This window comes from Chryseobacterium sp. NG-CE01 (genome assembly GCF_055695505.1).
In genome coordinates, this window is the sequence record NZ_CM146369.1 from 2876514 (window position 1) to 2934184 (window position 57671).

Annotated in this window: 46 protein-coding genes (1 of these 46 only partly in view); 23 read left to right on the forward strand and 23 right to left on the reverse strand. The window is 38.0% G+C overall.

What is annotated here, in order from left to right; translation table 11 throughout:
* Window positions 1-36 precede the first annotated feature (36 nt).
* The 4 genes from ACYT6F_RS13375 to ACYT6F_RS13390 all read right to left on the reverse strand — a co-directional run bounded on the left by ACYT6F_RS13375 (window position 37) and on the right by ACYT6F_RS13390 (window position 5889).
* Window positions 37-1893, reverse strand: coding sequence for a M61 family metallopeptidase (locus ACYT6F_RS13375; RefSeq protein ID WP_472598161.1), 1857 nt, complete (start codon window positions 1891-1893; stop codon window positions 37-39).
* A 118-nt stretch (window positions 1894-2011) separates the two neighbouring features.
* Window positions 2012-3643, reverse strand: a complete 1632-nt coding sequence (locus ACYT6F_RS13380; protein WP_472598162.1) for a M1 family metallopeptidase — start codon at window positions 3641-3643, stop codon at window positions 2012-2014.
* Between the two features lie 391 nt (window positions 3644-4034).
* Window positions 4035-4859, reverse strand: a complete 825-nt coding sequence (tatC, locus tag ACYT6F_RS13385; protein ID WP_472598163.1) for a twin-arginine translocase subunit TatC — start codon at window positions 4857-4859, stop codon at window positions 4035-4037.
* 70 nt (window positions 4860-4929) lie between these two features.
* Complete coding sequence (locus tag ACYT6F_RS13390; RefSeq protein WP_472601122.1) at window positions 4930-5889, reverse strand: KpsF/GutQ family sugar-phosphate isomerase; 960 nt, start codon at window positions 5887-5889, stop codon at window positions 4930-4932.
* A gap of 154 nt (window positions 5890-6043) precedes the next feature.
* Between ACYT6F_RS13390 and recQ the strand changes: the two genes are divergently transcribed.
* The 7 genes from recQ (at window position 6044) to ACYT6F_RS13425 (ending at window position 13690) form a co-directional block, all read left to right on the forward strand.
* The gene (gene recQ / locus ACYT6F_RS13395) at window positions 6044-8248 is read left to right on the forward strand and encodes a DNA helicase RecQ (RefSeq protein ID WP_472598164.1); all 2205 of its coding nucleotides are present in this window, start codon (window positions 6044-6046) and stop codon (window positions 8246-8248) included.
* 150 nt (window positions 8249-8398) lie between these two features.
* Window positions 8399-9478 carry a glycosyltransferase gene (locus ACYT6F_RS13400; RefSeq protein WP_472598165.1) on the forward strand — a complete coding sequence of 360 codons (1080 nt, stop codon included), beginning with the start codon at window positions 8399-8401 and terminating at the stop codon, window positions 9476-9478.
* A gap of 72 nt (window positions 9479-9550) precedes the next feature.
* Entirely contained in the window at window positions 9551-9901 is a 351-nt protein-coding gene (locus ACYT6F_RS13405; protein ID WP_472598166.1) for a hypothetical protein, read from the forward strand.
* A 256-nt stretch (window positions 9902-10157) separates the two neighbouring features.
* Window positions 10158-10280 carry a hypothetical protein gene (locus ACYT6F_RS13410; protein ID WP_472598167.1) on the forward strand — a complete coding sequence of 41 codons (123 nt, stop codon included), beginning with the start codon at window positions 10158-10160 and terminating at the stop codon, window positions 10278-10280.
* Window positions 10281-10400: 120 nt separating this feature from the next.
* A complete protein-coding gene (gene lpdA, locus ACYT6F_RS13415; protein ID WP_472598168.1) occupies window positions 10401-11804 on the forward strand; it encodes a dihydrolipoyl dehydrogenase in 1404 nt (467 codons plus the stop codon).
* A gap of 97 nt (window positions 11805-11901) precedes the next feature.
* Entirely contained in the window at window positions 11902-12744 is an 843-nt protein-coding gene (locus ACYT6F_RS13420; RefSeq protein WP_472598169.1) for a DUF4476 domain-containing protein, read from the forward strand.
* A gap of 121 nt (window positions 12745-12865) precedes the next feature.
* The gene (locus ACYT6F_RS13425; protein ID WP_472598170.1) at window positions 12866-13690 is read left to right on the forward strand and encodes a CvfB family protein; all 825 of its coding nucleotides are present in this window, start codon (window positions 12866-12868) and stop codon (window positions 13688-13690) included.
* Between the two features lie 32 nt (window positions 13691-13722).
* Here ACYT6F_RS13425 and ACYT6F_RS13430 read toward each other — a convergent pair whose 3' ends face one another.
* Window positions 13723-17634 carry a DUF7948 domain-containing protein gene (locus ACYT6F_RS13430; RefSeq protein WP_472598171.1) on the reverse strand — a complete coding sequence of 1304 codons (3912 nt, stop codon included), beginning with the start codon at window positions 17632-17634 and terminating at the stop codon, window positions 13723-13725.
* Between the two features lie 182 nt (window positions 17635-17816).
* Between ACYT6F_RS13430 and ACYT6F_RS13435 the strand changes: the two genes are divergently transcribed.
* The 4 genes from ACYT6F_RS13435 (at window position 17817) to ACYT6F_RS13450 (ending at window position 24136) form a co-directional block, all read left to right on the forward strand.
* Window positions 17817-18410, forward strand: a complete 594-nt coding sequence (locus ACYT6F_RS13435; protein WP_169230773.1) for a TetR/AcrR family transcriptional regulator — start codon at window positions 17817-17819, stop codon at window positions 18408-18410.
* Window positions 18411-18504: 94 nt separating this feature from the next.
* Entirely contained in the window at window positions 18505-19872 is a 1368-nt protein-coding gene (locus tag ACYT6F_RS13440) for a TolC family protein (protein ID WP_472598172.1), read from the forward strand.
* Between the two features lie 9 nt (window positions 19873-19881).
* The gene (locus tag ACYT6F_RS13445; protein WP_472598173.1) at window positions 19882-20943 is read left to right on the forward strand and encodes an efflux RND transporter periplasmic adaptor subunit; all 1062 of its coding nucleotides are present in this window, start codon (window positions 19882-19884) and stop codon (window positions 20941-20943) included.
* Between the two features lie 7 nt (window positions 20944-20950).
* Window positions 20951-24136: an efflux RND transporter permease subunit gene (locus ACYT6F_RS13450; protein WP_472598174.1), complete on the forward strand. Its 3186-nt coding sequence runs from the start codon at window positions 20951-20953 to the stop codon at window positions 24134-24136.
* Window positions 24137-24439: 303 nt separating this feature from the next.
* Here ACYT6F_RS13450 and ACYT6F_RS13455 read toward each other — a convergent pair whose 3' ends face one another.
* The 7 genes from ACYT6F_RS13455 to ACYT6F_RS13485 all read right to left on the reverse strand — a co-directional run bounded on the left by ACYT6F_RS13455 (window position 24440) and on the right by ACYT6F_RS13485 (window position 28702).
* Entirely contained in the window at window positions 24440-24886 is a 447-nt protein-coding gene (locus ACYT6F_RS13455) for a KTSC domain-containing protein (protein WP_169230769.1), read from the reverse strand.
* Between the two features lie 179 nt (window positions 24887-25065).
* Window positions 25066-25632: a hypothetical protein gene (locus ACYT6F_RS13460; RefSeq protein WP_472598175.1), complete on the reverse strand. Its 567-nt coding sequence runs from the start codon at window positions 25630-25632 to the stop codon at window positions 25066-25068.
* On the reverse strand, window positions 25629-26207 hold the full coding sequence (locus tag ACYT6F_RS13465) for a hypothetical protein (RefSeq protein WP_472598176.1): 579 nt from the start codon (window positions 26205-26207) through the stop codon (window positions 25629-25631). The genes ACYT6F_RS13460 and ACYT6F_RS13465 overlap by 4 nt, the downstream gene beginning before the upstream one ends.
* A gap of 26 nt (window positions 26208-26233) precedes the next feature.
* Window positions 26234-26815, reverse strand: coding sequence for a GDP-mannose pyrophosphatase NudK (gene nudK / locus ACYT6F_RS13470; RefSeq protein WP_472598177.1), 582 nt, complete (start codon window positions 26813-26815; stop codon window positions 26234-26236).
* A gap of 20 nt (window positions 26816-26835) precedes the next feature.
* Window positions 26836-27738, reverse strand: coding sequence for a TIGR01777 family oxidoreductase (locus ACYT6F_RS13475; RefSeq protein ID WP_472598178.1), 903 nt, complete (start codon window positions 27736-27738; stop codon window positions 26836-26838).
* Window positions 27739-27750: 12 nt separating this feature from the next.
* Complete coding sequence (locus ACYT6F_RS13480; RefSeq protein WP_185194804.1) at window positions 27751-28095, reverse strand: hypothetical protein; 345 nt, start codon at window positions 28093-28095, stop codon at window positions 27751-27753.
* 4 nt (window positions 28096-28099) lie between these two features.
* Complete coding sequence (locus ACYT6F_RS13485) at window positions 28100-28702, reverse strand: HPP family protein (RefSeq protein WP_472598179.1); 603 nt, start codon at window positions 28700-28702, stop codon at window positions 28100-28102.
* Window positions 28703-28905: 203 nt separating this feature from the next.
* On the opposite strand from ACYT6F_RS13485, the gene ACYT6F_RS13490 reads away from it, so the two are divergent.
* The 6 genes from ACYT6F_RS13490 (at window position 28906) to ACYT6F_RS13515 (ending at window position 34544) form a co-directional block, all read left to right on the forward strand.
* A complete protein-coding gene (locus ACYT6F_RS13490) occupies window positions 28906-29238 on the forward strand; it encodes a single-stranded DNA-binding protein (protein ID WP_169230764.1) in 333 nt (110 codons plus the stop codon).
* Window positions 29239-29253: 15 nt separating this feature from the next.
* The gene (locus ACYT6F_RS13495; RefSeq protein ID WP_472598180.1) at window positions 29254-29706 is read left to right on the forward strand and encodes an HRDC domain-containing protein; all 453 of its coding nucleotides are present in this window, start codon (window positions 29254-29256) and stop codon (window positions 29704-29706) included.
* A 140-nt stretch (window positions 29707-29846) separates the two neighbouring features.
* Entirely contained in the window at window positions 29847-31199 is a 1353-nt protein-coding gene (gene hisS / locus ACYT6F_RS13500; protein WP_472598181.1) for a histidine--tRNA ligase, read from the forward strand.
* 4 nt (window positions 31200-31203) lie between these two features.
* Window positions 31204-32271, forward strand: coding sequence for a leucine-rich repeat domain-containing protein (locus ACYT6F_RS13505; protein WP_472598182.1), 1068 nt, complete (start codon window positions 31204-31206; stop codon window positions 32269-32271).
* Complete coding sequence (gene chrA, locus ACYT6F_RS13510; protein WP_472598183.1) at window positions 32268-33398, forward strand: chromate efflux transporter; 1131 nt, start codon at window positions 32268-32270, stop codon at window positions 33396-33398. The genes ACYT6F_RS13505 and chrA overlap by 4 nt, the downstream gene beginning before the upstream one ends.
* Window positions 33399-33746: 348 nt before the next feature.
* Window positions 33747-34544, forward strand: a complete 798-nt coding sequence (locus ACYT6F_RS13515) for a class I SAM-dependent methyltransferase (protein WP_472598184.1) — start codon at window positions 33747-33749, stop codon at window positions 34542-34544.
* Window positions 34545-34598: 54 nt separating this feature from the next.
* On the opposite strand, the gene ACYT6F_RS13520 is transcribed toward ACYT6F_RS13515, so the two are convergent.
* The 3 genes from ACYT6F_RS13520 to ACYT6F_RS13530 all read right to left on the reverse strand — a co-directional run bounded on the left by ACYT6F_RS13520 (window position 34599) and on the right by ACYT6F_RS13530 (window position 36809).
* Window positions 34599-34856, reverse strand: a complete 258-nt coding sequence (locus ACYT6F_RS13520; RefSeq protein WP_472598185.1) for a YtxH domain-containing protein — start codon at window positions 34854-34856, stop codon at window positions 34599-34601.
* 98 nt (window positions 34857-34954) lie between these two features.
* Window positions 34955-35797 (reverse strand): isoaspartyl peptidase/L-asparaginase, encoded by an 843-nt coding sequence (locus ACYT6F_RS13525; protein ID WP_472598186.1) that lies wholly within the window; start codon window positions 35795-35797, stop codon window positions 34955-34957.
* A gap of 121 nt (window positions 35798-35918) precedes the next feature.
* Window positions 35919-36809, reverse strand: coding sequence for a cyanophycinase (locus tag ACYT6F_RS13530; RefSeq protein ID WP_072885670.1), 891 nt, complete (start codon window positions 36807-36809; stop codon window positions 35919-35921).
* A gap of 198 nt (window positions 36810-37007) precedes the next feature.
* Between ACYT6F_RS13530 and cphA the strand changes: the two genes are divergently transcribed.
* Window positions 37008-39638, forward strand: coding sequence for a cyanophycin synthetase (gene cphA / locus ACYT6F_RS13535; RefSeq protein ID WP_472598187.1), 2631 nt, complete (start codon window positions 37008-37010; stop codon window positions 39636-39638).
* Between the two features lie 104 nt (window positions 39639-39742).
* Here the strand turns inward: cphA and ACYT6F_RS13540 are convergent, their stop codons facing one another.
* From ACYT6F_RS13540 to ACYT6F_RS13575, 8 genes are all read right to left on the reverse strand, one after another.
* Entirely contained in the window at window positions 39743-40927 is a 1185-nt protein-coding gene (locus ACYT6F_RS13540) for a hypothetical protein (protein ID WP_472598188.1), read from the reverse strand.
* A gap of 75 nt (window positions 40928-41002) precedes the next feature.
* A complete protein-coding gene (locus ACYT6F_RS13545; protein WP_472598189.1) occupies window positions 41003-41839 on the reverse strand; it encodes a type 1 glutamine amidotransferase in 837 nt (278 codons plus the stop codon).
* Window positions 41840-41871: 32 nt separating this feature from the next.
* Complete coding sequence (locus ACYT6F_RS13550) at window positions 41872-42993, reverse strand: carboxylate-amine ligase (protein WP_169230751.1); 1122 nt, start codon at window positions 42991-42993, stop codon at window positions 41872-41874.
* A 26-nt stretch (window positions 42994-43019) separates the two neighbouring features.
* Entirely contained in the window at window positions 43020-43973 is a 954-nt protein-coding gene (locus ACYT6F_RS13555; protein WP_472598190.1) for an ATP-grasp domain-containing protein, read from the reverse strand.
* Window positions 43974-44016: 43 nt separating this feature from the next.
* Window positions 44017-44730 carry an alpha/beta hydrolase-fold protein gene (locus tag ACYT6F_RS13560; protein ID WP_472598191.1) on the reverse strand — a complete coding sequence of 238 codons (714 nt, stop codon included), beginning with the start codon at window positions 44728-44730 and terminating at the stop codon, window positions 44017-44019.
* A 148-nt stretch (window positions 44731-44878) separates the two neighbouring features.
* Window positions 44879-46090, reverse strand: a complete 1212-nt coding sequence (locus tag ACYT6F_RS13565) for an ATP-grasp domain-containing protein (RefSeq protein ID WP_472598192.1) — start codon at window positions 46088-46090, stop codon at window positions 44879-44881.
* Window positions 46091-46230: 140 nt separating this feature from the next.
* The gene (locus ACYT6F_RS13570; RefSeq protein WP_472598193.1) at window positions 46231-47646 is read right to left on the reverse strand and encodes a leucyl aminopeptidase family protein; all 1416 of its coding nucleotides are present in this window, start codon (window positions 47644-47646) and stop codon (window positions 46231-46233) included.
* A 3-nt stretch (window positions 47647-47649) separates the two neighbouring features.
* On the reverse strand, window positions 47650-48771 hold the full coding sequence (locus ACYT6F_RS13575; RefSeq protein ID WP_472598194.1) for an alpha/beta hydrolase: 1122 nt from the start codon (window positions 48769-48771) through the stop codon (window positions 47650-47652).
* 218 nt (window positions 48772-48989) lie between these two features.
* Between ACYT6F_RS13575 and glgB the strand changes: the two genes are divergently transcribed.
* The 5 genes from glgB to ACYT6F_RS13600 all read left to right on the forward strand — a co-directional run.
* Entirely contained in the window at window positions 48990-50933 is a 1944-nt protein-coding gene (gene glgB / locus ACYT6F_RS13580; protein WP_472598195.1) for a 1,4-alpha-glucan branching protein GlgB, read from the forward strand.
* Between the two features lie 7 nt (window positions 50934-50940).
* Window positions 50941-52347, forward strand: a complete 1407-nt coding sequence (locus ACYT6F_RS13585; RefSeq protein ID WP_472598196.1) for a glycogen synthase — start codon at window positions 50941-50943, stop codon at window positions 52345-52347.
* A 144-nt stretch (window positions 52348-52491) separates the two neighbouring features.
* Window positions 52492-53760 (forward strand): glucose-1-phosphate adenylyltransferase, encoded by a 1269-nt coding sequence (locus ACYT6F_RS13590; RefSeq protein ID WP_472598197.1) that lies wholly within the window; start codon window positions 52492-52494, stop codon window positions 53758-53760.
* 141 nt (window positions 53761-53901) lie between these two features.
* The gene (locus tag ACYT6F_RS13595) at window positions 53902-54942 is read left to right on the forward strand and encodes an SRPBCC domain-containing protein (RefSeq protein ID WP_472598198.1); all 1041 of its coding nucleotides are present in this window, start codon (window positions 53902-53904) and stop codon (window positions 54940-54942) included.
* A 123-nt stretch (window positions 54943-55065) separates the two neighbouring features.
* Window positions 55066-57671, forward strand: partial view of a 2-oxoglutarate dehydrogenase E1 component gene (locus ACYT6F_RS13600; RefSeq protein WP_472598199.1) — the 5' portion only. Its footprint extends 211 nt past the window's final position; the window shows 2606 of its 2817 coding nt (coding positions 1-2606); it begins with the start codon at window positions 55066-55068; its stop codon lies beyond the right edge, outside the window.

A 57671-nucleotide genomic window follows, 5' to 3' on the forward strand; every position in this document is an offset into this window, starting at 1 on the left:
AATTCCCCGCTTTGTTGATCATTAATGTCATTATAATTATTTCTTTCCGGTAAGCCACTGATCCTGAAGTTTCTTTTCTTCGGGTGTCGGGTTTGTCTTAAACTGAAGCGTTTCCATCGTCATCTTATCAAGAACCGCTTTTCCTTTAAGATCGATTTTTTCAGATTTTCCGCCATTGTCCCTAAGAACTGTTACCGTTACATTCTGGCCTTCCTTAATCGTTTTGGAATAATTGATGAAATCCTGAACATTCTGGATATTGATGGTTTTTCCATCCAACGCCACGATTTTATCTGTAATTTTAAATCCTATGCTTTTTGCAAAAGGTGAAAGTGCAGAGCTTTCATCAAACACGAACGTATTTGTTTTTTCGTCATATCCTGTCTGGTTAGGATCTTTGATAAACCAGAAAATCGGCGGTGTTTCCTGCTTCTTAAGCTCTACGCCAACCATATTAAGGTATTGTGCGTAAGGAGTCGGCTGGCTGCCTGCAATATATTTACTATAAAAATCCCGTACCTGCGGATAACCGGTAACAGTTACCAGCTCATCAATCAGCTTGTCATCTTTGAAAGGTTTGTTTTCGCCGAATCGCTGAGACAGCTTTCTGATCATATCGCGATATCCAATTTCACCATTAGAAAGTTTTCTAAGCTCGATATCCAGGCACATTGCCAGAAGCGCACCTTTTTCATATACATTTCTGTACTGGTCTTTATATTCATCCAGAAGAACGTTTTTGCTCATCACCGTAAACGGCATCGTATCATTATAGTTCTTCGAGTTGGTGATTTTTTCATTCATTCTCTGAAGGAATTCATCTCTTGTAATCAGACCTTCCTGAATCTGGAAAAGATTGGCAAAATATTCCGTTCCTCCTTCATACATCCAAAGGTGCTGAGACATTTTCGGATCTGCATAATCGAAATAATGGATTTCTTCTGAATGCGTTTTCAGCGGATTCACGGTATGGAAAAACTCATGCGAAACTACGTCGGTAATGGTTTTGTCGATCGCTTCTTTTGGCATCATTTCAGGAAGCACAACACTGGTAGACTCGTGGTGTTCCAATGCTCCAAATCCTTTGATCTGAGGGCCGTCTCCACCCGAAAGATACAACATGATCGCGTATTTTTTATTGGTATTCATGTCACCCAGGAATTTCTTTTGGGCAACCACCATTTTTTCAAGATTATCTTTAAAATCGGCCGCTTTATATTTTCCGGTAGGCGAGTAAACGCCTAATACAAGGTCCATACCTCCTGCATTAAAGGTGATATAATCCGGCTTGGTGTACATTAACGGAGAGTCGGTAACTTTTGCATAATTGGCCAGCGTAAAAGTATCTGTGGCATCCGATTTATCCTGATCTACCAAAGCGGTTGTTCCGTAGAAATCTGCAGGTTTCTGAATTACCAGCTGATAAGGTACATCCTGCATATTATCAATATAACCTATGAATCCGTGAGTATTGATCAGGTATACTTTTCCCGCTTCAATATCCGTTCCGGATGGCGAGAAAACAGCTTTATGCTTGGACGTATCCATTTCATCATCAAAACTGTCGTTTACCAGATAAGTAACTTTGGAAAGATTCTGAGCATTTTTCAGGGCATAAGTATTGTCATTCACTTTAGAAAATGCAATTTCTTTTCCTTTGTTATCTAAGAATTTAATGCCTTCCACAAATCTTCCGTAATCATCTACGGAATAAGTTCCGGGAACCGTTTTCGGGAAATGAAATTTTACATCTCCTGATTTCATTTTTGGGAACTCCATTGTCACGGCCACTTTATCATCTTTTACATTGACAAGATCAATCGTGGTTTTAATTGACTGGGCATTCACCAGAAACGCAGTTAAAACGCCTAAGCTAAGTGCTATTTTTTTCATTGAGTTTAAAAATTATAGTTAAATAGTTGCTGAAAAATCGATTTTGTTACAAAGGTTCTGTTAAATTTTATATAAAAAAAAGACAAATTCTTTACAGATTTGTCTTTTAGCAGTATTGTTATTGTACCTTTTTATAGTTGATGTAATAATTTTTATCGAATTGTACAGGGCTTCCCTTTTTTAGTTTTACCGTCTGCCACTGTTCGGTAGGGTTTATTATCTGCTCACTATCGATTCTTATAGGCAATGTAAAGTTTTTAACGACATTGGTATATCTGAACTTCAGTTCTTCTCCTTTTTGCTCATATTCAAGAACAGGAACTTTTACAGACCTCAGGTATTGGTTGAAAACACTCGAAAAGTCAATTCCCGATTTTTGTGAAATATAATTTTCAATCTGTTGGGTCGTCACCGTCTGATGGTAAAAATCTTTGTTGATCCCTCTTAAGATCTGCCTGAATTTTTCATCATTGTTGATTACCTGGCGGATGGTATGAAGCATACTTGCTCCTTTAGGATACATATCGCCGCTTCCTTCATTTCTCACCCCGTATTTTCCGATGATCGGGATATCGTTGCTCACTGTATTGTGGATTCCCTGCATGTAAATGTCCGCTGATTTTTTGTCCATGAATTTTTCTGTGAACAGCACTTCGGAATACATGGTAAATCCTTCATGAACCCACATGTCTGCCTGGTCTTTTGCTGTAATATTGTTGGCAAACCACTCATGGCCGCTTTCGTGGATAATAATATAATCCCAGTTCAAGCCAACGCCTGTCCCTGAAAGATCTCTTCCCAGATATCCGTTTGCATATTGGTTTCCGTACGCAACATTACTCTGATGCTCCATACCCAAATACGGTGATTCTACAAGCTTGTAAGAGTCTTCATAAAAAGGATAGGGACCAAACCAGTATTCAAAAGCTGAAAGCATCGGTTTTACCTGCTGAAACTGTTTTTTTGCTTTATCAAGATTGTAGTCGATTACCCAGTAATCAAGATCCAGCTTGCCTTTTTCTCCATTAAAAGTATCTTTAAAATTGACATATTTTCCGATATTGGGAATGATAGAGTAGGCATTGATAGGATTTTTAACTTCCCATGTATAAGCGGTTTTATCACCTTCCGGTTTTTTACTGATGAGCCTTCCGTTTCCGACACCAACCAAATCTTTTGGTGTAATGATTTTCATAATAATCCCGTTTTCGGGTTCATCACTCCAGATATCTTTGGTAGGAAGCCATATTGAAGCTCCGATGCCTTCGTCGGCAACACTCATCCACGGATTTCCGTTTTCGTCTTTGGTAAATACCCATCCACCGTCCCACGGCGCATTTCTCGCAATTCTCGGATTTCCGGAATACGAAACAGTAATGGTGTATTTTTCCCCTTTTTCAAATGTTTTATCAGATTTAATCCAAATAAAATCGCCATCCTGCTTATATTCTGCGACTGGAAAGCTTGCTTCCACTTTATCAGCTCTCATCGGTTGCTGGAGGTCAATCTGAAAAGTAGGGTTCGTAGCATCTTTGATGATCTCAAAGCTGATCGTATTATTTCCTCTGATGCTTTTTGCTGCAAAATCCGGTTCCACGGAAAGGTCGTACTTCTTTACATCCCAGAAATTTCTGAATGCTGTATCTGAACCTTTCAAAGTGTCCTGTTTCGTGAAAGTTTTATCTTTTTCGAAAAACTGGCCGAAAACCAATCCTGATGCAAACAAAAGTGTATATGAAAGTTTTTTCATCTGAATTTAAATTACGAGACTAAAATAAAGAATTAATCAATGCTGACACTCATTACCATGGTAAATCTGTCTAATGAGACGAAAAAAAATAAAGTTTTGTTACATTCTTTGTGGATGCTATTTGGTAATCAATTATTCTGTCTTGAGATTCCCCTCCTTTGGAGGGGTGGCAAAATTCAAGAATTTTTGACGGGGTGGTAAAAAAACATTAATCTAAAAAAGGCTTGTTATCAATATTTTTTAAAGTAATTCTATTCCCGACAAAAACCCTAGCCGTGATTGCAGCGGAAATCCTTTTTGAAAAAAAAAGATTGCAGCGGAAAGCGCAAATAAGCTCCTAAAAAAATCCCGCAGAAAGTATCCGCGGGAATATGTTTTAATGTTCTTGAAATTAATTCTTAACAGACGGCAAATTACCTGCCGCTTTCTGTACCTTTTTGTACGTATAGGCACACATCACAATGCTGAATTCATAGAGCAATAACAATGGCAATGCTGCCATCATCATACTTAAAACATCTGCCGGAGTTATGATCGCTGCCACCACCATAATAAGAACGATCGCGTGGCGACGGTAGGTTTTCATAAAAACCGGCGTTAATATTCCTATTGTTGTAAGGAAATAAATAAGAATCGGAAAAAGGAAAATAACGCCCATTCCGAGAACAACCTGTAAAAATAAAGTTGTATAATCACTTAAATCATACAGCGGAATAATAATGTCTGAAATTTTAAAGATTACTCCGAAATTAACGGCAAAGGGGAGAATAAGGTAATAACCGCATAATACTCCTGTCATAAATAAAATCCATACCGAATTAATAATGAAAATAGAGTTTTTCCTTTCATTGGGATGAAGGGCCGGACTGATAAACCGCCAAAGTTCCCAAACAATGTAAGGAAAAGCCAGAACAACACCGCCAAATATAGATACCGCCATCATGACATTGAACTGCTGGTACAATTTGCTGGCACGAACCGGAAAATCTTTAGGAAGGTGAATGCTGTCTTCACCCAAAATCATTCTTGAAAAGTGATTGACCATTTCAAAGGTGGCAAAATCGTTTCTGGTGGGACCGAAAAAAATATGATCCATGATCCAGTTGATGTTAAATCCGATAATGACTGCCGCAATGATGATGGCAAGAATCGAACGGATGAGGTGACCTCTTAATTCTCCAATATGTCCAAGGAAAGACATGTCTTTTTCACTCACAGGATGCTATTTTTAAGGTTTCAAATGTATGAAAAAAGTTTCGGTATTATATAACGTTAAATCTTTCAACTTAATTAATTCCTTCGTCCAGCAGCTTGTGAAGATCGATGATTCCGAAATACTTTCCGTTTTCCGTCACCACAAGCTGTCCGATATTGTTTTCTTTTAAAATTTTCATGGCTTCTTTGGCCAAAGCTGTTCTTTCAATGGTTTTCGGCTTGGCAGACATGATGTCCTTTGCCAGCACTTGTGAGATATCGTCGCCTTTCAACAGCATTCGTCTTAAATCTCCGTCGGTAATTACTCCGATAATCTCATCGCTATTGGTAACAACAGTAATTCCGTGACGGGAACCGCTGATGGAGATAATAACGTCTTTCACCGTATCCTGTTCCGTAACCTGCGGTTTTTGTGAAGATAGAAAATCGTCCACTTTCGAGATGAGGTTTTTCCCAAGGCTTCCGCCGGGATGAAATTTAGCAAAATCATTGGCTTTAAAATCATTCATCTCCATTAAAGCGATAGCCAGCGCATCTCCCAAAGCCATCTGCAAAGTGGTGGAGCTCGTTGGCGCAAGCTTATTGGGGCAGGCTTCCATATCAACATGGGTATCAAGGATGATTTCGGAAAACTCGGCAAGTTTGCTTGTTTTGTTACCTGTCATCCCGATCAGGGCTGAAGAATAATCTTTAAGATAAGGAACAAGGTTAACAATTTCCGGTGAGTTCCCGGAGTTGGAGATGCATAAGACAACATCCTGTTTCTGGATCACGCCCAAATCTCCGTGTATTGCTTCAGAAGCATGCAGAAACTGGGAAGGTGTTCCTGTTGAATTCAAAGTTGCTACGATTTTATTCCCCACGTGTGCCGATTTTCCGATTCCCACGACAATCAGTTTTCCTTTTGCCGAGTGAATAATTTCTACTGCCCTGGCAAAATCATCATTTAATCGGTCTCGGAGTTTTTCAAGTTCTGAAATTTCTATTTCTAAGGTGCTTTTCGCTATTGAGATAATATCGGCTCTTTCCATTTTACTTACGTGAGGCATATAAAAATCATTTAAAAAAACGTTATCTTTTAAAAGAATTTTATTATAGATATAATTTTTTATAAATTCGTTCGCTTTTATTTTAAGCGAAAAATTCATAACTTTGGATTAGATGCAAATTTAGCAATAAAATTAGATGAGCGCAAAAAAAGCCAATTTATCGGGCGAATTGAAAAAATATTTCGGATTTTCTACTTTTAAAGGGCAGCAGGAGCAGATTATTGACAACCTTCTGAACGGAAAAGATATATTTGTTTTAATGCCTACTGGAGGCGGTAAATCCCTATGTTACCAGCTTCCGGCACTTATTTCCGAAGGTACTGCCATTGTAGTTTCACCTTTGATCGCGTTAATGAAAAATCAGGTGGATGCCGTGAACGGACTTTCATCTGATAACGGAATTGCCCATGTTTTAAATTCATCATTAAACAAAACACAGACCAAGCAGGTTTTTGACGATATAAAAAGCGGAAAAACAAAGCTTCTCTATGTTGCTCCCGAATCTCTTATCAAAGAAGAATATGTGGATTTTCTGAAAGAAGTAAAAATATCATTTTTCGCTATAGACGAGGCCCACTGTATTTCAGAATGGGGACACGATTTCAGACCCGAATACAGGAACCTGAAATTTATTATCGATAAAATTGCCGATGTTCCGGTAATTGCTCTTACTGCAACTGCCACGCCAAAAGTTCAGGATGACATCCAGAAAACACTGGGCATGACAGATGCTTTGGTTTTCAAAGAAAGCTTTAACAGGCCTAATCTTTATTACGAAGTACGTCCGAAAGTAAATGTCGATAAGGAAATCGTAAAATTTATCAATCAGAATAAAGGAAAATCGGGAATAGTTTACTGTCTCAGCAGACGTAAAGTGGAGGAGTTTGCCCAGCTTCTTCAGGTTAACGGAATCAACGCTTTACCTTATCATGCAGGTCTTGATCAGAAAGTGAGGGTGGCCAATCAGGATAAATTTCTGATGGAAGAAGTGGATGTAATCGTCGCGACTATAGCATTCGGGATGGGAATCGATAAGCCGGATGTACGTTTCGTAATTCACTATGATTTCCCTAAATCGCTGGAAAGCTACTATCAGGAAACGGGAAGGGCAGGCCGTGACGGTGGTGAGGGCTATTGTCTGGCATTTTATGATCCTAAAGACATTGAGAAATTAGAAAAATTTCTGGCTCAGAAGCCTGTCTCCGAAAGAGAAATCGGGTTGCAGCTTCTTAATGAAGTGGTAGGCTACGCCGAAACTTCCATGAGCAGAAGACAATATATTTTATACTATTTCGGGGAAAATTTTGATCCTGTAAACGGAGACGGCGCTCAGATGTGTGATAACTCATCGAATCCTCCTAAGCTGAAAGATGCTACGGAAGACCTCAGAAAAGTCCTGCAGCTGATCAAAGATACCGGTGAAAAATTTAAAGCGAAAGATTTAATTTCTATTATTGCCGGGAAAGAAACGGCCGTTACAAAATCGTATAAGCTGGAGCAAAGTTCTTATTTCGGTTTTGGAAAAGAAGAAAAAGACAACCACTGGAAGACAATTTTGCGGCAGGCAACAGTTCAGAATTTTCTGCAGAAAGATATCGAAACCTATGGTGTTTTAAAAATTGCTGAAAAAGGAAAGCTGGTTTTAAGCGGAGCACTGGAGCATTCATTCATTATTGCTGAAGACCGTGAGTTTGACCTTACACAGACTAAAGCCGAGAGCGATCAGGTTCAGATGCAGTCTGCGGGGGGATTAGACCAGAATTTATTCACTCAGCTGAAAGAATTAAGAAAAAAGGTTGCCAAAAAACATGGTATTCCGCCTTACACGGTTTTCATGGATCCGAGTCTGGAAGATATGACGGTGCAGTATCCTATAACGGTTGAAGAAATTACCAAAATATACGGCGTCGGTGAAGGAAAAGCCAAGAAATACGGAAAGGAGTTTGCAGATTTTATCAGCAAATATGTGGAAGATAACAACATCGAACGTACTCAGGATATGGTACTGAAACAGGTGGCTAATAAATCCAGCCATAAAGTTTTTATCATTCAGAGTACCGATAAAAAGATTGATCTTGAAGATATTGCCAGAGCCAAAAACCTTTCGATGGACGAATTGCTGAAAGAAATGGAACGCATCGTCTATCAGGGAACCAAATTGAACATCGATTATTATATTGAAGATAATTTTGATGAAGATATTGTCGATGGTTTTATGGAGTTTATGAACGAGTCTGAAAGTGACAGCATGAAAGTGCTGCTGGATGAATTCGGGGATGAGCTTTCTGATGAGGAAGTAAGAATGTTGAGAATAAAATTCATCAGCGATGTCGCCAACTAAATTGACTTTAAACAATAACGAGATAATAATGAAAGAAATTCTTCCACGGAAGAGTTTCTTTTTTTTAAGTAAATTCTTCAGGAGTGACAAACTTAGAGAAATAGAAAATGGAATTTAAAGGTTAATAAAACTTTTAGTAATTTTACATTGATGAAAAAGATTTCTGTCATATTTATTCTGCCGGATTTGGAAACCGGGGGTGCAGAAAGAATTGTTACCACCATTGCGAATCATCTTTCCAGAGATCGTTTCGAGCCAAAGATTTTGCTTTTACGCAAGCAAGGAGGATACCTTAAGTTTCTACGTAAAGATGTGGAAATTATTGACATTAATACCGAAAGGATCAGGCATTCCCTCAAACCCATTCTCAGGGAAATTTACCGCAGAAAGCCGGATATTGTATTTTCCGGGTTTGGAGAAGTAAACGCTTATTTGTCTTTATTCATCAAAGTTTTTCCCAAAATAAAATTCATTGCAAGGGAAACCAATGTTGTTTCTCAGCATGTTACAAGGAAAGAAATTAAATTTTTCTACAATTTCTATAATAATTACGATACAATCGTTGCACAGAGTGATGATATGAAGAATGATCTGATGCTTAATTTTAAGATTAAACCTTCAAAAATAGTTAAAATAAACAATCCTGTAGATTTTGATTTTATTGATGAAAAAATTAAAACCTCTCATAAACCTGAATGTTTTAAATACGGCTATAAAAACGTAGTAGCTATCGGAAATTTATCGCCAAGAAAAGGTTTTGATAATCTGCTGAAAGTTTTTTCCAGGCTTAAAAATGAAAATATTCTGCTCCATATTTTAGGAGACGGAAAAGACCGCGAAATGCTGCATCAGATGAGGGATTTCCTGGGTCTTGAACACGTCATTTTCCACGGCAGACAGGAAAATCCGTATGAATTCCTGAAATATGCGGACCTTTTTATTCTTTCTTCACGATATGAAGGATTTCCCAATGTTTTACTTGAAGCAGGAGCCTGCGGTACATACTCTTTAGCCAACAATTGTCCGGGCGGAATTAATGAAATCATACAGGAAGAAATCAACGGTGAGATTTCCAACATCGAAAATCACGAAGATTTTTCCCAGAAAATTTTAAAAATTCTTCACAAGAGTCATGATGAAGAAATGATTAAAAGTTCCATCAAATCCAGATTTTCTAAAAATATTATTCTGGATGCCTATGAAAAAATGCTGTTGAGCATTTTGAAGTAATTTCTCTGTTGTTCTTGTGCAGCTTATTTTATACTTTTGACAACTTAATTTTATCCAACTATTAAAATTTTCATGAATAAAATCCAGAGAATAGGCTGCGCCTGCGAAAAGCCCACCTCAAATTATACGGAGTACAGAAGTTCCGATTTAGGGATAGATCATACCAACGGAAGATATGCGGAAGTAAGCATTCAGCAGTGTAAACTATGCCAGAGAATATGGATTAATTATTTGGCTGAATATGAACACTATTCCAAATCAGGAAGATGGTACAGAGGAATTGTTTCTAAGAAAGACCGCCCACAAATTACTCCCGAAAATGCGGTAGAATATCTGGAAAGTCTGGACTGGTATGTGTATGGAGGCTCTTATTTTGATTCCACAGGAGAATTTGGACAGGGCAAATTGAGCGTCGATTTATAATATCCTTAGATATCTTATGAATTTATATGAATAAGTTTGAAGAGCTGAAACGTTACAGGTTTATTAAAAAATTACGATCAAACGCTATTGCTATTATAACAAATCAAATTGAGTTTCATTCCGGATATTTTAAAATGCATTATCTTATTGGAAGAATAAATGATATCCAACCGTTAGATATTGATTTAAATATTTTGAGAAGTTCTATAACGAAATTCAATTTTATCCTGTCGGTGAAGAAAGAAAACTTTACAATATGGAATATCTTAAGAAACTTAATTTAAAATTAGAATTAGTAGATGCAAAATATAAAAATTTGCTTGATGAAAAATGTAAAGAAATCATTGAGAAATTTAAAGATATTAAAGATTTTTGCTGAAAAGGTTTTTAACTCCGCTTTCTTCCAGAAAATTTGACAAATCTCACTTTCCCACCTGATAATTAATCGTTAAATTTGTAAGCATAAGAAAGTTAATAATAAACAAATTCATAAAATAACATGAGTCAATTCGATGTTACCGTAATCGGTTCCGGTCCTGGTGGTTATGTTGCTGCAATCCGTGCTGCACAATTAGGTTTCACAACAGCAATTATTGAAAAATACCCTACTTTGGGAGGAACTTGTCTTAACGTGGGTTGTATTCCTTCAAAAGCGCTTTTAGACAGCTCTGAGCATTTTGAGAATGCAAAACATAATTTTGCAGGTCACGGAATCATTATCAACGAACCTCAGGCTGATATCGCAAGAATGATCGAGCGTAAAAATGAGGTTATCAAACAAAATACCGACGGAATAAGCTATCTGATGAACAAAAACAAAATCACTGTTTTTGAAGGAGTCGGAAGCTTCGAATCTGCAACCCGGATCAAAGTTACGAAGAATGACGGTTCAACGGAAACTATTGATTCTAAATATACCATCATCGCAACAGGTTCCAAGCCATCTTCTTTGCCTTTCATCACGATTGATAAAGAAAGAGTAATTACTTCGACGGAAGCATTAAACCTTAAAGAAATTCCTAAACATCTGGTAGTAATTGGTGGTGGGGTTATCGGTTTAGAATTAGGTTCGGTTTATTTAAGATTGGGCGCCCAGGTTACCGTTGTTGAATTTATGGATAAAATCATCCCTGGAATGGACGGTGCTTTAAGCAAGGAGTTAACAAAAGTTCTTAAAAAGCAGGGCATGAAATTCATGCTTTCTACAGCAGTTTCAGCGGTAGAAAGAAATGGAGATACTGTGAAAATCACTGCGAAGGATAAAAAAGGAGAAGAAGTAACGGTTGAAGGAGATTACTGTCTGGTTTCTGTAGGAAGAAGACCTTACACAGACGGACTCGGACTGGAAAAAGCGGGTGTTGAGCTTGACGAAAGAGGAAGAGTGAAAGTGAACGATCACCTTCAGACCAATGTTGCCAATATTTACGCAATCGGAGATGTTATCAAAGGGGCAATGTTGGCTCACAAAGCAGAAGAGGAAGGAGTTTTTGTTGCTGAAACGTTAGCAGGACAAAAGCCTCACATCAATTATAACTTAATTCCCGGAGTTGTTTACACCTGGCCGGAAGTTGCAGGAGTCGGTAAAACGGAAGAACAACTGAAAGAAGAAGGTGTTGCTTATAAAGTTGGATCATTCCCGATGAGAGCATTGGGAAGAAGCCGCGCAAGTGGTGACGTTGATGGTCTTGTGAAAATCATCGCAGACGAAAAAACGGATGAAGTGTTAGGAATGCATATCGTAGGAGCAAGAGCGGCAGACCTTATTGCGGAAGGTGTTATTGCAATGGAATTCCGTGCAAGTGCCGAAGATATTGCAAGAAGCTCACACGCACACCCTACGTACGCAGAAGCTATTAAAGAAGCGGCCTTGGATGCTACGGCAAAAAGACCGATTCACATGTAATATTGAATAAAAGAATTCAATTATTTAAAAATATTTGTAAATTAGGGAGGGGCATTAGCCTCTCTTTTTTGTTAAAGTGATTTTAGATACAAGTGTTATGAAAAGTATATGTATAAGTGTTTTGCTTCTCTTCGCAGCCAGCTCATTTGCACAGGAAGCAGGAAAAGCAGGAGAGCTTCTGAAAAATGAGGCATCCAAAACTGAAATCGGGTCTATGAATAATAAAAAATCCGATGTAAAAACTAAAAATAATTCAGGTTTCAGAAATCAGGGAAATAATGGTTTCAGAACAAACAATCCACAATATCGGTGGAACCAGGAGTATGGTTATTCTGAGGTATTTCTCAGAATTCCGGAGCAGGGCTTTTTCAGTGTGGAAATAGGCGATCAGTTTATCTCTAATAATTCAGGAAAATTCCGGTTTTTTGATCTGCCGGCAGGAAGAATCCCCATTTCAATCTACGAAAGCGGATATTTGTTGTACAGAACTACCCTTAACGTAAGAAACAACAGCAGACTGGTTCTTGATTTTTTTACCAATGAAGGTTTATTTTTGCTGGATTCTTACCCTGTTCAGTCTTACGGCTTCAACAGCTGGAATGACGTCTGGAATAATCCTTACGGTAACAGCGGAAATATAAACTATCCTAATGTGATGGACAATCAGACATTTCAGCAGTTTATGGATACAATGAAGGATAGAGCCTGGTTTGATGATAAAAAACTGGCATTTATCAGTCAGCAGGGCCGTCATGCAATGTTTACCTCCGAACAGATTAGCATTCTGGTGAAAGACCTTAGCTTTGATAAAAATAAACTGGCTTTGGCTAAATCATTATTTTCGAAGTGCGTAGATAAGCAAAGATATTTTATTGTTGGAGAAGCATTGGATTTTGAAAGCAGCAGAAAGGAACTGATGGATTATATTTCTACATTATAAACATCTGATTTAAATATCAGTTCAACTAAAAGAGGGAAGTTTTTCCTCTTTTTTTGTTCATTTTTCATTTTTGCAAGTTCGGCTTATATTTCCGTACCTTTACCCACTAATTTTATTATCAATGCAACTCGGAAAAACTCAGACTTTAAAAATTTCAGATAAAAATAATTCAGGATGGATCTTAACGGATGAATCGGGTGAAAAAGCTTTCTTACCGAAAATTTTCATTCAGGAAGATAAAGAAATAGATGATGAAATGGAGGTTTTCGTGTATCAGGATGACAGCAAACTGAAGGCAACTACAGAAATTCCTTTGGCAGAAGTAGGGGAGTTTGCGGTAATGAGCTGTGTGCAGAGTCTTCCGAGCGGTGCTTTTATGGATTGGGGAATTATCAAAGATCTTTTTATTCCGTACAAACAGCAGAAAACAAAAATCGTTGAAGGCAAAAGATATCTTGTGCACATTTATGTTGATGAAGACCTTGAATTGATAACTGGGACTACAAAGTTTAAGAGAAATCCGCAATATCAGGATTTGCCGTTCAAAAAAGGAGATAAAGTAGATCTTATCATGATGAACGAAAGTGAGCTGGGCTGGAATGTGGTTATCAATAAAAAATATATAGGTCTCATTTACAGTTCGGATGTATTTAAAAAGCTTTATCCTTTATCCGAAGAAACCGGTTACATCAAAACCATCCGTGAAGACGGTAAGATAGATGTTTCACTTCAGCCGGAAGGTTTTGAAAATATTGATGAATTTAGAAAAAAAATTCTGGACAAGCTGGAAGAAAACTACGGTCTGCTATATCTTTCCGACAAGTCTTCTCCTGAAGAGATCAAAGATGAACTGCAGATGAGCAAGAAGAATTTCAAAAAAGCCGTCGGCGGACTTTATAAAGATAAAGTTATTGATATCCTTGACGATAAAATCAAATTATTATAAAACAAAAAAGAGCAGAATTTTCTGCTCTTTTTTTATTCTCTGTTTTTAATAATCAGCCAGCCGGTATAAATCCTGCCGTCGGAAACTTTAATGGTGTACCAGTAATTTCCTGTAGGAATCGGGCTCCCGTTAAGCTTGCCGTCCCATTCCATCGGCTTTTTGGAGATCACTTCTTTGAAAACAGGTATTCCTCTTCTGTCATACACATTTACTTCAGTACCTGGATAATTTTCCAGTCCGGCGATTTTCCATTTATCATTGTATCCATCTCCATTCGGAGTAAAAGCATTAGGAATATTGAAAATCGAAAAAGGTTTCTGTCCGATAAAGCAGCCTTCTTTGGTTCTTACATAAACAGTATACTCGCCGATATTTAAGTTGGTAAAAATATTTGAAGTCTGCCATGTAAAATTATCCAGGGAATATTCGAAATTACCGGCTGCAGAAAGCGTAACCGTTGCGGATCCATTATTAACCGTTACAGCCGTAATTTCCGGCAATATGATATAACTTGCCTGAACCTGGTCGGTACTTTGGCATCCAAAATTATTGCTTACCGTTACAGAATAATTCCCTGCTGCTGAAACTGTAATAGTCTGGGTGGTTGCTCCCGTACTCCATAAATAAGTTGCAAATCCGCTCCCTGCATCCAGTGTTACGGTTTTGCCTTTACAGAATTCAATTTTTTCAGGAAGATTAAGCGTAGGTTTAGGATTTAGTGTAAGGCTTAACCTTATTACGGTAAAACATCCGTCTGCTGTAGTGACTTTTACATGAATAACTGTTGAACCGACATTCAGTGTATAGTTGGACGGATTGGTAATGGGGTTCCCAAGGTCATCGGTATAGGTAAAAGTATATACTGCAGGATTAGCTACAATATTGGACTGATATGAAGTAAGATTTACAACCATTGAATTAGCCGTTGAACTGTTGCACGCTGTTGCAGAATAATCATTGGCAGGAACATTATTTGCAGAAAGAGTTACCGAAACTCCTAATTTTTCCGATTCGCAATTGTTTAAAGTCTGTGTTACAAAATACGTTACCCCATGAATCAATGGAGTCGTAAGGGGTAAAACATTACCTGCGGCATCGTAAAATATTAACGAAGTACCGGAAACAATTAAATTAGATAATTTTGGATTTGAAGAAGCACAGAAATCCTGAGCTGGATTTCCTGTTGGTTTTGGTGTTTCGTTAATGGTTACCTGAACAGCAGTTCTATCACTTTCACAACCGTTAATGGTTTGTGAAGCGTAATATGTTTGCCCACTTACAAGTGATGAAGTTGGTGCTAAAATATTCCCAACTGCATCATGCCATTTGATATTTTGTCCTGTAATCTGGATATTTGAAATCGTAGGATGATTGCTTCCACAGAAAGTTTGCTGGGGATTTGCAGTAGTTGGCAAAGCTGGTGCAGTTACGATTACATTTTGATTTTGTGATGAAATATTTCCGTTTCCATCATTATAATTCCAGTGAATTACATATGTTCCGGGAAGGGAGTAAGAAAGTGGATCTGTTGTAGTTGCAGTAATGATTCCGGCGCAAGTGTCTGTGGCTGTAGGAATTGCTGAAATTACCGTATGGCAGTTTCCTGTGATGATTGGAAGCGTTGAAACATTTGGGACCGGCGGTGTTGTGTCACCTACAACTACGTTTACGGTGAAAATTCCATCACAAGCTCCCGAACCTGTAACCTGACACGTATACGTTCCTGAATTAATTGCTGTTGCACTTGGTATTGTAGGATTTTGTAGTGTGGATGTAAATCCGTTTGGTCCGGTCCAGTTATAAGCTGTTCCGCCAGTCGCATTAAGCTGAATGTCTGAATTAATGCATACCGGGGAATTGGAGGTTACTGTACCAGAGGATGTGCAATCCTGAAACTTTGCAATAAACATATCATTACCTCCGCCAGCAGATTGTTGAAATGTTCCCGGAGTTGCAATTCCAGAAATGTTTCCACTGGACATTCCGGTTAAATAAATCGCACCTTCATTATCTTTTATAACCTCTCCTTGTTGGGTTGCTGCGTTTCCGGTATAATAGGTTCCCCATTCTTTAATATCATTTTGATTGTATTTAATCATAAATGTAGAGAAAAGCGAGGCCTGAAACCCCATATAGGCGCCCGGTGTTGAAATATCAGCTTGCCCATTTGAGTGTAATCCTGTAAAGAAAACATTACCGAAGGCATCCGGATAGGCAAGGAGTTGATAACCACCGTCAAAATTAAAATAGTTTTTTGAAATTGAATTGTTTGTTAGATTGATCCTCCATATACCAGGTTGTCCTGTAGGAAAACTAGTTGTAGAATATTTTCCGGGAAGAATCAGAATATTATTTACGATTCTGCCCTTCATAATAAATTCATCTCCGACATTACCATAGTAACTTGACCTGAGAATTGTGTTACCGGATTTTGAAAGCCTGATATAAATACCATCAGAACCGCCGGCCTTCAGCGGTTGAAAAGCGTTGACCATTGGAATATTTGATGACTGTGTTGCCCCCATTAATTCAAGATTGTCTGCAGATGACATAATCTGAAAAAAGGAAGTTGATCCGTCACTGTTTCCAAAATAGGTTGCCCAGTTTGTTGTTGCTGTAGAGGCATTTATAGATGCCAAAATACCATCTGTGTAGCCTGATGGGGTCGATTTTGTTGGCTGCATGGCATTTACAGTTGGAAAATCGGTACTAAAGGAATCACCGGCGATGTATACGTGATTTTGATTATAAGACACAGAATACAGCTTATCATTACTGCTTGAAGTAAATTCTTTCTGAAAAACCAGATCTCCGTTAGTGTTAAACTTAACCAGTACAATATTATTATTATATGGTCCTCTTTGGACGGCCCCTCCCGCATAAATATTAAAATTTTCATCAAAATCAACATCCATAAAATAGTCTGTCATTCCAAAGCCATAATAGGTACCCCAAAGTTTTTGCCCATTTTTAGTAATTTTTATTAAAAAGGCATCAATCCCACCTGCAAAGTTTTGTTGGTATGCTCCTGAAGTTGCAAAATTATTATAACTTGTTGTAGATCCTATTAGATAGCCGGTATTTTGAATGTCAGTTCTAATTCTTCCGTAATCATCTCCAAAACCTCCCGCATAGCTTCCCCAGATTCTCGTAGGTACAGGATCAATTACAATGGTCTTATTCGAAGTATTAATAGGAGCATTAAATCCAAAAGTCTGATCACCAAGATCTTTAAAAGTAACATTAATATTTTCTTTTTTATTTCCGGTAATCCAGCTGTTTGGAATGTCTTCATACATTTCCCCGAAACGGACTTTCATTAATAGTTTATTATCCTTAATTGATGTTGAAGCACCATTAAATTTCATTTTAATATCAGAAATTTTCCCTCCCGGATTTATGATGAAATTATATTCAACAGGCTTTAAAGTATCATTTGGCTTAAAAAAAGCTAAATCAATATTCGGATAAATATTTTTATATATAATTTTTTTAAAGTGATGAACCTTTGTTACGCCTTTTGGTCGATTGGGAATGTTGAAATAATTATTGTAATCTGGAGATTTTCCTTCTGCAATAATAGATGCATTTTTATTTGAATTTAAAAGTTCAATATCAATTCTGTGGTATAAATTTTCATACAAAAATTCATCTTCATAATAAGTTTTGCCTTCTAGCGATTTATCTTTTTTGAACTTTGAAGAATTAGGATTTACAGTTTTCTTTACTTCATAAACATCATATGAAAACCCATTTTTCTTCAGCTGAACATTCAGACCATTAGAAAGAAATAAATACTTTACATCTGGATTTGCATTTCCATCCTGGTCAATAATCTGACCTTTATTCTCATAAAAATAGTAATCGTTATTTTGAGGGAATTTGCTCTGAGAAAACACAGATCCCCAGCACCATAAAATCAACAGAAATAATATTCTTTGCATTGGTTATTAATTTTCCGGCAAATATAACAAAACAGCCACTTTTTAAAGATTAAATATGAGTAATACAAAATCTTTATGTTAAAACCTGATGCATATCATAATATTTTCTATTAATTATTTTGTTTAACAATTTTGTCAAAACATTTGATTGATTTATATTTGCACAAATTTGTTTAACAAAAATGTCAAATCAAACAAAAAAAGACCAAACACAGGAATTAATCAAGGAAACCGCGAAGAATCTATTCTTTGTGAAGGGGAAGTTTGATGCCACCACGCAGGAGATTGCTGATGAGGCCGGGGTCAACAGAACGCTGATCAACTATTATTTCCGATCAAGAGATAATTTGATCCAGATCATTTTTGATGAAGCGCAGAAAGTAGAACACGAAAAGTCTGAAATCATTATGAATTCTGATCTGCCTTTTAAGGAAAAGATCGGACAGTTTATTGAGGGAAGTCTGTCTACAAGCCTTCAGTATCCGTATCTGGAAACCTATATTGTTTCACAGATCAACAAAGGAAACTGCCAGAAGAAAGACATCGAAGAAGATGAGCTGAAAAAACTGTACAAAGAAGTAGAAGCAGAAATGGAGCTGGGAAATATAGAAAAGATGGCACCGATTCAGTTTGTGCTCAATATGATTTCTCTGCTGGTTTTCCCAAGTGCTGTAAGACCGTTACTGATGGAAAACCTGATGATTGACGAAGTGGAATTCGATAAAATAATTTCAGAAAGAAAAGACATCATCTTAAATATGTTATTTAAAAATTAAATAATGTTAAAGTATTTTAAAAAATGATTCGTCTTTTAGAAATAAACTAAAGCAACAGCAATTACATTAAAAAAAATAAACGAAGTATAAAATTATGAAAAGAAAACGAATAACTGCACAAAAGCTAAAAATAGGAATAGCGGCTGCATTTATGATTTTCGGCTTTTCATCACTATCTGCACAGCAGCAGGTTTCCCTTCAGGAGGCCATCAAACAGGCCCTTCAGAATAAAGCGGAGGCCAAAAAAGCTGCCCTGCAGGTAAAAAAAGCTGAGTACAAAATTGATGAGGCCAGAGCCGGAGCCCTTCCGCAGATCAGTGCCAATATCAGCAATACTTTTAACCCGATCCTTCAGACCTCTGTGCTTCCCGGCGAAATCATCGGGATGCCGGGCCAGCTGGTTCCGGTAACTTTCGGAACAAAATGGCAATCCGTAAATTCAGTGTCATTGTATCAGAATATCTTTGACCAGAGAGTATTTACAGGATTAAAAGCTGCCAAGTCTACCAGAGAATTTTATCTGCTCAATTCGGAGCTCACCAATGAACAGATTATCGAAAACGTAGCAACAGCCTATTATCAGGTATTTGTTCAGGAAGAAAACCTTAAAACTGTAGAAGCAAGTTATGCCAATACGGAAAGAGTGAGAAATGTAATCAAAAGTCTTGTAGATAACGGGCTGGCAAAATCTATCGATCTTGACCGTACCAACGTTCAGCTTACCAATATAGGTTCAAATAAGCAGCAGCTTATCAATGCCGTGGAAGTTTCAAAAAATGCACTGAAATTCTATATGGGTATTCCCATCAGTACACCTATCGAACTGGAACAAAAAACAATTGAACCGAATACAACTCTTTTAAATACTGCTGCCAATCTGGAGGAACGTTCAGAAATTAAAGTTTTGAACAAGCAAAAAGAGCTGTTGCAGTACAATAAAAAAGCAACCGAAGCTTTACTGTATCCTACCGTTGGTCTTCAGGCGAATTACGGATGGCAGGGACTGGGCAATAAATTTCCGTATTTTACGGGAAGCGCTCAGGGAACCAACTGGAGTGATTATGCATCGATAGGTCTGGCAATTAAAATTCCGATTTTCTCCGGAGGATCTACAAGAGCACAAATTCAGCAGGCTGAAATTGACATTCAGGATCTGGATCAGGATATCAACAATACCAAAGAAAGTCTTGACCTCGATTATAAAAATGCCATCAGCAATATGGAAAATGCGATCATTAATATTGAAAGCACAAAAGATAATGTAGGCCTTGCAGAAAGAGTTCAGAAAAATACACAATCCAACTATCAGTACGGTCTTGCAACACTTACCGAAGTTCTGGATGCTGAAAATGCACTTACACAGGCTAAACAGAATTATGCAAATGCTTTATTAGATTACAAACAGGCTGAAATTAAATTAATCAAGGCAAAAGGACAATTAAACACATTACAAAACCCATAATAAACTACAATGAAAAAAACTCTAATATATATTATCGTGGCAGCTGTACTGGTCGGTTTAGCGGCGTACAAGATTGCAGGGAATAAAGAAAAACAGACCCAGGAAGTGAAAGAGGTTGCCAAGCAGGTTGACAAAATCAACGTGAATGTGGTAACCGTTTCCAGAGAAAATATAGATACAGATTATACCGCCAACGGAACATTTATTCCAAAACAGGAATCTAACCAGTCTTCTGAAATCTCCGGAAGAATTGTAAGTGTTTTGGTAAAAGAAGGATCCAGGGTAAGTGCCGGACAGGTTCTGGCGACTATTAAAAAAGATGCCATCGAAGTAGATGTTACCCAAGCTCAGAACAACTTGCAGAATGCTATCATTGATAATCAGCGTTACGAAAATGCTTTCAAAACAGGAGGGGTTACAAAACAGCAGCTTGATAACTCGAGATTGCAGCTCAAAAATGCTCAGGCAGCGGTAAGAGCGCAAGGTGTTAGAGTAAACGATACCAGCGTACGTGCAGGAATCAGCGGTACCATCAATAAGAAAATGGTGGAGCCGGGAATGGTAGTCGCTCCGGGTACTTCCTTATTTGAAATTGTAAACATCAATTCATTGAAACTTTCGGTTTTAGTGGATGAAAGCCAGATCGGTAAGATACAGCTGGGCCAGGAAGTGCCAATCAGTGTTAATGTATTGCCTGGAGAATCTTTTGCGGGCAGAATTACATTTATCGCTCCAAAAAGTGATGCTTCTTTAAATTTCCCTGTTGAAATTGAAGTTCAGAACAAAGGAAATCTGAAAGCAGGGATGTACGCAACAGCTACATTTAAAACAAACCATGGTGCTGAAACCCAAAATATGCTGACGGTTCCTGCAGAAGCCTTTGTAAACGGTGTTAGTTCAGGACAGTTATTTGTTGTTCAGAATGGAGCCGTAAAATTGATCAAAGTAACAGTAGGAAAAGTATACGGAGATAAAGTTCAGGTTCTTAGCGGGCTGAATGGTGGTGAGCAGGTGGTAACCAGCGGACAGATCAACCTGGATAACGGATCTAAAGTAAATATCATAAAGTAGAAGATCTATGAAGTTAGCAGAAATATCGATTAAAAGACCATCGTTGGTGATCGTATTATTTACGATTCTTACGCTGGGAGGTATCCTGAGTTATACACTCATGGGATACGAATTGATTCCGAAGTTCGAAACCAATATGGTAACGATTTCTACGGTATATCCGGGAGCTTCACCTGCAGAGGTAGAAACGTCCGTTACCCGAAAGATCGAAGATGCCGTTGGTTCTTTGGAAAACGTGAAAAAAGTAGAATCTTCCTCTTACGAAAGCTTATCCGTAATCATGGTACAGCTGAATGACGGAGCCGATGTAGATTATGCCTTAAATGATGCTCAGAGAAAGGTGAACGCTATCCTTGCAGACCTTCCTGATGATGTGGATGCACCGTCTCTGAATAAATTCTCACTGGATGATTTACCGATCATTACGATGAGTGTTTCATCAGACAAGTTAAACAGCAAAGATCTTTATGATCTTTTAGATAAAAAAATAGAACCTATTTTCTCCCGTGTAAACGGTGTGGCTCAGGTAGACCTTGTGGGTGGACAGGAAAGAGAGATCCAGGTTAATCTAGATGAGAAAAAACTGCAGGGGTACGGACTTTCTATAGGAGATGTACAGCAGGCCATTCTTTCTTCAAACCTTGATTTCCCTACCGGCAGCATTAAAACGAGAACTACAAAATCTACGATCAGATTATCCGGTAAATACAGATCGATTGATGAAATGAACAATCTTGTGGTTTCCAGTAAAAACGGAGCACAGGTTCGTTTATCAGATATTGCAACGGTTTTCGACTCCCAGAAAGATGTTGAAAAAGTAGCAAGATTCAATCAGTTTCCAACTATTTTGATGCAGGTAAAAAAACAATCTGATGCAAATGCCGTTACAGTGTCGGAAAGCGTTCAGAAGACGATCGAAACCGTTCAGGAAACCTACAAAGCTCAGGGTATAAAAGTAAAAGTAGTTAATGATAGTACAGAATTTACCCTGGAATCTGCCAACCACGTTATTTTCGACTTATTCCTGGCGATTATTTTGGTGGCCATCGTAATGTTGTTATTCCTTCATAGTATCAGAAACGCATTCATTGTAATGGTTTCCATTCCGGCTTCGTTGATCGCAACCTTTATCGGAATGAATCTGATGGGCTATACGCTGAACTTAATGAGTTTACTGGGACTCTCGCTCGTGGTAGGTATCCTTGTGGATGATGCGATTGTAGTTTTGGAAAATATTTACCGTCACATGGAAATGGGTAAGAGCAAGATCCGTGCAGCATACGACGGAGCTTCCGAAATCGGATTTACCGTTGCGGCAATTACATTGGTAATTGTAGTGGTATTCCTTCCGATTGCAATGAGCTCAGGTTTGGTTGCTAACATCCTGGCACAGTTCTGCGTCACGGTAGTTATTGCAACATTACTGTCATTGCTGGCCTCATTTACCATTATTCCTTGGTTATCCTCAAGATTTGGTAAGCTGGAACATTTAACAGGTAAAAACTGGTTCGAAAAATTCATTCTTTGGTTCGAAGGATTAATCGACAGATTTACACACTGGATTACAGGAATTCTGGAATGGTGTCTGAAAACAACATTAAGAAGAATTTCTACAGTTGTTATTACATTCGTTGTTTTGATTGCTTCTTTCATGCTGGTAGCATTCGGATTTATCGGGGGTGAGTTCTTCCCGCCGATCGACAGAGGCCAGTTCCTTGTTCAGATGGAATTATCAAAAGATGCAACCGTTGAAAAAACAAACCAGTTGACACTGGACGTTGAAAAGTTTTTAAGAAACGACAAAGATGTAGTAGATCTTATTACAACAGTAGGACAGCAGTCGACCGGTTTTGGTGGAGCCCAGGCTACATCTTATCAGTCGGAGGTTCAGGTAAACCTAACGGATAAATCCGAACGTTCTGAAAGTACGAACATCAAAGCTGCTAAAATAAAAAGAGCGTTAGAAGAGAAATTTACGGGAGTTGAATTTAAAACTGCTCCAATCGGGATCCTGGGAGCTGAAAATGCACCGATCGAAATGGTAGTTACTGCTCCGGATAACGAAACAGCGGTAAAAGAAGCAACTAGAATATTAGCACTGCTGAAAAAAGTACCGGGAGCTGTAGATGCAGAATTATCTACCGATACCGGAAATCCTGAAGTTCAGGTGAACATCGACAGAGATAAAATGGCTTCTTTAGGTTTAAACCTTTCCGGTGTAGGACAGACGATGCAGACGGCATTTAACGGTAATACAGACGGAAAATACAGAGCAGGAGAGTACGAATACGATATCAATATCCGTTTTGGTGATGCCAACAGACAGTCTATTGATGATGTTAAAAACTTAATGTTTACCAATCCGCAGGGGCAGCAGATTCGTCTGAGCCAGTTTGCAGAAGTTAAAATGGGATCAGGACCAAGCTTGCTTGAGCGTAGAGACAAATCTCCTTCCGTAAAAGTAAGAGCAAAAGCAGTAGGTAGACCGGTAGGAGATGTTGCCAATGAATGGGCAAAACAATTTATGGATGGTAAAAACAAACCGGCCGGAGTAGATTATATCTGGAGCGGAGATATGGAAAACCAGCAGGAAGGTTTTGGTACCTTGGGAATCGCTTTATTGGCCGCCATTGTATTGGTATACCTTGTAATGGTTTCTTTATATGACAGTTTTGTGTATCCGTTTGTGGTATTGTTCTCTATTCCTTTGGCGATGATCGGGGTAATGGTGATTCTTGCCCTAACAGCCAATTCACTGAACATTTTCACCATGTTGGGGATGATCATGTTGATTGGTCTCGTTGCCAAGAACGCGATTTTGATTGTAGACTTTACAAACGCAAGAAAAGCAGCAGGTGCCAATACACATGACGCTTTAGTACAGGCCAACCATGCACGTCTTCGTCCGATCCTGATGACGACAATTGCGATGATTATCGGTATGTTACCAATTGCATTGGCAACAGGAGCCGGAGCAGAAATGAACAAAGGTTTGGCGTGGGTAGTTATTGGTGGTTTGACATCGTCGCTATTCCTGACTTTGATTATCGTACCGGTAGTGTATTCACTGTTTGATTCTATTCTTAGAAGAATGGGTAAAAACGAAAAAGTAGATTATGATGCTGAAATGAAAGCAGAATATGATCACAGAGAACTGAGTGAAGACGGCTATACGCCAAAACATTTAGATTAATATAACAACCTTAATTAACCGAAAAAAGCGCATCAGAAATGGTGCGCTTTTTTCGTCATTGCGATGAGCGAAACGAAGAAGCAATTTCTGAAATTGGTAATAAGGTAAAAAAATAATAAACATCAATGCTCAATGGCTGAGTATAAACTGAAAGTTTACGAACCTAGTTCAGCCTTTGCGAACAAAAAATATTTTCTATAATTCTAAAAAAACTTTGTAATTCTTTTCGTTAAGGTTACTATTTATTCCTAAAAAAAGCTTCCGAATAATCCGAAAGCTTTATATATTGGTAAATCGTAAGATTTAATCTGCCATTACTTCACCTGCCTTACGAAACACAAAGCTGCCGTAGATATGTCTTCTCGCAAAACGGCTTGGCGAATCTGCATTCACCATTTTAATATACGTATTTCTCGGAACTCCAAGATATTCGTAAATATTACCGTTCAGATGCTGAATCGTAAGAATTGATTTTTCAAGGTAAAAATCCTGAATATTGGAGGTAGTTGTCGTTTCCGTATATTCTTCTTTGTATTTCTCCTGAGTTTCCGGATTAATGCTCACCAGAAAATGATAGGCTTCAATTACCGATTTACTTTTCTCTTCCGCTTCCAGCTTACCGGCTTCATCATTGATGAATTTATCAGGATGCGTATCTTTCATCGTATTCCTGTAAATGGTTTTCAGCTCTTTCAGTGTCACATTTTTATCAACTTCAAGAAGCTTTCTGTATTCGCCTAATTTTTTCATATGGTTGGATCCTTTTTTCGGGATGCAAAATTAGGGTATTTAATTGGAATATAACTTATTCATTATTAATTTGTTTGAATTAACATTAATGTTTCAATAAATATTTCTTGTAACTTATCGTTTTGCTCACAGTCTGCGAAAATAATTTTATTTTTTTTAATTCAAATTCAATTCAATATTTAATTCAGATAATTTACATCAAACCAGCCGTTTTGAAATTTCATTTTTATCGTATCATTATTTCGATAATTGTAAATTGATTTTAACCCTTTTGAAATTCTGTAATTGTTAATCTTTTCCAGATCATTATTATCATAAATATGAATAGAATTTACACCATGTAGCCAAAAAATTTTCTGTTCAGTGTGATTAATTATTTCATAGCTTTTTATAATTTCCGATTTAGGTGTTTTAGAATTTACTAAAAGCAAAACATTATCTATAAAAGAATGTAAGCTGAAATAAAATCCGATTCCGAATATAATCAACATTAAAATCATTAAAGGAATGTATACAGCTTTTATATTTTTCCTTGTCAGGAAAATTACAATTCCTGAAAAAATTATAAAAATCGAAACAGTATACCTCCAAGAGTAGGCTTTAAAGTTTCTTATATCCTCACTTAAATACAAGTCCTCTATGAAAGGTTTCAGAAAAAAACTTTGAAGCACCGGAACCAGAATAAAGATTATTACTAAAAAATATTTATTTATATTGTTAGTATGGCGATCTGTTTTTGCCCTCATTCCGTCTTCTGAAAAATATGCGTCACTTTAGCATCCTTAATAAAATCCTGAAGCGGGGTATCTTTCACCGCATTTTTGTTGGTGAGTTCAATATAATACACCATCGTGTTGAGGAACTTAGGATCTTTACAAAGTATTTTAAGGCGTTTTATCTTTTCATTATCACTTAAAAAAACGAGCTCGGAAGCATTATAAAGTCTTATATTATTTACGTCAAAAGCAATCTTCCAGTTTTTTTGCAGCTTGGCAAATCTTTTCTGGGTTCTGTCGCTGTCTTCATTTTCAAACTTATCAACCTGAAAATCGGTTAAAAGTTGAGGGTAAATAAGTCCTTCCTGAAGAACGGCTTTGGTGATGTTATCGGATTTATCGTAAAAAGTAACTTTATCGTCAAACAAGATCTGGTTATCTTTTACGACAATATTTCCGTTAAACTTTTTATAGTTTTTCTTTTTGTAATCATTTTTAAAATGTTCGATAGCGGACTTATCTTTTGGTCCTGGCTTTTCTGTTTTCTGGGCAAAAACAGATGCTGATAAAAGTAAGGTGAGGCTGGCTGTGTATAATAATTTCATGATGTTCATATTAATTTTAAAGATTTTCACATGATGTTTTTAAGTCTTAGATATTGTAGCAGCATAATGGTTTTGGCATCTTTAATCGCTACAGTGTCAATCATTTGCAAAGCTTCCTCAAAAGAAAGTTCCAGCACTTCAATATCTTCACCTTCATCATCAAGTCCGCCGCCATCATTTATTTTCATATCTTTCGAATATTCAGCGATAAAAAAGTGAAGAATTTCTGTGACAGCACCCGGTGACATATATGCTTCGAAAATCTTCTCAACGTGAGAAATTTTATAGCCGGTTTCTTCTTCGGTTTCCCTTTTAATACAATCTTCAGGATTATCATCGTCCAGAAGTCCGGCACAGACTTCAATCATCATTCCTGTTTCATTTCCGTTAAGAAAAGAAGGCAATCTGAACTGTCGGGTGAGGATTACATTTCCCGTGCTTTTATCATACAGTAAAATGGCCGCACCGTTTCCCCGGTCATACGCTTCACGGCTTTGCTGCTGAAAGCTGCCGTCTTTTTTCTTAATGCTGAACGTTACCTTTTTTAACGTGTACCAGTTGTCTGATAATATTTCGGTCTTTTCTATCTGAACGTTTGTATTGTGCATAGATTGTATAATCTTGATAATTATTTTAATAAATTTTCCAGGGCATTTTTTAGATCGGGGAATTCAAAACGAAACCCCGCCTTTTGAATTTTCTCCGAAGAAGATCTGGAACCTTCCAATAATGCATCGGCAAGCTCTCCAAAGATAAGTTTTAAAACAAATCCCGGAACATTAGGCATAAAAAGTGGCTTTTTTATAACTTCTGCAATCTTTTTAGTTAAATTCTCATTGCTGGTGTGTTGTGGTGAAACGGCATTGTACGCTCCATCCATATCCTGATTTGTTAAGGCAAACTCATAGATCGAACAAATATCATCAATATGAATCCAGGGCATATATTGTTTTCCGCTGCCTAAAGCAGAACCAATTCCCATCTTAATCGGTGGCAACATTTTCTTTAAAGCCCCATCTTTTTCAGAAAGAACCACTGCAGTACGGATTTTAACCACTCTTTCCGCCAGATTTTGTTCTCTAAACTGATCCGCAGCCCGCTCCCACAATACTACTACTTCGCTTAAAAAGTCATTTCCGGGCCCTTCATTTTCAGTGAAAATTTGATCTGTAGTTTTGGTTCCGTAATAATTTATTCCTGAAGCGGATATAAAAGATTTAAGCTTAATATTTTTCTTTTGCAGTGTTTTTAAAATCAGGTCAGCAGAATCAACCCGGCTGGAAATGAGTTCTTTCTTTCGTTCATCGGTCCAGCGTTTTTCAGAAATATTGGCTCCGGCCAGATGAATAACGTGCGAAACACCATCAAAAGCGCTTTCATCAATTGTTTTTTCTCTGATATTCCATTCGAATTCATCAGGACGCCTTTTGCGCCGTGTTAAGAAACGAACGGTATAATTTTTTTCAAGCCTTTTAGCAAGCTCCCGGGCAATAAGCCCGCCGGCTCCCGTGATCAGTATAATATCTTTCATTAGATTATGTTTTTATGACTGATTTTTAACAATTAAAATGAAATCGTCATCCAGAAGTTTATAGCCATAGTCGTAGATAAATTTATATTCAGAACCATTTTTATACACTTTCAGATTGGTAAAATATTCAAAATCAAAACCCAAACCATCAAGTTTTGAGCGGGGTACTTTTGCTTTTCCGTCCGTATTTACCTCGGAAAGAATACGGTAGTTTTTGCGGAGTTTATTATTAACATTACGCATCAAATTGTTAGAATCCTTATTCTGTTTGTTGTTGTAAGCGTTTCGGCAGGCATCGTTACAAAATTTTTTGTCTGATCTTCCGATGATTTTTTCGCCGCATTCAAGACAATCCATAATTTTATTTTTTCAATTTGTGTGGGTGAGCATGTTTTTTCTTTATTAGCTTTTTAAATCTGCTGTGAGCAGGATAACTTCTGTTGGGCGTTATATTATTGAAAAAAAGTGCTGTAAGCAATAAAATGAGGCATCCGGTAAGAACTGGCGATAACGCATACCAAAATCCCAGTTCAGGGATTTTCCCGGTGGAACTTACTGCAATGAGTGCTGTAGCGCCGCCGGGAGGATGAAGCGTTTTGGTATACTGCATCAGGACAATCGAAAAAGCGACTGCCAGAGGAGCCGACAGCCAGATAATATCAGGAACAAGCTTATAAATGGTAACACCCACCAAAGCTGAGATCACATGACCTCCTACCAGATTTCTCGGCTGCGCAAGCGGACTCTGTATTGCACCGTAGATCAATACACTCGATGCTCCGAAAGATCCGATCAGAAATATATTTTCTGTTGCTGATACGGAATGCGACTGTATAAAAGCAATAATTCCAATTCCGAAAAAAGCGCCCAGAAAAGACCAGAAATGTTCTTTATAATCAACAAGCGTCTCCCTGTAAATTACATATTTTGATACCCTGAATGTTCTTTTAATCGCTTTTTTCATAATACTCAAAGGTACGGAATTATCCGTTTTCAAACGGATAAAAATTGATGATCATTTTCTTTATTCGTTTTCAAACGACTACAAACGAATTTAAACAGTTTGGTACCGGCTTGAATTTCAGCTTTCCCCAATCTTTGCAACAGAGATCTGGGAAAAACAGTGAACGTCCCTAATCTGAATTATTAATTTAAAAAACAGAAATTATGTCACTAAGAAACAAAGTAACACTGATTGGTTACACAGGAAAAGAAGTTGAAATGGTAAACTTCGAAAATGGGAACAGCAAAGCAGTCGTATCTCTTGCTACCAGCGATTACTACACCAACGCGAAAGGCGAAAAAGTAGAAGAAACACAATGGCACAATCTCATTGCTTTCGGTAAAACGGCAGAGATTTTTCAGAAATATGTTACGAAAGGAAAAGAAATTGCCATCGAAGGAAAACTTACGTACAGATCATATGATGATAAGGACGGTGTAAAACGCTATATCACGGAAATCAGAGTAGATGAGATTCTGCTTCTGGGAGGTAAATAAATAAAAACACAGGCGATGAAAGTAAAAGTTTTTAAAGTGCGGCTGGATCAGGAGTTTTTACATCATGATCAGCAGACACTTGATGATTTTCTCGGGAAACATCAGGTCGTAAAAGTAGAAACAGCTTTTGTAAATGACGAAAATTACTGGTCCGTGATTCTGTATTTTGAGAGCTTGAAAATGGCGGTTACGACTGTAAAAGAATCGAAGCATGCAAAATATGCAGCAGAAAGCGAAGAACTGAATTCGGATGAAGAGAAAATTCTCTATGCCCTGAAGGAATGGAGATCTGATAAGGCAAAAGAACAGAATCTGCCAAGCTATTTTATTGCAACCAATAAAGAACTCATGTCCGTGGCCAAATATAAACCTGCACGGAAAGAAGAACTGCTGGATATCAAAGGGTTTGGGAAACACAAGATTGAAAATTACGGTGAAGAAATCCTGGAAATTTTAGAAAGCATCTGATATCGGGCAAAAATACAAATGATGAAGAAATTCAAAGCTGGGGAAGATTGTTTCTTCGGCTTTGGATTTTAGTTTTAAAGTCAGTTCAATTCCTTATTTTTGCAACACTTATACATTAATCATCATTTATCAATTATAGAATGAAACCAGGTTTAGCAAAAGGAACGAGAGATTTTACCTCATCAGAAATTGCCAGAAGAAGATATATCATCAATATTTTACAGAAAAACTTTGAATTATTCGGGTTCCAGCCACTGGAAACCCCGAGCTTTGAAAATCTTTCGACATTAACGGGAAAATATGGAGAAGAAGGAGACCGTCTGATTTTTAAGATTTTAAATTCAGGAGATTATACTTCAAAAGTAAATCAGCAGGACTGGGAAGATAAAAACCATCAGAAATTAACTTCGCAGATTTCAGATAAGGCTCTTCGTTATGACCTTACCGTACCTTTTGCAAGATTTGTAGCGATGAACCACAATCAGCTTACATTTCCATTCAAGCGTTACCAGATTCAGCCGGTTTGGAGGGCAGACCGTCCTCAAAAAGGGAGATTCAGGGAGTTTTACCAGTGTGATGCCGATGTGGTGGGAAGTGAAAGTCTTTTGCAGGAAATAGATTTGGTTCAATTGTATTTAAAGTCATTTACGGAACTGGGTGTTTCTGTAACCATTCATATTAATAATAGAAAAATACTTTCCGGATTAGCAGAATTTGCAGGAATTACCGACCAATTAATTGATTTTACGGTAGCTCTTGACAAATTAGATAAAATAGGAAAAGAAGGTGTTATAAAGGAACTTCTTGAAAGAGGGATTGCTCAGGAGTCTATTGATAAACTGGATTTTCTTTTTACACAGTCAGACGACGCTCTGGAGAACCTTTTGCAGCTTAAAGAAAAGTTTGCAGGAAACGAAACCGGATTAAAAGGTGTTGAAGAATTGGAGTTTGTAATTACTCAGTCATTAAATTTAGGCGTTAATATCCAGAATCTGGTATTCGACATTACGCTTGCCAGAGGATTGGATTATTACACCGGAGCTATCTTCGAAGTAAAAGCGGATGAAGTTCAGATGGGATCCATCGGTGGTGGCGGAAGATATGATAACCTTACGGAGGTTTTCGGGGTTAAAAATATTCCGGGAATCGGAATCTCTTTCGGTTTAGACAGGATTTATCTTGTCATGGAAGAGTTGGGACTGTTCCCCGAAGAGGCTACTTCAAAAGTAGAATACCTGTTTGCCAATTTCGGAGGAGATGAAATCGTAGAAGCCCTGAAATTAATAAAACAACTCAGAGAAAAAGGAGTTTCTGCCGAACTGTATCCCGAAGCTGCCAAGATCGGAAAACAGTTTACCTACGCAGAAAAGAAAGGAATTAAAAATCTGGTCTTCCTCGGTGAAGAAGAGATCAAGAACGGAAATGTTACCTATAAAGATATTGAAGCCGGGGAGCAGAAAACGGTTTCGCTGGAGGAGTTTTTACAATTTTAGAGTTATGAAGAACATCTTATTTTCAGCACTACTGATATCTTTTGTTTTTACTCAGGCACAAGAAAGAATGCCGGAAATTCCTAAACAGGACCTCAGCAAAGAAAGCGATCGGGTAGTGCTCAGTGAGATCACAGCATTTCCGGAACATATTTTTACATGGAATATTAAATCCCTGACAGTAATTGAATCGGATCAGCTCACAAGCATACCCGGAAAAATTTCCAGGCTAAAAAATCTTGAATCTTTTATGCTCACCGGAGGGCACAAAATTAAAGATTTCCCCAAAGAGTTTGCTTCTTTGAAACAATTGAAAAAGCTTGCACTGCATAATATGCTTACAGAAAAGATGTCTCCTGTGATTTTTAACCTTAAATCATTGGAAGATTTAGAATATTTTCAGTTCAGTTATTTTGATTTTTCTGAGGATATTGGAAAGCTAAAAATGCTTAAAAGGCTGGGATTATCAAGAGGATTAGATATCAGAAGTTTAAAAAGTGCTGAAGGAAAACCCGGTAGAAATCTTCCGCCTTCCATAAAGAATCTGAAAAGTCTGGAGACTTTATCCGTAAGTGGAAGCCTGATGTCTGAGCTGCCCGAAGAAATAGGATTTTTGAATATGGTTAATGATGTATGGTTTTCGGAAAATCTTTTGAAAGCTTTGCCAAACGGATTTTCCGGACTTCAAAATTTGAAAACGCTGCATTTGGACAATAATGCATTTAAAGTTTTCCCGAAGGAACTATACAAGATTTCAGGTCTTAAAAGGCTGGATATTTATAAAAATCAAATTAGCCAGATCCCTCCCGGAATGATTGGCATGACGGGACTGACAGGACTTTTCATTGATAGAAATGAGCTTACGAACGAATGTTTGACAGAAATTTATAATCTGGAAAATCTTGAAGTTCTGGATATTAGGAATAATAAAATTACGGCTTTTCCTCCAGGTTTGGAAAAAATGAAAAAGCTGAAAGTAATATACATTTCAGGAAATAATATTCCGTATCAGGAAATTTCCCGTGCACAGTCTTTGTTGCCAAAAACAAGGTTTGTTACTCAGGAAATGCCATGAAAAATACAGAAGATCTAAAAGAAATAGCCAGGCTTTTTCTCAAGCTGGGAATAATTGGTTTCGGAGGCCCTGCTGCACATATATCCATGATGCAGAATGAGGTTGTTACAAAAAGAAAGTGGATGTCCCAACAGCATTTTCTGGATCTGATAGGAGCTACCAATCTAATTCCCGGACCCAACAGTACGGAAATGGCCATTCATATCGGAAGAGAAAAAGCAGGCTGGAAAGGCTTAATTACTGCAGGTGTATGTTTTATACTTCCTGCAGTTTTTATTACCGCGATATTGGCGTGGCTCTATAAAAAATACGGTGCTCTGCCGGAAATTCAGCCATTTGTTTACGGAATTAAACCGGCTATTATTGCTGTGATTTTATCGGCGATCTTTCCTTTAGCAAAAAAATCTTTTAAGACAGCAGGTCTTATAATTCTGGGACTGCTTGTTTTAGCGGGATCATTATTAGGTTACAATGAAGTTTTTCTTCTTTTCGGAGCAGGAATTCTTTACATGCTTATCACTTTTGCACGCTCCGGAAGATCCGGAGATTTGAAAAATCTTATTCCTCTCGTTTATTTACAGGGAAGTGAAAATAATTTTATATCATCTTTAAACCTTAAGCTTTTCCTGATTTTCCTGAAAGTAGGATCTATTCTTTACGGAAGCGGTTATGTACTTTTTGCCTTTCTTGATGCAGAGCTTGTTGCAAACGGAATACTGAACAGGAAACAGCTTATTGATGCTATTGCAGTAGGTCAGTTTACTCCGGGGCCGGTTTTCTCATCGGTTACATTCATCGGATATCAGATCAACGGATGGGGTGGGGCTGCCATTTCAACCCTCGGGATTTTTTTACCTTCATTTCTGTTTGTTGCCTTGCTGAATCCCCTCGTAAAAAAGATGAGAAACTCGAAAATTTTTTCAGTCTTTCTCGATGCGGTCAATGCAGCTTCGGTTGCTATTATTGTTTCCGTCTGCATCAGTATGGGAATAGAAACGGTTACTGACTGGCGAACGATTCTTATTGCTGTTGTATCCTTTTATATAAGTTTTCGATACAGGAAAATGAATAGTGCGCTGATCGTTGTATCAGGTTCCATAATGGGATATTTACTGGATTTGTTATAAATGGCGATTATATATCAAAAAAATCGAATAACTTTTAGAAAATGTAAAACTACAAGATTAAAATGTTACTTTACCTCGCAAAAAAGTAACTTTACCATATAAGAAAGTAACCTTATCATTCAAGAAAGTAAATTTACATCGTGCCAATGTAGAATTGCAATGGTAAAATGTAAATTTACTACGCAAAAAAGTAAAACTACTTTGCTAAAATGTAGATTAACCTCACGAGAATATCCTTTTACATCGAAACAAATTAAAAAAATCTGCCTTTTTAATTGAATTACTTTTAAATGAGCCTGTAATTATAGTTACATTTATTTTTATACTTTTAAAAATAAAATATTAATCATGGAAAACTATTTGGAAATCAACAGAAAATCATGGAATGCCAAAGTAGAGCCGCATTTGAAATCGGATTTTTATTTTGTGGATGAATTTTTAATGGGCAGAACTTCTCTGAATTCTATCGAACTGGAGCTTTTAGGAAAGATTAAAAATAAAACAATTCTTCATCTGCAATGCCATTTTGGTCAGGATTCTATTTCCCTATCCAGACTGGGAGGTAAAATAACAGGAATCGATTTGTCTGACAAAGCTATTGCCGCAGCACAGGAACTGGCACAAAAATGCGGTACTGATACTCAGTTTATATGTACTGATCTGTACAGTCTTTCCAATGTTCTTGATGAAAAATTTGATATTGTTTTTACGAGTTATGGCACGATCGGCTGGCTTCCTGACCTTGACCGTTGGGCGAAAGTAATTTCTCATTTCTTAAAGCCTGACGGAAAATTTGTAATGGCAGAGTTTCATCCGGTTGTTTGGATGTTTGATGATGATTTTGAAGGGGTGAAATACAATTATTTTAATGAAAAGCCTATTGTAGAAACATACGAAGGAACTTATGCAGACCCTTCCGCGAATATTGTTCAGGAATATGTGATGTGGAACCATTCTTTAGCAGAAGTATTGCAAAGCCTGATTGATAATAATTTGAAAATACATCAGTTTAAAGAATTCGATTGGTCACCTTATCCTTGTTTCAGACATGTTCAGGAATTTGAAAAAGGAAAATGGCGAATTTCCATGTTTGGTAATAAAGTACCTTTGGTTTTCGCGATAGAAGCACAAAAAAAGTCATCGTAATATTTTAAATTACAATGACTTTTTTTGAAATATATGAATGTTAAATAACTAGTCTTAGCTTACGGTTTCCTGTGCTTTGTTTACAGAATCCTGTGCCTGGTTTTTAAATTCATCAGCTTTGTCCTGAACCTGGGAAGCAACATTGTTGGCTTTGTTTTTAAGATCATTTCCCCATTTGTTTAGGTTATCCTTAGCACTATTCAATTTATCTTTTACCATTTGTTGTTGCTCAGGGCTTGAGTTTTTGTATTTCCAATATGCTAAAGCTCCAAGACCAACTAATGCCAATAAACCTTTTGTCTTATTTCCCATGATTTCTATTTTTTAGGTGTTAATATTAAAATTTGTTACTAGTAATCATGTAAAATACGTGCCAAAAAAAATATCAGAACTATAAAATAATGTTAAAGTTAATGGAAGGTTTTTAAATTTTCTCCGTCAAAACTTGCGAAGACCATAGTGGGATGAGAATCCTGATGGTATAAATTTCCGTGCTGATCGATGGCAATGGCTCCTGCAAAACCGTCAAAAGTTTTCAGTTCATTAAAAGTTTTGTCAAAAGCTTCGCCGAGGGACATTCCGTCGGTTACTCTTGTAACGATCTTTGCTGCTGTAGCATTGCTTACAATATCTTCACCCACTCCTGTGCAGCTAACAGCACAGAAAGAATTGGCATAATTTCCGGCTACGGTGGCAGAATCTGAAATTCTTCCCGGAATCTCAAATCCTTTTCCTCCGGTAGAGGTTGCGACAGCCAATTTTCCGTCTTTGTCGATTACTACGCAGCCCACTGTACCTTTTCCGCCGTTATTTAATTTTTCTTCGTATTCTTTTCTTCTTTTTGGAATTTCGGTAGAGAAATTTTCGAAACCATGAGTTGTGGCATATTTTTTAGCTCCGCTTCCGCCTAAGACCCTGTCGTCTTCCTTCATAAGTTCCTTCGCTACAAAAACCGGGTTTTTTACATCCTGAATATTAATTACGCCGCTCATTTTCTGCGTTTCTCCATCCATAATGGCTGCACTCATCCGTATAATCCCGTCACTTTGGATCTGTGAACCAATACCGGCATTATAAAGTTCATCGTTTTCTAATAAGGAAACGGCAAATGCAGCTGTGTCAAAAGCAGAATGGGTTTGTAAAAATTCAAAAGCCTGTTTTGCAATGTTTTTCAGAGACTCCTGCTTGGCAGTTTTTACCTCATGACTCTGATCGCTTTCTGAAAAGAATCCACCGTGAATGATTACCTTCATTGTAATATTGTTTTTGCAGACAAGATAGCCAAATTTTTCAAAACCGGATATGATTCAACAGACCGAAAAATAAAATTCAGAAAAAATTAAATGGCGATTCATTTAACCTGAAAAAAAGGTGCTACTTTTCCTGTGGAATAGGATTAAATTGCGAATTTTCTATAGTGAGTACTTTGGTGGTAAGATCGTAATGATCGTTCATCGACATTACGTGTACCGTAAGGTTATCAATAGAAATCGGTTCTCCGAGGTTAATATTCGTAAGGTTGGTATCCTTAATAAATCTTCCGTCGACCAAAATTACAAGTCCGGAACCTACGGCCGTCATTACGTCGTTATAAATAAAAAGACCAGTATCTTCCCCAAGACCGATTCCCAGGGTTCTCGGATTGTTGACCACTGCCTGGAAAAGCCTTCCGATTCTTCCTCTTTGTACAAAGTGCGTATCAATAATGACGTTGTCTATCAATCCTAATCCCTGTGTGGTTTTGATCTCACCTTTCAGCAATGCTTCAGAACTGCTCCCCTGGTAAATCATATTTTCAGAGGCAGCAGCAGCTCCGGCAGAAGTTCCTGAATAAATGAAATCCTGCTCCTGGTATTTAAGTAAAATGGTATCATGAAATCTTGTTCCGCCAAGGATGGAGGTAAGACGAAGCTGATCTCCGCCGGTAAACATTACAACGTCTGCAGCATTTGCCCTTGCGACAATAGCATCAGAATTGGCTTCTTCACGGTTGTGAATATCCAGTATATTTACATTTTTTGCTCCTAAAAATTCAAAAGCTTTTTTATATTCAGAGCCTACAATTTGAGGAATCTGTGAGGCTGTGGTAATAATTTCAATAACAGAATTTTCCTTATGCTTAGACTCGTTGATAATTTTTCTAAGGATCCCTCGCTCAAAAAAATTAAGGTTTTTTTCTATATTCTGATCAAAATCGGTTTCTGCAAAACTTCCTTTGTTTACCGCACCACCAATAACAATTAATTTTCCAACAGGTTTCGTCATAGAGTGCAAATTTAAAAAAATATTAACAGCTGAAAAAATTTCATGGTACATAAAATTGATTTTGAGGATTTTAGAATGATTACTAAAGAATGATTATTTTTAATAAATATTCAAATGTGGTATAGTTTTGTTTAGGGTTTTGCATTATCTTTGATTCTAGATGCAGTTATTGTTAACTATTAAAAATGCAAATAGATTATGAAAATTGAAAAAATACAGGCATTGCGCGGCCCGAATATTTGGAGTATCATACGAAAGAAGCTGATACAGATGAGGTTGGACCTGGAAGAAATGGAAAATTTTCCTACCAATAAGATCGAAGGATTCAGGGAAAGGATTGAAAAATTGCTGCCTTCCTTATTCGCTCACAGATGTTCTGAAGGAGTAGAAGGAGGATTCTTTCACCGTGTTGAAACAGGAACATGGATGGGACACGTAATCGAGCACATCGCTTTGGAAATCCAGACACTTGCAGGGATGGAAGTGGGCTTTGGAAGAACACGGGAGACTAAAACACCCGGAGTATACAATGTCGTATTTAATTATATTGAAGAAAACGCAGGAATTTTTGCCGCGGAAGAATCCGTAAAAATTGCGGAAGCTTTGATTAAAGGCGAAGAATATGATATTAATGCCTGTATTCAGAAACTTAAGGAAATCCGCGAAAGGGTTCGTCTAGGACCTTCAACAGGAAGCATTGTTGAAGAGGCTGTTTCCAGAAAAATCCCGTGGATCCGATTAGGAACAAACTCTTTGGTACAGCTTGGTTACGGAGTGAATCAGCAAAGGTTTCAGGCCACCATTACCGGGAAAACGAGCTCTATTGCCGTGGATATTGCCTGCAATAAAGAACTTACCAAGAGAATGCTGCACGATGCTGCGATTCCTGTGCCTATCGGAGATCTTATCATGGATGAAGAAGGTCTTGACAGTGTAGTAAGGAAAATAGGATATCCCGTGGTTATTAAACCTCTGGATGGAAATCATGGAAAAGGTTCTTCTATCAACGTCAATGACTGGGAATCTGCAAAAATAGGATTGCAACACGCCCAGAAATATTCTAAAAAAGTTATTGTTGAAAAATATATTACCGGATACGATTTCAGGGTGCTGGTCATCAACAATAAAATGGTTGCTGCTGCCAGAAGGGTTCCTGCTCACGTTGTAGGCGATGGTGAATTAAATCTTCAGCAACTTATTGAAAAAGAAAATAAAGATCCGAGAAGAGGATACGGACACGAAAATGTATTAACAGAAATTGAAGTTGATAAAGATACTACCGAGCTTTTAGAAAAACTCAACTACACCCTGGAGACAGTTCCTCAAAAGGGAGAAGTGGTTTATCTGAAATCAACAGCTAACCTTTCAACGGGAGGTACATCAATTGATGTTACCGATATGGTGCACCCGGAAAATATCACCATGGCTGAAAGGATTTCAAAAATCATCGGCCTTGATGTCTGCGGAATTGATATTATGGCGGAAAATCTTACCCAGCCTTTAAAAGAGAGTGGAGGAGCCATTATTGAAGTGAATGCTGCACCCGGATTCAGAATGCACCTTGCTCCAAGTGAAGGGCTTCCGAGAAATGTTGCCGCTCCTGTGGTAGATATGCTGTATCCTCCGGGAAAACCTTTTACCATCCCGATTATTGCGGTTACCGGAACCAACGGAAAGACAACGACAACGAGACTGATCTCTCATATTGTGAAAAGCAATGGTTACAGAGTAGGCTTTACGACTTCAGACGGAATCTATATCCAGAATACCATGCTTACAAAAGGTGATACGACAGGCCCATTATCTGCAGAATTTATCCTAAAAGATCCTACCGTTGAGTTTGCCGTGCTTGAAACTGCTCGCGGCGGAATTTTACGTTCCGGGCTTGGTTTTTCACAGTGTGATATCGGGGTATTGACCAATATTGCGGAAGATCACCTCGGAATGAATGATATCCACAACCTCAGGGATCTTACGCGGGTAAAAAGAGTCGTTCTGGACAGTGTAAAGAAAAGCGGCTGGAGCATTCTGAATGCCGATAATGAGTATTCCATGAAAATTGTTAATGATCTTGACAGTCATGTTGCGATTTTCAGTATGAATGAAAACAATCCTCATATTCAGAAATTTGCCAAAGAAGGCAAGATTACCTGTGTTTATGAGGAAGGATTTGTTACGATTAAAAAAGGAGACTGGAAAATAAGAATCGGCAAGGCTAAAGATTTTCCGATTACCATGGAAGGGAAAGCCAAATTTATGATTGAAAACGTATTGGCTGCGAGTCTTTCCTGTTATCTGTATGGATTCGGGATTGAAGATATTTCCAATTCTTTAAGAACTTTTATTCCAAGTGCCCAGCTTACCCCGGGCCGTTTGAATGTATTTAAGTTTAAAAATTTCAAAGTTCTTATTGATTTTGCTCATAATCCTTCGGGATATCAGGCTATTGAAGATTATCTTAAAAATGTGGAGGCAACAAAAAAGATTGGAATTATTTCAGGCGTAGGAGACCGAAGAGACAGCGATATCCGGGAGTGCGGCAAGATTGCAGGAAGAATGTTCGATCATATCATCATCAGAAACGAAAAGCATCTCCGCGGACGTACGGAAGACGAAATCAACGGACTGATCATCGAAGGAATGCAGTCTTCAGGAAAAGATGTGAGCTATGAAATCATTCCTAAGGAGATTGAAGCGCTGAAACATGCCATGGGAATGGCTGAGGAAGGTACTTTTATCACGGCCTTAAGCGACGTAATTTCCAATGCGATTGACCTCGTACAGGATTACCAGACCAGGGAATTAATGGAAGATGACAGAATGTTATAATCATATTTAAAAAAGTTTCGGCGGCATCGAAGATGCCGCCGAAACTTTTTATAAAAATTCTGAAATTTATCTTTGCTAAGGTCTGATGGATTTAATTATATCAATTATTCTTCCGCAAAAAAAGCATTCGAGCTTCCGATCCAGATGGCATCTTTTTTATTGAAATCGACGTTTACCATTGCTGCTTTCGTCATTCTTGCCAAATTTTCCACCAGAATAGGATGGTCGCTGTTTTCAGGCCAGATATAGAGCAAACGGATCTCTGCTTTCGAAAAATCTCCGTTGATATCTTCGAAAATGGGAGCGTAATCTACTTTTCTCTGAAGAATGTAATTTTGTCTGTCCTCAATGGTGTCTGTAATTTCTTTTGTGGGATTTAAATTAACCCCGCTTCCCGCAAATGAAAACAATGGTTTTAAAACAAAATTTTTCAAATCCTCTGTTTCAGGGAATTCATGTAAAAAATAGCTTTTCGGGACAAATTGATGTTGTAAAAGCGGCAATAAAAATTTAGAAATTTTAAAAAACCAATTGGGATGTGTAATCCATTTTACATCAATATCTTCACGGAAATCAAACTCCGTTTTAAGATCAGGAATGCGGTCTAACTCATCAAAAATAACGCGATTATAAATTCTTTTGATTTCAATTAACTGCCCTTCATTATCATAATAAAGTTTTCTGCCGTTCTTTTTTACCTTGGTAAGGCAAACTGTTTTTATTCCAAGTAATTGTTCTGTCAGGATAAAATCGATGGCCGTTTTCTGCTTTTCGGGATAAATTTCAAGAAGCACTACATGTTCAGGATTTTCGTTTCCGACAATAAGATCATTGAGCTGATTTTTAAAATCTTCGGGAGAAATTGTATTTCTCAATTCGGACAGGAACGGATATATTTCACAAAATGCATTCTCAAATACTCTCTGGAATGCATACAGTGAAGGAAAAGCCTGGAGTTCGATGAGCTGCGGCTCTACTTCGCCGTTTTCATTTTTACAGATTCCAAAATCTATGGTAAAAAAATGCGGTTTGTCTGTATCATTCGGAACCCTGCAGTTATCAGGAACGGCTTTTTGTAAGACAACAGAAGGTAAATATTTTATCTGATTGATAATACTGTTGCTTGCATCGATCAGTTTAGCTTCAAAATCTTTGGTAAGGAAAAGCGGACTTTCAGAAATTCTGAATGCGGGTTCCAGTCCGCTTTTTTGCTTTAAATATTCCTTAACCTGAAGATATTTTTCCTGTGAGAATTCCTGATTAAATTGCTTTCGGTATTTTGAAATCATAATCCTTTTTCTTTTGTGATTTAAAAAAATCGGACAATACCGCCCGATTATGTTTACTGTATTAAATTTATTTTGCTAAATCAGAACATTGATTCTGCTGATAATATTTTGTTTGGCCTGATCTAAAAACCTCGGTAAAATCTGAGACTGCGTAAGGGTAATTTTATCTTCATCATCAATTCGGTCGATCGTTTCCAGGTATTTTTCCATTCCGAAGTTTTCAATCATGGCCAGTTTGTTCTTTTCATCTTTCAGATTTTCAATCATTCCTTCAGGATTGGCTTCGGGATGAAACTGTGTACCGAAGATCTCTTCAGAAAACCTTACTGCCATTACCGCTCTCTCCAGATCAATATGAGGACGGAATTTTTCAATCGCTGTAATTTTCATTCCCATTTTTTCAAAACGCTCATGGTCCGGCTCAATAAACTGATAGGCACGCGAATCCACAGCGTAGAAAGGGTCCGGAAGATTTTTAAAGAGAAACTCCTCTTCACCGTCTTCTGTTTTGTGCACAGGCATTACGCCGAAAGAATAGGATTTCCTTTTACAGATATTGCCCAGCTTCCAGTGGATGCTTGCCAGCTGAAAAGAATGGCAGACCAGAAAAAGATATTTTTTTTCCGGACTGATCCGGTTGTGATTGTAAACCGAATCTAAAAAAACACTGAATTGATCTTCCCATTCAAGTCCTTCATGGTGCGGGTTTCCCGGTCCTCCGGAAGAAATGAATATATCAAAATCTTTGATATCGGGAATTTCATTCTTAGATCGTACATCGAATGTTGTAATGCTTACATTTTCTCCCGTACAGCTTTGCCTGAATGCTTCAGAAATTTCTTTTATATTTTTAAATCCCTGATTCACCTGATTATTATTCATATCCAGCAAAGCGATTCGAATATCATTCATATATCTTAAATTTTATACAAATGTATCAAATATTATGAATGTAGTGCTTCACCGTGAGTGATACCATATTCGGTTTCGGAGATCATATAATCAACGACTTTCGTAAGGTCTCCTGTTTCATTAAATATTCGGAGCTGACGGTCTGCGCCGGTTCCGTTTTCAAGAATTGTCCAGGCATATTCTACTTCTTTTCTGCATCCCAATTCATCTACCACATCATCAATAAACTCAAGAAGTTCCTTCAAAAGATCAGGGTACGGTACGGATTCTTCTTTCCCGAAATCAATAAGATGTGCTTCTATTCCGCTTTTTGAGGCTCGCCATTTATTTTCATTCAATAATAATCGTCTGTAGCTTCTGAAGCTTAAATTCTGCTGGTGAAGTTTATAAATCTTCGCTACCAGAGACTGCATAATTGCTGCCAGACAAACTGTTTCTTCTATTCTTAATGGCATATCGCAAATCCTAAATTCAATCGTAGGATAGAATGGATGAACCCGGAGATCCCACCAGATTTTCTTGGCGTTGTCGATGGTTCCTGTTTTTACTAGGAGATCCACATAGCTGTCAAATTCTGCAAGAGAATTGAAAAAGCTGGGAATTCCGGTTCGTGGAAATTTAACGAAAATTTCCTGTCTGTATGATTTAAAACCTGTATTTCTGCCAATCCAGAACGGGGAATTAGTGGAAAGCGCATAAACATGCGGCAGAAAATACCGCATCACATTCTGTATTCTGACTCCTTCTTCGCGGTTCGGAATTCCGATATGAACATGCAGTCCGAAAATGAGGTTGCCACGTGCTACATCGCCCATGTCGTCAACGATTTTAATATATCGTTCACCATTGGTGATGGTGTTGTGTTCCCAGTTTGAAAAAGGGTGCGTTCCGCCGCCGGAAACACGAAGTCCCTGTTCGTGAGCGGTTTTAATGAGATGTCTTCTCAGATTGGTCAATTCTGCTTTGGCTTCCTGAATATTCTGGCAGATTCCCGTTTCCATTTCAATCATGGATTCGTGCATTTCATGCTTTAGGTTTTCACTTAAAACAGCTTTTCCGCCTTCGATAATTTTCGAAACATGAGAAACCAGGTCCCGGCTCTCAACATCAATGATTTGATATTCTTCTTCTATCCCGATAGTAAATTGATGCATTTTTTTTCGTGTTTTATTTGAATGTTTTATTTTACAGAATCTTTTACGAAGGTTCCCCAGGAGATATTCGGTTTTCCGGGAACATATTCTTTTGCTTTTTCTATGGCAAGTTTTGCGGCGTGCTCCACAATCCATGCAAAGTTTTCTTCGCCTACAGAATTCCTGTCTGCATCCGGTGCTGGGTTGCAGAAGTCGATAGCGTAGGGAATTCCGTCCCGAACGGCAAATTCTACCGTATTGAAATCATAGCCTAATGCTTCATTCATTTTGATGGTGTAATCATGAATAGTTTTTAATAATTTTTCCAGCTCTTCGCCTTGTGTCTGATGGGTTGTGGCATATCGTAAATGATGGGCATTTCTGGGTTCATAAGGCATGATGTGAACATATTTTTTACCCAGACAGTACACTCTGTAATAATCATCGAAAATAATTTCTTCCTGCACCATCATGACCAGCTGTTCCGTTTCAGAATGCTTAGCCCAGAGATCTTCAGCGCTTTCTACGCGGTAAACATTCCTCCAGCCTCCGCCATCGTGAGGCTTCATGTAAGCAGGAAAGCCTACATAATTGAAAATATAATCCCAATCGTGAGGGAATTTTAAATTTCTGAAAGAAGTTTCCGAAGTATTCTCCGGTCTTTCGTAAGAGGGAAGCAAAACAGTTTTAGGAAGCGGAATTCCAAGTTTTGTCATTAAAGCATTATTGAAAAACTTTTCATCAGCGCTCCACCAAAAAGGGTTATTGATGACATATGTTCCATTTAATGCTGCATTTTTAAGGTAAGCTCTGTAAAATGGCACATCCTGAGAAATTCTGTCGATAATTACCGCGTATCCGTAATCTGCACCTTGTTCAAGTTTATCAATACTTACCGGTTCTGCAACAATTTCACCTTTACCAAGCTCATTTACTTTGTCAATAAATGCCCAGGGAAAAGTATCTTCCATACCGAATAGTATTCCGACTTTTTTAACCATAATTGTATTTTTTTTAATATTTGTTAATCTGTATTTTTAAATTTTAAGAGAAAAATGCGCCGATAAATGTAGGGAAAACCATTCTCCACAACGGCCAGTCGTGGCTGATCCATTTTCTTTCGTCATACCAGAAATCAATTCCTTTTGAACGCAGAATTTCTGCCATTTCAATATTTTTATCCCTGCAGATATCCTGGTCGGAAGTACTCAAAACAATATGCATATGCTTGTATTTCCAGGCTTCATCATTTCTTACGAATTCTCTGGGACAATTGAAGTACACCTGCTCATCGGAATAACCATCCATAAAATTCCTGATACTAAAAGCTCCGGAAAGACAAAAGAGGTGAGAAACAACATCCGGAAATCGGAAGGCAAAGTTTGCCGCATGATATCCTCCGAAGCTTGCTCCGGCAACCGCAACACGATGCGTTTTATGGATTTTCTGAATATAAGGAACAAACTCCTGAATCAGAAACTGAACATATCTTTCATAATTTCTGATTCTCTGCTGTGGGGAAATATTATCATCATAAAAGCTCCAGCTATCGATGGTCTGGATATTATAAAGTTTAACTTTTCCCTGCTCCACAAACCAATTGATGCTTCCGTTAAGGTGAAAATCGTGATTTTGTGTGTAAAGCCCCTGTGAAGTAGGAAACATAATGATCGGATAACCGTAATGTCCGGTAACCTCAACTTTAAGGCTTGTTCCTAATATATGGGAATAATAATCTGTATGTTCTATTTGTGGCATGTGTTGTATTAAATGATAATTTAAAAATGATTGATTATCAGTATTTTTGCTAGTTGCTAGTTGCTAGTTGCTAGTTGCTAGTTGCTAGTTGCTAGTTGCTAGTTGCTAGTTGCTAGTTGCTAATTGCTAGTTGCTAATTGCTAATTGCTCAGCTTGTCGGTTTGCTTTTAGGAGGAAGAATATTCAGCATTTCCGCAAGAATTTTTTCTGCGGCCCAGTCCAGTCTTTCCTGTATGACAATCGGATCGCTTGATTTATAAACAATACCTACATGATGTTCAATGGGTAAGAATTTTACGGTTTCCTGACTTTCAAAATGGCTGTAGTCAGGATCTTTATCTTTAATCAGTGCAATGATCAGCCCGGAATAATGTCCTGTCGGTTTTGAAACTTCGTAGTTATTTCCTTTAAGCAATGCATCTTCAATTCTGGCCCATTCTCTCCATATATTGATGCTGCTTGAAGCTTCCACCAGATCAGGAATATGAGCACCGCCCACACGCGATGAGGTTTCCAGGAAGTAGTATTTGCCGTCATCTTTACTTTTGATAAATTCTGTATGGGTTGCGCCATGTATAAGCCCGAAGCTGGAAAGAACTTTCATATTGGCTGCTTCAAGCGCTTGAAATTCATCGGAATATCTTCCCAGCGTTTTTGTTCTGAAAACACCGCCTTCATGAGAAACCTGCATAGGCGGCGAGAGGTATTTTGAAGCGGATGTGAAAACCGTTTCTTTATTAAAAGTGAGACTGTCAACATGATATACATCACCGGGCTTAAAACTTTCCAATAAAAATAAATGGCGTTCTTCCCCAAGATTATTGAGTTCCTCCCACAGTTCTTCTTTGGAAGCCAGCTTTTTGATGCCGGAGGCAGAGGCTTCGGAGCGGGGTTTTAATACCCATGGAGGAGAAATTGTATCTGCGAAACGGTTCACTTCATCATTATTGAAAACAGCTGTAAACTCCGGAACATGAATTCCTGAATCTTTTGCTTTCTGCCTCATGGCAAGTTTGTCTCTGAAATATCGGTGTGTAGTCTGACCCATCCCTGGAATACGAAATGTTTCACGGATCAGGGCGGCTTTTTCAACATCATAATCATCAAGAGCAACAACAGCATCTACTTTTCTGGTCTGCATAAGATAAGAAAATCCCTGAACCAGATGATCGAGATTCCATACAGACGGCTTTATTTCGGGCATATAGAAAACCTCATCAATGGCGTGCCACGGCCAGTCTTTTTCTTTAAGATTTTCCGACGTTACCAAAATAATCTTATTACCGAGGTTCTTCATCTCATCCATGAAGTCATACCCCTTGTAATAGCACGAAATACATACTATTGTTTTCTTCTCCATATAATGTTTTTAAGCTTTTGATGAATTTTCAAAAATAAATAATGTTTTTATTTGTTTATTTATTGTTAAAACATAAAATAAAATACAATTTTGAAAATTCTGTTTCAATTATACAGAGAATTTTTGTAATAAACTAATTTTTAATGATAATTTTCGATTAAATCTGACAATAATTGTACTCCAAAACCGGTAGCGGCTTTCTCTTTAGCGTACCCTACATTTCCAAAAGCTACACCAGCAATATCAAGATGCGCCCATCTCGGGTGATTTTCAATGAACTGCTCCAGGAATTTTGCTGCAACAATACAGTCTCCGATAGGTTTCATGGATATGTTTTTGAGATCGGCAACATCAGAACGGATATCATCTTTCCAGATATCCCATAGCGGAAGATTCCATAACCGCTGGTTCGTGGTGTCACCCGTTTTTATCAGAAGATTTTTCAACTCTTCATTATTGGAAAACATCGCTCCGCAGGTATCGCCGAACATTCTTACGGAGCTGCCTGTTAAGGTGGCGATATCAATAAGAATATTTGTTTTGTAATTTTTAGCAAGATAAGAAAGCCCGTCTGCGAGAATCATTCTTCCTTCTGCATCGGTATTCAGTACCTCTATGGTTTTTCCGTTGTAGGCCGTAATAACGTCGCTCGGCAGGAAGGCATTTTCCGAAATTGCATTGTCTGTAATTGGAAGAACAGCAATAATATTCACGGGCAGCTGCATTTCTGCTGCATATATTAAGGCTCCCAAAACGGCTGTTGCCCCACCCATATCCGACTTCATATAATGCATGTTGTCCGGGTTTTTCAGGGAAATTCCGCCTGTATCAAAAAGAACACATTTTCCTACAAGTCCGAATGTTTTGGCATTTTTAACAGTGGTCTTGTATTCAAGAATCGTAAATGCTGCATCGTAAGCGCTGCCCTGATTTACGGAAAGATAAGCACCCAGTCCCAGCTCCTCACATTTTTTCCTGTTGAATGAAGTATATTTAAGGTTGTATTTTTTAGATATATTTTTTAAGTATATGCCAAACGTCTCAGGTTTTTTAAGATTTGCAGGCTTATTGAGCCATTCCTGACACGCAGTCTGCCCGCTGCTCAATGCTTCAGATTTGTGGCTGATCATATCCAGTTTTTTCTGGCTTAAATTTTCGAAATGAAGCTCAAATTTCGGGTTCCAGAAAGCGTGGGTTTTCTCAAACGGATAATTGTAAGTACCCAGAAGAAGACCTTTTATAAACTCTTCAAATTGCTTTTCTACCATAAAATCTCCAACAATAAGGGTAGGAACCGCTGATAGTTTTTCTTTGTAAGTCTGTGAAAACTTAATACCAACCTGCTGTATTTCAAACGCAGGAGAATCGGCTTTGCCCAAACCGATAAAATAAGCGATTCCTCCATCCTGAACATTGATGAAAACTTCATGCTTCTTTCCAGTGAAAAAAGCGGCAATATTTTTATTGAAATTTTTAGAGGTTCTTGACCATTCTTCTTCTGTAAAAAGATGAAATATCTGGGTGTAACTTTTTATTTTTTTATTAACTAATTTCATAATTTAATTTTTAATACTGTTTTGCTGAGGCTGTACTTCTGCAGGATTTTCTTTGCTGTTGTAGTAGAGCCATTCGATAGCTCTGGGGAATTCCTGAGACCAGTAAAATTCACTGTGGGTGCCTTCCGGATTGATACTTGTTCTGAATTCAAAATCAAAAAGATTTTTCTTTTCCCACTGCTTCAGATATTCTTCGAAAACATGAATTCTTTTTACCATTTTAGAGCCCTCCTGACCGCCACCGTATAAATAAATTTTCATTGTGAAAGGGGTTCTGAAATTCATCATCGGGAAATTGTTGTTGGGCTCAACCCACAACGATGGTGAAAAAATAAGCAGTTTGGAGTATACTTCAGGATAAAGAAAGCCGCTGTAAATACTGATCAGGGCTCCCAGTGAGCTTCCACCGATTCCGGTATTGTCCCGATCTTTTTTAGTACGGTAGTTTTCGTCAACAAAAGGTTTGAGCGTATCGGTGATGAAACGGATGTATTTCTTGCCTTCTGAGCCGTTTGCTACATGATCATTATCAAAAATATATTCCTTTATCCGGTCTTCGCTTCCGTGTTCAATAGCAATGATGATAATATCACCGCGTCCGTATTCCGTCAGCAGGGACAGCTTTTTATCGATCTCCCAGTTTCCGTAGTCGCTTCCTTCATTAAAAAGATTTTGGGCATCCTGAAGATAAAGAACCGGATAGTTTTTGTCGGAAATGTAATAATCGTAGGGCAGAAGGGCCCAGATTTTACGGTGGCGTTCCAGCTGTGGAATATAAAATGCTTCGGAAATAACTTCTGCAATAGGGAAAAATTCTTTTTTGAATGGACCCCAATTGAGTCTCCATTTTTTTACCATATCCGAAGTTTCAGCTTCGGATTTGCTGATCTTTCTGTTGGGCGTAATATTCCCATATTGATCGAGCTCCACATTTTCCCATCCGCCTTTTGTAAATTTATACTCAATAAAATCAGGCAGAAATTCATCACCGATTTCTATACAATAGGTTCGGGGATCTGTTTGATGCAGCTTGTACTGTTCATCTTTTGGGTTCCAGCTGTTGAAGTTTCCGGTAATGTAAATATTTCTTTCATCATGCTCTTCGGTACGGAGTTCAAATCTCATCCATATGTGTTTAACAATTCAAAGATAAATTTATAATAAAATCTTTTTATGGCAAATTATTTTTAAAATGATCTTATACTCCTCAAAAAGCTCTATATTTGATAGAAACAAGTGATGATGGGCAATTAAACATAATAATTTCTTCAACAATATGTAACCTTTCTTTCTGATTTTTTTAGTACTTTCAGAAAAATATTAAAATTTAAACCAGAACCGTGATGAATTCGGTTAAAACATATACACTTTTTACGGATCAAGATATTTATCTTTTCAAGGAAGGTAAACATTATAAGCTGTACGATAAGTTCGGGGCACATTCTGCTGAAAAAGACGGAATACAGGGCGTTTACTTTTCGGTTTGGGCTCCCAACGCAAAGAAGGTTTCGGTAATCGGAAACTTTAACAGCTGGAACCCAAAAGATCATATTCTTTTCCCCAGATGGGATGGCTCAGGAATCTGGGAAGGCTTTATTGCAGGCCTTACCTGGGGAACGCTGTATAAATACGCAATAGAAACTGCAAGAGGAGAAATTCTCGAAAAAAGTGATCCTTATGCATTGAGCTGGGAACAGAATCTCCAGGCGGCATCGCTGGTTTCCACTACATGGTACGAATGGAATGATAAGAAATGGATGCAAAGCCGCTGGAAAAAAAACAGCCTTAAAGCTCCGCTTTCCGTATACGAACTTCATATCGGTTCATGGATGAGGAATGATGAAAACTCCGAGAAATTCTTAAATTATCGCGATATTGCTCAAAGGCTTATTCCTTATGTCAAAGAAATGGAATTCACCCATGTGGAATTCATGCCTGTTATGGAGTACCCTTACGATCCGAGCTGGGGGTATCAGATTACAGGTTTTTTTGCGGCGACTTCCCGGTTCGGTTCTCCTCAGGATCTTATGTTTCTGATCGATGAACTTCACCGGAATGATGTCGGGGTTATTCTGGATTGGGTTCCTTCTCATTTTCCGGGCGATGCGAATGGATTGCACAGATTTGACGGATCTTATCTGTATGAGCACGAAGATCCGAGAAAAGGTTTTCATCCCGACTGGAAATCCTATATTTTCAATTACGGAAGAAATGAAGTAAAATCATTCTTAATTTCAAATGCCATGTTCTGGCTGGAACGTTATCATGCAGACGGACTCCGTGTGGATGCGGTAACTTCAATGCTCCATCTCGATTATTCCAGAAATGAGGGCGAATGGGAACCCAATATCTATGGGGGAAATGTAAATCTGGAAGCAAAAACGTTCTTACAGGAATTTAATACGGCAGTATATAAAGAATTCGGAGATATTATCACAATTGCTGAAGAAAGCTCGGATTTCCCAATGCTTACAAAACCTGTTCATGCTGGAGGGGTAGGATTTGGCATGAAGTGGATGATGGGCTGGATGCACGATACACTGGATTATTTTAAAGTAGATCCTATCAGCAGGAAGTTTCATCATCATAAACTGACATTTGCTTCGATGTATGTGTATAATGAAAATTATATGATGCCTCTTTCCCATGATGAAGTTGTTCACGGTAAAGCAAGTCTTATTTACAAGATGTTTGGTGACGAATGGCAGAAATTTGCCAACCTCCGAGCCTTGTATGTGTATATGTTTACACACCCCGGCGCCAAGCTTTTATTTATGGGCGATGAATTCGGGCAGACCAGCGAATGGAATTTCAAAAAAAGTCTGGACTGGCATTTGCTTGTATATCCCGTCCACAAGGGATTGCAGAAGCTTGTAAAAGACCTCAATCATATATACAGGAATGAAGAGGCATTTTATGAAAATCAGTTCTCTCCGGAAGGCTTTGAATGGATACAGGCAGATGATGTGGATAACTCTGTTTATATCTATCTTAGAAAAGGCGAAAGAAAGGATGATGCGTGTATGGTTATTCTTAATCTTACTCCCAGAGTGATTGATTATAAAATAGGGGTAACCGCAGGGAGCCACTGGGAAGTGGTATTCAATTCTGATGACGAACAGTACGCAGGAAGCGGTGTGAAAGCAGATATTTTTGATGAACAGCACGAAGAGTTTATGGGGCATCAGAAATCCATCAGCATTAATCTTCCCCCGCTTGCCGGAATTATTTTAAAAAGAAAAGACAAAAAATATAAACAAAATAGAATTAAACACCACAAAAGATAATATAGAAATGGTAATTTATCATCTAAGCACGGAGTGTTACCCCGTGGCAAAAGTAGGAGGTCTGGCCGATGTAGTGGGCGCTTTGCCGAAGTATCAGAACAAAATTAAAGGTATTGATGCGAAGGTTGTTATGCCCTGGTATAACAAATCTTTTGTTTACGATCATGAGTTTGACATAGTTTTTGATGGCTTCATTCACCAGGGAGGAAATATGCTTCAGGTACAGGTTTTAAAGGAAAAATCAAATGTGTTGGGCTTTGAATTGTACATGGTAAAAATCCCGGGACTTTTAGACAGGGATAATCCTTACGGCTACCAGGATGAAAATTTCCAGTTTATTGCTTTTCAGCATGGTGTTCTTCATTGGCTGAGTGCGATGAACATCCGTCCGGATATTTTGCACTGTCACGATTATCATACAGGATTGGTTCCTTTTATGATCGAATATTGTCAGGAGTTCTCTTTCCTTAAAGGTGTAAAAACGGTAGGAACCATTCACAACGGTGAATACCAGGGAATGATGAGCTGGGAAATGGCAAGGTATCTTCCATCTTTTGATCAGTATAAGTGGGGATTAATGGACTGGAACGGGTTGATCAATCCTCTGGCAAGTATGATCAAATGTGCTAATGCCTTTACTACGGTTTCACAGGGGTATCTCGAAGAGCTTTATGTGAGCTTTCATGGTCTTGAAAGCCTTGTAAGAGATGAATTCAGTAAAGCGTACGGAATTATCAACGGTATTGACACCGAAGTTTGGAACCCGGAAACGGACCCGATGCTGGATTTTAACTTCAACAGTAAAAATGCTGTTGAACAGAAAAAGAAAGGCAAGGAAAAACTTTGTAAAGAATACGGGCTGAAACCGGAACTTCCTTTGTTTGCCTTTATCGGAAGGTTTGCCACCGAAAAAGGTGCCGATCTTCTTCCTGATATTGTCTGGAGAAGTATTAAACAAAGCTATGGAGCGCTTAACATCATGGTTTTGGGATCTGGTAACAGCTATATTGAGAATAAGCTTAAAGAATACGATTATACGTATACCAACTTTGCTTTGGATTTAGGATATAAAGAACATCTTTCCCATAAAATATACGCTTCGGCGGATTTTTTGCTGATGCCTTCAAGGGTGGAGCCTTGTGGTCTGAACCAGATGTACTCCATGAGATACGGAACAGTACCGATCGTTAGATATACAGGTGGTCTGAAGGATACAGTAGAAGATATTTCAACAGGAGGTGCGGGAATCAATTTTACCTATCCCGGAGTAGACGACGCAATTCATGCAATGAACAGAGCATTAATGCTGTATAATCAGAAGAGCGTAATGGAAAATCTTATTCATGCCAATATGAATTTTGATTTTTCATGGGAAAAGTCAGCAGAAAAATATATAGCTTTATATAAAAATTAAATTTTGGTAATTTTCATCTGAAATATAAAATTGATTAATTTCTAAAGTAATATTTGTAAAAACCTCATAGAAATCGAGTGGATTTATGAATATAGACACCAAAACAGAATAGTAAACTTAATAAAATAAAACGCAAAATAATTTATGAATCGCAATGTAATTTCCATTGTCTTAGGAGGAGGTAGAGGAACCAGATTGTTCCCGCTCACGTATACAAGATCAAAACCGGCTGTTCCCATTGCCGGAAAATACAGGCTGGTAGATATTCCTATTTCAAACTGCTTAAATTCAGGATTGAATAAAATCCTGGTTTTAACGCAATTTAATTCAGCTTCTTTAAATTCACATATTAAAAACTCTTACCATTTCGACATATTCAGTAAAGGATTTGTTGATATTCTTGCGGCAGAGCAGAATGTCGAAAACGAGAACTGGTACCAGGGAACGGCTGATGCGGTTCGCCAGTCAATGAAGCATTTAGACAAATATGATTATGATTATATCTTAATTCTTTCAGGAGATCAGCTCTACCAGATGGACTTCAGGGAAATGCTGGATTTCCATATCGAAAAAGGCGGTGATGTAACCATTGCTACCATTCCGGTAAATGCCAAAGATGCAACAGGCTTTGGGATCTTGAGTTCCGATGACGAAGGCAATATCACCTCTTTTGTTGAGAAACCTGGCTACGATATATTAGACGGTTTAAAATCCGAAGTTTCGGAAGAAAACAAACACGCAGGGAAAGAATACCTTGCTTCGATGGGGATTTACATCTTTACTAAAAGCATTTTGAAAAAAATGTTTGAAGAAGGAGCCGGTGACGATTTCGGAAAAGACATCATCCCGAATTCTATCGGGAAATATACCACCTTAAGCTATCAGTATGAAGGATACTGGACAGACATCGGAACCATTGAATCTTTCTACGAAGCCAATCTGGATCTTTGTCAGGATTTTCCTCAGTTTAATCTCTTCTCTTCATCACCAATTTATACAAGAGCGAGAATGCTTCCGCCATCAAAAATTAACGGTTCTTACGTGAGTAAAGCAGTTTTCGGTGACGGATGCATTATTTTGGCCGATAAGATTGAAAATTCCGTTATCGGAAACAGAACAAGAATCGATAAAGGAAGTACCATTGTAAACTCTTACGTTATGGGAGCCGATTTTTATCAGGATCCTGTAGAAATTATAAACAATGACACGAAGGGCCAGCCTAATATGGGAATCGGGAAATACTGCTATATTGAGAAAGCAATTTTAGATAAAAACTGCTACATTGGAGACAACGTACGCATCATTGGAGGAAAACATATCAGTGACGGCGATTACGGTACATACTCCGTTCAGGACGGTATTATCGTGGTTAAAAAAGGAGCAGTTCTGGCGCCGGGAACTCATATAGGATAATCAGGGTGGCTGAAGAAAAGGTGAAATTTGGGTTGTTTTAGTAATCACATTTCATCATTATGTCTTTTGTCTTACATTAAATAAATTAAACAGAGTGATCAGCATATTGGTCACTTTTGTTATTTTCAATACATTTGTACGATGCGTTTCTTTAAAATCATAGCAGCTATTGTTTTATTACTGATCGGGGCTTATGCAGCTTCAATGTACTATTTTGTGGATGAAAGCAAAGATTTTAAAATCGAAAAAGAGATCAATTATCCCGTTGAGAAAGTCTTTAACCAGTTTAATAATCTTCAGAACTTCACACGGTGGAATAATTTCTTTACAAGTTCCAATTCCATTGATATTGATTATTATACGCCTTACGAAGGTCAGGGAAGCTCCATCAGCTATGTTGATCCTAAAAATGAAACCGATGGGGAAATGTTCCTTCGTTACGAAAATCCGAACAAAACAATCAGGTACCAGCTGTTTGAGGACAAAAATGAAAGTCCTACGGTGGTTGATGTTAAGTTTAGGGCAGTAGCTCCCGAAAAAACCAGGATTACCTGGGTTGTGCATACTCCGAAATTATCTGTTTTGAAGCGTGTTGAAAACTTCTGGACAGAAGATCGTTTTGCCGAAAATATCGACAAAAGTATGATTAATCTTAACAATGTTTTAGGCAATAAAGTAGAGAAAGACAACCAGATGGCTGCCATAAAATACGATAGTCTGATGGTTGAAAATGAGGAAGAAAAGCTTCTCCTGGGAATTAATGTAAGCACATCCAACAAAAAAGATGCGCTATACAGAAATATTGTCATGAATTATAACAAAATCTATAATTACACCACAATGGATCTGGGTAAGAAAGACGATGAATTTGGCTTTCCCATCCTGATCACTGACGCAGACAATTATAAAGATAAAGAAGTTTCTTACTTTCTTGGGATTCCTTTGTCTAAAAAAATCGGACTTACGGATAACAACTTCAGTTTCAGGACACAAGGTCCTACCCAGAACTATATCATGTATTACAAAGGAAATTATGCCGGAAGAATAAAAGCAATTCAGCAGCTGATCCAGAAAGCAAAAAAAGATGAAATGCGTTTCGGGGATATCCGGCAGACGTTTTTAGAGCGTCCCGTAGAAGATGGCGATGTGAATATGAAACTCTCATTATCAGTATTTAAGTAAATTCATTAAATTTATTTCTTTTATAGTTTTTTTAATAGTTACGGGCTGTTCCAAGTCGGTTTTTTTTATTAAATTTGACGTTTAATTCTACAAACAAATTTTAATAACAGATAAACTGTAATAATGGACAGATTTTCATTCCTAAACGCAGCTCATTCTCAATTAATTGAGGATTTATACCAACAGTATTTAAAATTTCCCGACTCTTTAGAACCATCATGGAAGGCCTTTTTTCAGGGCTTCGATTTTGCTTTGGAGAATTACGGAGACGATGATTATACTCAATATACCCAGGCTCCGGCTGTTTCTGCTCCGGTAGTACAGCAGGCTGCACAGGCTGCATCAAACGGAGAGGTTCCTGAGCACATCAAAAAAGAATTTAAGGTGGTAAACCTTATCGAAGCGTACAGAACGAGAGGACATCTGTTTACGAAAACCAATCCGGTAAGAGAAAGAAGACATTATGCCCCGACTTTAGATATCGAAAACTTCGGTCTTGACAAGTCTGATTTAAATACAAAATTCAACTGTGCGGTGGAAACAGGGATGAAAGGTCCTGCAACATTACAGGAACTTATCACTCACCTGGAAAACATCTACTGTGATTCTATCGGGGTAGAATACATGCACATCAACAATGTTGAGGAAAAAGATTTTATAAAAAAATGGATTCAGGTTAACGAAAACCATCCAAGCCTTTCGGCAAATGAAAAAACTGAAATATTATTAAAATTAAATCAGGCCGTAGCGTTTGAAAATTATCTTCATACAAAATTTGTTGGGCAGAAAAGATTCTCTCTGGAAGGTGGTGAAACATTAATTCCGGCATTGGATCAGCTGATTTCAAGATCTTCACAGCTGGGCGTAGATGAGGTTGTTTTAGGAATGGCGCACAGAGGAAGACTGAATGTTCTTACCAATATTTTCGGGAAATCTTACAAACAGATCTTCTCAGAATTTGAAGGAAAAGAATTTGAAGAAGATGTATTCTCCGGAGACGTAAAATACCATTTAGGTTCATCTAAAAAGATCAAAACAGCTTCAGGAGAAGAGGTGGCCATCAACCTTACCCCGAACCCGTCTCACCTTGAAACGGTTGCTGCCCTTGTAGAAGGGATTTGCCGTGCAAAAGTAGATGACAAATACAAAGGAGATTATTCTAAAATTTTACCGATTGTGATTCACGGTGACGGTGCTATTGCAGGGCAGGGTATTGCTTATGAAGTGGCCCAGATGATGACTCTGGAAGGCTACAGGACTGGCGGTACGGTTCATATCGTGGTGAATAACCAGGTTTCCTTTACAACGAATTACATCGATGCAAGATCCTCAACATACTGTACAGACATTGCAAAAGTTACTGAATCTCCGGTAATGCATGTGAATGCAGATGATGCCGAGGCAGTTGTTCATGCTATTCACTTTGCTGCCGATTTCAGAGCGAAATTCGGAAAAGATGTATACATCGATTTATTAGGATACAGAAAATACGGCCACAATGAAGGTGATGAACCAAGATTTACACAGCCGAACCTATATAAAATCATTTCAAAACATCCGAATCCAAGAGAAATCTATAAAGATAAATTGTTGAAAGACAGCGTAACCTCAAATGATGTGATCGCTAAAATGGAAACGGAATTCAAAGCGCTTTTAGATGAAAATTTCGATGCATCCAAAGAAATAGAGAAAAACGTCATGGATCTGTTCATGGCAGATGACTGGACGAATTATCCTATTGCAAAAAGAGGGGCCGTTCAGACACCGGTTGATACGAAATACAATCTTGAGAAGCTGAAAGAACTGGCTGTTAAGATGTCTACACTTCCTGCTGATAAAAAGTTCCTGAATAAGATCACAAGGCTTTTTGAAAACAGAATTAAAGCTATCGAAGCGAATTCATTAGACTGGGCTATTGGAGAATGGCTGGCTTATGCGACGCTTTTAGTAGAAGGTCACAATATAAGAATTTCCGGGGAAGATGTGGAGAGAGGAACGTTCTCACACAGACATGCCGTGGTAAAAACGGAAGATACGGAAGAAGAATTTATTCCGTTAAGACATGTTTCAGAAAGCAGATTTGATGTGTACAATTCTCATCTTTCAGAATATGGAGTTTTAGGTTTCGATTACGGATATGCAATGGCTTCTCCTAATACATTGACAATTTGGGAGGCTCAGTTCGGAGATTTCGTAAACGGAGCACAAATTATTGTAGACCAGTACCTGGCTGCCGCAGAAGAAAAATGGAAAATTCAGGATGGTCTGGTAATGTTGTTGCCACACGGTTCGGAAGGGCAGGGTGCAGAACACTCTTCGGCAAGGCTGGAGAGATTCCTTACACTTTGTGCCAATGAAAATATGGTTGTTGCCAATATTACCTCTCCGGCAAACTATTTCCACCTGTTGAGAAGACAGTTGAAATGGTCATTCAGAAAGCCGTTAATCGTAATGAGTCCGAAATCATTATTGAGACACCCGAAAGTAGTATCTCCACTTGAAGATTTCGCCAACGGAGGCTTCCAGCCAATTCTTGATGATCCTGCTGCAGATCCTAAAAAAGTAGAGAAATTAGTATTGTGTTCAGGAAAACTATATTTCGAATTGCTGGCTAAAAAAGAAGAGCTGAATGCTGAAAATATTGCACTGGTAAGATTCGAGCAGTTATATCCTTTACAGGCTGATGCTATTGAGGCTATCTTTGAAAAATATTCAAACAGAAAAGAACT

What these genes read in the sequence shown, in the direction of transcription:
- ACYT6F_RS13375 (WP_472598161.1), bottom strand. Translation starts at nt 1,893, where the DNA reads ATGAAAAAAATAGCACTTAGCTTAGGCGTTTTAACTGCGTTTCTGGTG.
- ACYT6F_RS13380 (WP_472598162.1), bottom strand. Translation starts at nt 3,643, where the DNA reads ATGAAAAAACTTTCATATACACTTTTGTTTGCATCAGGATTGGTTTTC.
- ACYT6F_RS13390 (WP_472601122.1), bottom strand. Translation starts at nt 5,889, where the DNA reads ATGGAAAGAGCCGATATTATCTCAATAGCGAAAAGCACCTTAGAAATA.
- recQ (WP_472598164.1), top strand. Translation starts at nt 6,044, where the DNA reads ATGAGCGCAAAAAAAGCCAATTTATCGGGCGAATTGAAAAAATATTTC.
- ACYT6F_RS13400 (WP_472598165.1), top strand. Translation starts at nt 8,399, where the DNA reads ATGAAAAAGATTTCTGTCATATTTATTCTGCCGGATTTGGAAACCGGG.
- ACYT6F_RS13405 (WP_472598166.1), top strand. Translation starts at nt 9,551, where the DNA reads ATGAATAAAATCCAGAGAATAGGCTGCGCCTGCGAAAAGCCCACCTCA.
- ACYT6F_RS13410 (WP_472598167.1), top strand. Translation starts at nt 10,158, where the DNA reads ATGGAATATCTTAAGAAACTTAATTTAAAATTAGAATTAGTAGATGCA.
- lpdA (WP_472598168.1), top strand. Translation starts at nt 10,401, where the DNA reads ATGAGTCAATTCGATGTTACCGTAATCGGTTCCGGTCCTGGTGGTTAT.
- ACYT6F_RS13420 (WP_472598169.1), top strand. Translation starts at nt 11,902, where the DNA reads ATGAAAAGTATATGTATAAGTGTTTTGCTTCTCTTCGCAGCCAGCTCA.
- ACYT6F_RS13425 (WP_472598170.1), top strand. Translation starts at nt 12,866, where the DNA reads ATGCAACTCGGAAAAACTCAGACTTTAAAAATTTCAGATAAAAATAAT.
- ACYT6F_RS13430 (WP_472598171.1), bottom strand. Translation starts at nt 17,634, where the DNA reads ATGCAAAGAATATTATTTCTGTTGATTTTATGGTGCTGGGGATCTGTG.
- ACYT6F_RS13435 (WP_169230773.1), top strand. Translation starts at nt 17,817, where the DNA reads ATGTCAAATCAAACAAAAAAAGACCAAACACAGGAATTAATCAAGGAA.
- ACYT6F_RS13440 (WP_472598172.1), top strand. Translation starts at nt 18,505, where the DNA reads ATGAAAAGAAAACGAATAACTGCACAAAAGCTAAAAATAGGAATAGCG.
- ACYT6F_RS13445 (WP_472598173.1), top strand. Translation starts at nt 19,882, where the DNA reads ATGAAAAAAACTCTAATATATATTATCGTGGCAGCTGTACTGGTCGGT.
- ACYT6F_RS13450 (WP_472598174.1), top strand. Translation starts at nt 20,951, where the DNA reads ATGAAGTTAGCAGAAATATCGATTAAAAGACCATCGTTGGTGATCGTA.
- ACYT6F_RS13455 (WP_169230769.1), bottom strand. Translation starts at nt 24,886, where the DNA reads ATGAAAAAATTAGGCGAATACAGAAAGCTTCTTGAAGTTGATAAAAAT.
- ACYT6F_RS13460 (WP_472598175.1), bottom strand. Translation starts at nt 25,632, where the DNA reads ATGAGGGCAAAAACAGATCGCCATACTAACAATATAAATAAATATTTT.
- ACYT6F_RS13465 (WP_472598176.1), bottom strand. Translation starts at nt 26,207, where the DNA reads ATGAAATTATTATACACAGCCAGCCTCACCTTACTTTTATCAGCATCT.
- nudK (WP_472598177.1), bottom strand. Translation starts at nt 26,815, where the DNA reads ATGCACAATACAAACGTTCAGATAGAAAAGACCGAAATATTATCAGAC.
- ACYT6F_RS13475 (WP_472598178.1), bottom strand. Translation starts at nt 27,738, where the DNA reads ATGAAAGATATTATACTGATCACGGGAGCCGGCGGGCTTATTGCCCGG.
- ACYT6F_RS13480 (WP_185194804.1), bottom strand. Translation starts at nt 28,095, where the DNA reads ATGGATTGTCTTGAATGCGGCGAAAAAATCATCGGAAGATCAGACAAA.
- ACYT6F_RS13485 (WP_472598179.1), bottom strand. Translation starts at nt 28,702, where the DNA reads ATGAAAAAAGCGATTAAAAGAACATTCAGGGTATCAAAATATGTAATT.
- ACYT6F_RS13490 (WP_169230764.1), top strand. Translation starts at nt 28,906, where the DNA reads ATGTCACTAAGAAACAAAGTAACACTGATTGGTTACACAGGAAAAGAA.
- ACYT6F_RS13495 (WP_472598180.1), top strand. Translation starts at nt 29,254, where the DNA reads ATGAAAGTAAAAGTTTTTAAAGTGCGGCTGGATCAGGAGTTTTTACAT.
- hisS (WP_472598181.1), top strand. Translation starts at nt 29,847, where the DNA reads ATGAAACCAGGTTTAGCAAAAGGAACGAGAGATTTTACCTCATCAGAA.
- ACYT6F_RS13505 (WP_472598182.1), top strand. Translation starts at nt 31,204, where the DNA reads ATGAAGAACATCTTATTTTCAGCACTACTGATATCTTTTGTTTTTACT.
- chrA (WP_472598183.1), top strand. Translation starts at nt 32,268, where the DNA reads ATGAAAAATACAGAAGATCTAAAAGAAATAGCCAGGCTTTTTCTCAAG.
- ACYT6F_RS13515 (WP_472598184.1), top strand. Translation starts at nt 33,747, where the DNA reads ATGGAAAACTATTTGGAAATCAACAGAAAATCATGGAATGCCAAAGTA.
- ACYT6F_RS13520 (WP_472598185.1), bottom strand. Translation starts at nt 34,856, where the DNA reads ATGGGAAATAAGACAAAAGGTTTATTGGCATTAGTTGGTCTTGGAGCT.
- ACYT6F_RS13525 (WP_472598186.1), bottom strand. Translation starts at nt 35,797, where the DNA reads ATGAAGGTAATCATTCACGGTGGATTCTTTTCAGAAAGCGATCAGAGT.
- ACYT6F_RS13530 (WP_072885670.1), bottom strand. Translation starts at nt 36,809, where the DNA reads ATGACGAAACCTGTTGGAAAATTAATTGTTATTGGTGGTGCGGTAAAC.
- cphA (WP_472598187.1), top strand. Translation starts at nt 37,008, where the DNA reads ATGAAAATTGAAAAAATACAGGCATTGCGCGGCCCGAATATTTGGAGT.
- ACYT6F_RS13540 (WP_472598188.1), bottom strand. Translation starts at nt 40,927, where the DNA reads ATGATTTCAAAATACCGAAAGCAATTTAATCAGGAATTCTCACAGGAA.
- ACYT6F_RS13545 (WP_472598189.1), bottom strand. Translation starts at nt 41,839, where the DNA reads ATGAATGATATTCGAATCGCTTTGCTGGATATGAATAATAATCAGGTG.
- ACYT6F_RS13550 (WP_169230751.1), bottom strand. Translation starts at nt 42,993, where the DNA reads ATGCATCAATTTACTATCGGGATAGAAGAAGAATATCAAATCATTGAT.
- ACYT6F_RS13555 (WP_472598190.1), bottom strand. Translation starts at nt 43,973, where the DNA reads ATGGTTAAAAAAGTCGGAATACTATTCGGTATGGAAGATACTTTTCCC.
- ACYT6F_RS13560 (WP_472598191.1), bottom strand. Translation starts at nt 44,730, where the DNA reads ATGCCACAAATAGAACATACAGATTATTATTCCCATATATTAGGAACA.
- ACYT6F_RS13565 (WP_472598192.1), bottom strand. Translation starts at nt 46,090, where the DNA reads ATGGAGAAGAAAACAATAGTATGTATTTCGTGCTATTACAAGGGGTAT.
- ACYT6F_RS13570 (WP_472598193.1), bottom strand. Translation starts at nt 47,646, where the DNA reads ATGAAATTAGTTAATAAAAAAATAAAAAGTTACACCCAGATATTTCAT.
- ACYT6F_RS13575 (WP_472598194.1), bottom strand. Translation starts at nt 48,771, where the DNA reads ATGAGATTTGAACTCCGTACCGAAGAGCATGATGAAAGAAATATTTAC.
- glgB (WP_472598195.1), top strand. Translation starts at nt 48,990, where the DNA reads ATGAATTCGGTTAAAACATATACACTTTTTACGGATCAAGATATTTAT.
- ACYT6F_RS13585 (WP_472598196.1), top strand. Translation starts at nt 50,941, where the DNA reads ATGGTAATTTATCATCTAAGCACGGAGTGTTACCCCGTGGCAAAAGTA.
- ACYT6F_RS13590 (WP_472598197.1), top strand. Translation starts at nt 52,492, where the DNA reads ATGAATCGCAATGTAATTTCCATTGTCTTAGGAGGAGGTAGAGGAACC.
- ACYT6F_RS13595 (WP_472598198.1), top strand. Translation starts at nt 53,902, where the DNA reads ATGCGTTTCTTTAAAATCATAGCAGCTATTGTTTTATTACTGATCGGG.